Genomic DNA, 56,225 nt, shown 5'->3' on the forward strand with positions numbered 1-56,225 from the left:
AATGTTTGGAAAGCTCAAAGATTGGAGACGCGTCGCTACACGCTATGACAGATGCCCAAACGTATTCGTCTCCGCAATCGCACTCGCCGCAACCGTCTTATTCTGGTTATGAGTCCTGAGCCTAAGCTACCTAACGGCGGTCACGCGTCCGCTTTTGCAGCTTGTTTTATTGGTATAATCATAGCGTGATGGTGAGGCTTTGATCAGCGGTGCGATATCGCTATCGGGCGTAATCTCACCGCCCAAGCCTATAAACAATTCGGATATGTACCGTTCGCCATTATGACGTTTGCAATCGATAAAGACTTTATCTGATGCCCCCTGCCCGAAAGCCTTATCAAATGCACCATAGATCGCATCGTCGCTCAGGAACTTGCCGACATTTTTCTGAAATAACTCGGCTACAATTGAATCATTCACCTGATCGAGCATAAGAACAGTATCGCGATAATATTCCTGCGCATCGGCACCCTTGCTGGCATTTGTGTTGTACTTTTCATAACAAGTGCCGTGTTTGGTCCATTCATGGCGATGTAAAAACCCCGATTGAATGCCCGGCATTTTGGTTTGCAGCTCATTTCGTAAGTCTTTCGAGATATCGATGGATGAAAATGCCTTTCGCCGCGCGTTGCATTTCAACGGCCTGTCAAGATGACAGTAACAGGGATAAAGTGCCTTATCATCAAGATCATTGGGCCATAGACCATGGATGGAAAACTGTGTGGCATACACATCGCTTGGACGAAGCCGCTTACACTCCCTTGCCCGCTTACCATCTTCGCTGAGGCAAAATGTCGGCAACCAGCTTAAAGCAAGAAGATTTTCAATCTCGCCAACACTCTCAGCTGGTTGGAGAATTTGTGTTTGAGGTTGCGGCTGTGGTTTAGGCTTTGGCACTTCAATTTTTGCAGCCATTCCGGCGTCATCAAGAGCAATGACACCGCACTCTGCCGCCACCCAGCGGTTCGTGGTCACTGGTGCATTGGGTATGATCACCTGATAATGCGTCGGAGTTTGACTGTTAAGTGCGATCAACTGATAAATTTCGCCAATCCGAACCATCACCTCGCCCGGATTATCCGAACGCAGCTTTTTGTTGGCCGCACATTCTGCCACAGCTTCAAACAAGCCCTTTGTTTTAACGCTCGCAGGCGCATGTAAGCTTGAAGCAAGCAACATCATAGAAGTTACAACGAACATAAGGAACTTAACTGGGAACGGGCGCATCTCATCTCCAAAATGGCATCAACACACGCAAGGCTCACGCTTTTGTGCAAATCTGTCAATTCATTCCGTGCGTAAAGATTGCTATATCAACATCAACGTTGAAAAACTTGATAAAAACAGGATTACATGATGAGTTTGAAATCAAACAGCCCTCACCGTCTTATGCGCGGAATTCTCGCTTCAGCTATTCTTGCTGGTGTAGCTTTATCCAGTCAAACTGCATTTGCCGAAACTAAATCTGCGTATTTTGCAGGTGGTTGTTTCTGGTGCATCGAAAAAGACTTCGAACATGTTAAGGGCGTCAAGGAAGTTGAATCCGGTTATCAAGGTGGCACAATTGAAAACCCGACTTATAGAAACCATCCTGATTACATTGAAGCCGTGCGCATTGATTATGATCCATCTGTTGTAGATTATGCTTCACTGTTAAAAACATTTTTCCGCACTGTTGATCCAACGGACCCAGGTGGCCAATTCTGCGATCGCGGTCATGCGTACACAACAGCAATTTTTACCAGCGATGAAGCCGAATTAGAAGCAGCTAATGCCGCAAAGCTTGAAGCGCAAGATGCTTTGAGCCAGCCAATTGCGACTGTTATTCGTGATTACTCAAAATTTTGGTTATCCGAGGGATATCACCAGAATTACTATAAGAAAAACCCTGTTCGCTATAAATATTATCGTTTTCGCTGTGGTCGCAACCAAACTGTAAAAAAACTCTGGGGTGATCAAGCATACCTTGGCGTTGACCACTAGAAAGTTATGCAAATCAAAGGCCTAGAGCTAATGTTTAAACTTGTGAAAAAAATACTCTTAAAACGGATCGCAACAGTGTTGCGTTTTGTTTTGGATGTTGAAAAATGGGAGTTTTCCAGAACAAACTACATGGCAGAGCCTGTTTTAATTCCGATCAAAACTTCTCATGCTGAACGCAGAACCCATCACTGAAGGTTTTGCAAAATATAATGATCCCGGGACAATCTCCAAGTCTCAGATAAGGGGTCCCAAATATCGGTGCCTTGCACCGCCATTTCAAAGAATGCGTATAGCCGCTACTACACACATTCTTCGCAAGGCACCGATCTCTTTATTAGGGCACTACAATTTGTGCCTGAGTGATATATTATCTTAAACGAATAGCATTTCATAAAATTCAAATATGATAAGCTTAATCTGTGATCTATATTTGGAGAATAACTATGCATGTTCGCGGAAAATGCCATTGCGGCAATATTGCATTTACAGCCGAAATTAATCCTGACAGAGTCAGAATTTGCCACTGCACTGACTGCCAGAAGTTATCAGGCTCACCGTTTCGAGTTGTTGTTCCTGTTTCTGAAAATAAATTCAATTTATTATCCGGCAATCTCAAACATTATATCAAAGTAGCTGAAAGCGGAGATAAACGCCAACAAAGCTTTTGCCCAGACTGCGGAACACCGATTTATGCGACATCTGTTGGTGATAGTAATGAACCAAAGAAGTTAGGTATTCGCCTGGGAGCTATAGAAAACGGCTTTGAGATGGTTCCCAAAAGGCAATTCTGGGCAGCATCGGCGGTCAAATGGCTCGGACAAATTTCAAATGTTCGCTCATTTGACCGACAATGATACACCTTGCGTGATTATCATTTCTCAGCCGTAGCCTTAAAGCCTGCATTCATTTCAGCTAAAATCGGCGGAACGCCAACTTTAAACCAATCAAGCATGAGCGGCACCAGCATGCCGGAAAAATATTCCGTGTGCGTAAGTTTAGTGCCGCCATCAACCTCTTCTAATTCAAACTGCTTATCGTTGGTGAAGATAAGTTCAGCGCCCATTTTCGCACGCCATCGGTATGAGGTTCCTTTATCCAATTCGACGATAGTCGGATCATAGGCAGGGCCATTTTCGCCTGCCTCTTCACCACGCATGGTGAGCGATAACTTACGTCCTAACACCACATTGCCACTGGCCTCATTGATCGCAGAATTATTCTCCGCCCAACTGTTGATATCCGTCACAGCTGCCCAAACCTTATCTTTAGGCGCTGCGATTACTACTTCACTGGTGATTTCATGTATATTTGGACTTTGTGTAAAGAGATAAAAAATCCCGACAAGCAGAACAAAGCCAATAAACTGGAAAAAGCGTTTCATCAATTGCTCCCTACGCCTGCAACTCTGCAAGAATTTGCTCGATGATATTGAAGCCAGAGCCCCAACCGCTGCTCATACGCTCAATCATACCAGCAAATGCAGCAAGCTCGTCATCTGTCGCATTCATGGGTCTTTGGGTCAGCGTCACCTTGGTTGTGCCACCCTGATCATCTTCAAAGAGGAACTCCAGAAAAAATAAACGCGGCCAGTTTGGCATCATCATGCTGGGTTGCGGGTTCCAATTAGCATCTGTTGAGGCAAGTTCAAGGGTGATTGTCTCCCCCTCCTCAACCTCGATAAATGTCATAAGCGAATAGTCAGACATTTGGGTTCCATCTTTGCCCTTCATGCGCATTTCATTGCGCCATACGCCACCAGGACGAACATCTAACTCGTGAATAATCGTTTCCACACCTGGGCCATACCACTTGGCGAGCAGCTCAGGATCAGTCCATGCTTTCCAAACCAGATTGCGTGGTGCTTTGAACTCTCGTTCCATTACAAATGTCGGTAACTCATTCATCTTTTATTTCCATTATCTTTACTTGTTTTTTGCGTTTGCATTGTCTCTAAAAGGCCATCGAGTTGATCAAAACTGGCACCCCAAAAGTTCCTGAAGTGCTCCAGCCATTCCACAGCCATTGCCATATTCTGAGCCTTCAATCTTGCTGGTCGCCGCTGCTGATCAATATCGCGCTCAACAAGCCCTGCCCGCTCTAACACCTTCAAATGTTTAGATATTGCAGGTTGGCTCATCGTAAATGGTTGAGAGATTTCTTGCACCGTGGCCTCGCCATCCACCAAACGAGACAGAATTTTTCTCCGCGTTGGATCAGCAAGTGCCGAAAAAATAGCATCCAGATTCGCCTCTCCTTGAGAAGGTGTTGCATAATGGTTTGTGTAGTTAAATGATTCCATAACCATATGGTTATATAAAGAAAGGCACTTGTCAAGTCCGCTTAAATATCTGTATTCAGCCCAGGAGGAAAACACATGACCTACGAGGAAGCTTTGGAAAATTACAAAACTCTCGCCGAGAGCGAATTTGGCGAAAAGGTCAAGGGCAAGGCCAATCCATACACGTCTATAAATGGCAATATGTTCAGCTTTTTGGATAAGGAAGGCACGCTTTGCCTGCGCCTATCAAAAGCCGACCTTGCGAACTTTATGGCCGAACACGATGTTCCTCCTGTTAAGCAATATGGTGCCGTGATGAAGGACTATGTCTCCATCCCTCACCCCGTATTAGATGATCAAAAACGCCTCAAGGAAGTCTTTGGTAAATGTCTGGATAATGCGAAATCTCTGCCAGCAAAGCCAACAAAGAAGAAGAACTAAAGCCCCTCAAGCAGCATTAAAGTGCATTCAGACGCGCCTTCGCGGATTTTCCGAACGGGTGCATATTCGTCGCAATTGATAAAGTTTCGGGCACTTTCCATGCTCGGAAACTCTATCAATACAATGCGCGTTGGCGACCAAAGTTCTGTCTGTATAACATCCATCTCACCACCGCGCGTTCGATACTGGCCACCAAATTTTTCAGCAATGGGGCGCGCCACTGATTTATATTTCTCATAAGCCTCATGATCATTGATCTTCGTATCGATTAGTAAAAATGCAGACATTGAACACTCCACGTAGTGTATGAATTTATGCCATAAGATCATTTGCCGTGAACAATTTCAACAGAATATATTGACAAGACACATCATGTATGTTGACTAAAGCAACATATAAAATGATTTTAGCAATAAAGGTAAAACATGCTTGCGAACGAGATTGATAATCAGGTGTTGAATGTAAGGCACTTTAACCGTTTTCACACCAAATTGGTCGGTGCACTTAACGAAGGATTACTCGCTTCGGATTTTTCGCTTGTGCAGGTACGGCTCATGTATGAGCTGAACCACAATGACAATCTTGCTGCCAGTGATCTTATGGATATATTAAAGCTTGATCGCGGCTACCTCAGCCGTTTGATAGCCTCATTGGAAGAGCAAAACCTTATTTCGAAGACGCCTGATGCGAACAATGGCAAACGCATGGTGCTTTCGCTCACGGACAAAGGAAAACACGTTGAAGATCAACTTGAACAGCTTTCTTCCCAGCAGGTAGCTGATCTTATTCGCCCGTTACCAAATACCGAACGGCGGCAATTGGTGCGCTCTATGCAGCATATTGAAAAGCTGCTCAGCACTGAACCTGCCGAACCATCTTACATATTGCGCGACCCGGAACCGGGCGATTTTGGCTGGATTATTCATCGTCATGGGGTTCTCTACACAGAAGAGCAAAATTGGGATATCTCGTTTGAGGGCGTAGTGGCTGAAATCATTGCTGAATATCTTAAAAATTATAATCCCAAACGTGAACGAGCATGGGTGGTTGAACATGCGGGCAGCGTTGCTGGTTCAGTGTTTGTTACCGAAGGTGATCAAAGTGTGGCAAAGCTTAGATTGCTTTATGTTGAACCAAGTGCACGCGGGTTGGGCATAGGCGCACGGCTGGTGTCAGAATGCATTAAATTCGCACGCCAAAAGGGATATAAACGTCTGACATTATGGACTCATTCCGTGCAAGAATCTGCTGGCAAAATTTACCGAGCGCAGGGCTTTGAAATGACAAATGAAACTGAGATGGATGTCTTTGGCCAAACGCTGAAGCGGCAAAATTGGCAGATTGAGCTTTAGTTCAGTTCGCCCGAAATACATTTCGGTGCAAACAATTTCAGCTTGATCGGGGCTTGTGGAATTGAAACAACTGATCTAAAAGCGCCTTCCTGCTCGTTTTCACATCAAAGGTTATTTCATGACCAATAAATCTACCCCTGTTCTGGGTATAGATTTTGGCACGTCCAATTCTGCCGTTGGATATGTCAAATCTGGCTCGCCGTACCTCATCAATATCGAGGGAGATGAGACCACGCTTCCAACTGCAATTTTCTTTGATGTTCGCGCGCAAGAATGGTGCATTGGCCGAGCGGCTAATCAATCGCTTATCAGAGGTGATGAAGGGCGATATATGCGTGCGCTCAAGAGCATTCTAGGAACGTCTTTGCTGCATGAACGTCGCTGGCTTGGCGGCAAACTCGTGACCTATGCGGACATCATCTCCAACTTTTTGCAACAAATCAAAACACGGGCTGAAACTCAAGCAGAACAGCGCTTCGACCATGCGCTATCTGGCCGTCCTGTTTTCTTTCATTCTGCAAGCGAGACAAAAAATGCCAAAGCACTGAAAGACCTTACCCAGTGCTATATCAACGCCGGATTTAAAAGCGTCGAGTTTATGTACGAGCCAGAGGCGGCTGCAATTGCTAATGGCGGCATCGACAAGAATGAACTCGCGCTGATTGTTGATATCGGGGGTGGTACGTCCGATTACTGCCTGTTTAAAAGCGCTGACATCGGCATCGATGTTTTGGCGTGTAATGGTGTGCGTGTTGGTGGCACAAACTTTGACCGAAGCCTGTCCATCGACCATGTTATGCCTCTGCTAGGCCACAGGGAAATGATCCGGCGCGAATGGGGCAATGATACATTGCGCGCACCAAATCACATTTTTCAAGACCTTGCCACATGGTCAAAAATTCCATCTCTTTATGCAGAAAAACCGCGTGAACTTGCAGCAGACCTTCATAAATTAGCGCTGAATAAAGAGCCGTTTACCAGGCTTATCACCGTGCTTGAAGAAGAGATCGGCCACGACATTGCATTTGCGGTGGAAGATGGCAAAATCGAAACCAACAACAATGGCCAAAGCGATATTGACCTTGCTTTCATCGAGGCGCAATTATCTGCACAACTAACTTCAGAAAAACTTGGCAAAAGCCTTGAAGAACATGCAAAAAACATCAGTGACGCGGCGCTTGAAACACTCCAACTTTCTGATTATACCGCCGATCAGGTGGACAAGGTTATTTTCGTTGGTGGTTCCAGCCATATGAAAATCATTGAGCAGAACATCGCGCCGCATTTCAAGGGGGCAGACCTGTTGTACTCCAACGCATTCACCGCCATTATCGATGGTTTAGCGATCGCATCGGGGCGCTAGACAAGCACTATCCGCGCTTCGCAAGTTTCGGGTGGCGGGCTGTGAAATTCACATGTTAGTTCGGCTCTCAAGACACTTTATTTTGGAGCTGGATCATGGAATTTATAATACGCGGATTGCCCGTTGAGAATTACAATCACATGTTTGGGATGACAGATGCCGAGCTGGCGACACATGGCGCAAAGCGATATGTCTGCAATGCCAAAGCGAGTTTTCCTGATCGAATTGAAATGCGTGATGCGGAGATTGGCGAAACTTTGCTGCTTATCAACCACACAAGCATGGATAAAAACACGCCTTACAAAGCCTCACATGCAATTTTTGTGCGTGAAGGCGCAACCAAAACCTATGAGAGCCGAAATAAAATTCCGCCCATGTTGTTTGATCGCATATTATCGCTTCGGGCATTTGACCAAGCGGGAATGATGCTCGATGCTAAAATCGCGACAGGAACTGAAATCAAAACATTTATTGCACAGGCCTGGAAAAATGAGAACATCGCTCATATTGATGCCCACACAGCAACGCGAGGCTGCTTTATGGGGCGAATTGAACGCTGATGATCGGCCGCTTTTGCATCAAAAATGTCAGGTATTCTGAGGCTCTAAAATCTCTATTCTATTGCCAAACGGGTCATCTATATAAAAACGGGAGTAGCCCGGAAGATCACTATCACTTTTTGTCGCGCAGCCCCCAGCCTCGCATGATTTTTGAAAGGCATTAATATCCTTTACCAAAAGCGCAGGATGGGCCTTTCTCGCTGGTCGAAAATCCTTTTCCGTTCCAAGATGAAGTTTGAGCGAACCTTTTTCAAACCACACACCACCACGACCTGCCAATGGAGCGGGTTTAGCTACCTCATTTAGCCCCAAAACATCACGATAAAATCCGCGTGCCTTGTCTTCCTCGCCCTCAGGCATTGCAAGTTGAACATGATCAAGTGCGTAAATTTCAGCCAATTAGAACCTCCAGGATTGGGATAATCAAACCCTACTTAACGCAATAATGCTATAATTGAAAACGGGCAAGCCAGTTGCAACACTTACCCGCCAAGCAACAATTCAGGCTGGGAAAGAATGCCATTTTTAATGTGGTTTTTCATCTGCTCGCCATCAAAATATTGCTCTTCTTTGATTTTGCCACCCTGCCAATGTTGCCAACAAAGCCCGTCAATTTGGTGTTTATTGCCATCTTCGGTGACAAAGGATGATTGATTGCGAAATACGCATATCTGCTTGGCTGGCAACATTTTTACATCAGTAATTTTGCCCTCTATGGAAACAGCTGCGCGAATATATGGCTCCTGTTTTTTTCGGCCTTCCTCGGCAGAGCTGGCGAACACTTCACCGTTGGCATACATCACACCAGATATGTCGAAAAACTGATCAAAAGCCTCCAACGGTTTACCTTCATTTAACAGCGTTACTTGCTGCTTCACACTCTTTTCAAAATCCACCGACTTTGCTCCTTTTCAATTAGTTTAGGTCAGAACATATCAGGAACAAAATATAAAGCCAGAGAAAATAGAACTAACCATCAACTAAATCCTGCAAAATTTTGGCAACCAATGTTTCAACCGCTGATTTATCTGAGTTCTCAGTTGTTTTAACGCCAACAACGCGGGCGGTGAAATCAAAACCAGCCAGAAAGGAGCCAATGAGGGCCGCACGTTCGAATTTATTTTCGCCTTGAAGCCTTGCGGCAAGAGGTTTGGTGAATTGCTCATCGAGTGTTTTTTTCAAAACATGGACAGCATCTTTGCTGGATGCTGCTCTTATGAGCGCCAATGTCGGGTCATATTCACCCTCAAGGTTTTTGTGCACAAAATGGCCTGCTACCCGTGCGCCAAAATCCTCCATCGGGCCTTCAATCAAAGGCGCTAAAGTCAATGTCGGGGGAATGGCTTGTGTAAACAACCCTTCCTTGGAGCCAAAATATCTACTGATCAGTGCAACATTAACCCCTGCCCGTTGCGCAATCTCGCGCGTGCCGGCGCTGTCATATCCCTTGTTCATAAAAACCATGCGCGCGGCCTCCAGAATCGCTTCTTTGGTGGCTTGCGCATCGCGCTTTCGGGTGGGTATGGCGTTATCTGAGCTATTTTTGGGCATGAATATTTTTTGTAATCACTTGTTGACTTACAGAATACACTACTTATATAAACACTTGATTACTTAATTGCAACCAACCGCGAGCCCCTAAACTTCGAATGTAGGATGGCGCTCCTCTTGAGGATACGAACATGACAAACCCGATTTATGACACATCCAAGCCAGCCCTTGTGACAGGCGCAACGGGCTATATCGCAGGTTGGCTGGTCAAAGGCCTGCTTGAGCAAGGCATCACAGTGCACGCGGCGGTGCGCGATCCATCAAATAAGGAAAAGCTTGCGCATCTAACTGCACTTGTGAAAGATAATCCTGAGCAGCTTAAATTCTTTAAAGCGGACCTGCTTAATGATGGCGCTTATGATGAGGCTATGGCCGGATGCGGTGTCGTATTCCACACAGCCTCGCCTTTTACCTCCTCATTTAAAGATGCTCAGAAAGAACTGGTTGATCCCGCCGTCAACGGTACACGCAATGTGCTGGAAACTGCGAACCGGACAGATAGCGTATCCCGCGTTGTTGTTACATCCTCATGCGCGGCCATTTATGGCGATGCGATTGATTGCCAATCCATGCCAAACGGTACATTGACCGAGGAAATTTGGAACACGACCTCGCGTCTTGATCATCAAGCTTATTCCTATTCCAAAACACAAGCTGAAAAAGCGGCATGGGATATTGCCAAGGCGCAGGACCGCTGGAAACTTGTGGTGATCAATCCTGCATTCGTTATGGGGCCTGGCGTTACGCTGCAACCCAATTCTGAATCTGTTGCGGTTATGAAACAACTTGGCGATGGCACTATGAAAATGGGTGTGCCACATTTTGAAATTGGCATTGTCGATGTGCGTGATGTGGCAGAGGCTCATATGCGTGCCGGATATATTGCAGATGCGGAAGGCCGCCATATAACTTCGGCCAAAACCATGACATTGCTTGAGATGGGGCAAACACTTGAGAAAAAGTTTGGCTCCAACTGGCCCTTCCCAAAATCAACGGCACCAAAATGGCTGTTATGGCTTGTGGGTCCAATTGCCAATAAGATGTTCACCCGCGAAATGATATCCAAAAATGTGGGCCATGCGTGGAAAGCGGACAATACCAAATCCAAAGAAAAACTCGGTATAACTTACCGCAGCACCGAAACTGCTGTGATTGAAATGTTTGATCAAATGATTGATGCAGGCGTTTTTAAAAAGTAGGTTCGTTCTTGAAGAACTTTAATAAAGATTGGCAATAATACACAATAAGTAGTATTGCCAATTTCGTTAGCCAGACGTATCTTTTCTTCAAATCAAAAACCTTCGAAAGTACCGTATGTCTAAACCAAACTCTCGTTTTGAACCGATAGTCTTCGGCTTTTTACTGACATTTATGATGACTGCTTTTGTCTCAGCGATTTCTATTTTCAGAACCACAGGCTTTGTCGATAATTTTATCTCGCTTTGGCTCAATGCGTGGATGTTATCTTGGGCGGTGGCATTTCCGATTGTTTTATTTGTTGCCCCGCTTACGCGCAAAATGGTTGCGCGTATTTTTAAAAACTAGTTGCGGGTTTGATATGCACTACGCCACGAGTGCTTTTAGGGATGAGCGCAATGTCTGGGCTAGTTCTGGATCGGCAAATGCACCCTTTTTGCTGTCAAACTTTTCGCTAAATGGGCCAACGGAAAAACTTGCTTTCAGATCTGATCCGAAAAATGGCGCAGAATCATTGGCAACGCGCAACACGTTTGCACCACCGCCGGGCCCAATAGAACCTGACATATGCATAACTTTTTTATCTTGAAAGACTTTCATCTGAATACGGGAGGCCCAATCGAAAATATTTTTATAAGCGACGGTGTAATTGCCGTTATATTCTGCGAATGAGATGATCACCGCATCAGCAACGCCAATTTTGTTGAAGAATTTATGAGCTAAATCCGGAACTCCGCCTTCTGTCTCACGCTCAGGAGAAAAGATCGGCATTTCATAGTCGTTCAGGTCAATAATTTCCACGTCAGCATCCTCGGCAAGATCGGTTTTCAATACCTCAGTTGCGTGAGTAACGAGTTGTTTATTAATTGAATTTTTGTGGTTCGTAGCTGCAAATGCGAGAATTTTCATGTCATCTACCCTTGATTTAGATTAGAACTTTCCCCATATATTTCATATTACATTTATTTATCATAGATGCCAAAAAGCGCTAAACATGCGCATTTTTGCAGCATATAAATTGAGGCGATTGAAGCGAGGCTCTTTTGGATAACTGGAATGAAATTCGTACGGCCGCACAGGTTGCCAAATTAGGCACCATTAGTGCGGCATCAGAAGTGTTGGGCGTACACAGAGCTACCGTCACCCGCCATATTGATGCGTTGGAAAGCTCCTTGGGTGGTAAGCTTTTTCAGCGGCATACACGCGGGTTCACCCCCACAGAGCTGGGGCAAGAATTGCTCAGAATTGCAGAAGCAACAGATGAACAATTCTCACAGCTTCGACGCATATCCGACAAACATTCAACGGAACTTACAGGCGATCTGATCGTTACGTCAATTGAAGCGCTTGCACCTTATATCCTACCGCTTCTTGCAGAATTCCGAGAGCAACATCCGCAGGTAAAAACGAAATTTCTGCAAACTGGTGATGTGATGAAACTTGAATATGGTGAAGCACATATTGCGTTTCGTGCCGGTTCAGAACCGCAAAACCCGGACAATGTAGTGCAGCCATTTATCGACCTTGACGTCGCGCTTTACGCCGCCAAAAGCTATGTTGCAAAATATGGCAAACCTACTTCAATCGATGATTTCCCGAATCATCATTTTGTTGGCCCAATGGATGCAAATCCGCGGGCACCGTTTTACAAATGGCTAACGCAACATGTTGGGCCTGATAACATTGCTTTTGCCAGTAATCATGTCCCCATTAGCATTCAGGCAGTGCGCGGTGGCAACGGCATCGGTTTTCTTACGGTCCGTGAAGTTACACCTCATGATGATCTGGTCGAAATCATGCCATCCAGACCTGAATGGGCAACAAAATCGTGGCTTGTTACACATGTAGACCTTCATCGTTCACCCAAGATACAAGCGTTCATGAATATCTTAAAAGCCAATCGTGCGAACCTGTAAACGGCTGTATGACACTCTATCCGGCCAACTCAATGAAAGCTTTATTGATCTGAAACCGCTATTAAAAATTATGGGTATATTGCTGGCATTTTTCGCCGTCCTGTTCATTCTTGGGCAGTTTTTTGGTATTTTGACAGTGGAGAATGTGACATTGGGGCTACAAGGCGCCAGCGAGATTGATGCGCTAACATTGTCTGCCATGATCATTGTCCTGTTATGCGTCGATATATTCATTACCGTTCCAACGCTTACAATTACGCTTTTGGCTGGCTTTTTTCTAGGATTCCCACAAGGTGCACTTATTGCGCTAATCGGCACAAGTTGCGCAACATTTTTAGGCTATGTGATGGGTGGAAGATGGGGTGAACCTGCGATTGGGAAAATTATCCGGAATGATGCAGATATCATTGACCTTACAGCAACATTCCACACCCATGGTCCACTAATGATAACGCTAGCGCGTGCTGCCCCTATGGTGCCAGAAATATGCGCATTGCTGGCTGGCGCGACCAATATGAAGTTTGGACGTTATGCGCTTTTCCATTTTATCGGTACTCTGCCCTATGTGGCGATTGCATCCTATGCTGGCTCAGTCTCAAGTGTGGATGATCCCATGCCGGCAATCTATGGCGCCATGTTTTTGTATGCCATCGGTTGGGGCAGCTGGTTTTTATTTCGCAAGTGGAACCGGATTAAGACCTAACTTTACGTTGATTTTTCACGCGTGAATGAAATCAGCAGACCGGCAATGACAATAATCGTGGTGCCTATCCAAAATGCAATTCCTGGAACATCGGCAAAGACAAAATAGCCCAAAATAGCTGCGCTAACAATTTCCAGATATATGAATGGTGATAAGACTGATGCTTGCGCATATTGAAATGCCAAAATTGTCATACCGTGGGCTGTGATGGAAACAATACCCATAAATAGAAGTAAAAGCAGCTGATCGGTGGTTGGCATTGACCAATTTAGGACAGCAAAAGGAATGAGAAAGACCATTCCCACAACACATTGGAAACAAAGTGTTTTTATCGGATCACTGGCTTGCGCTGTCATACGCGTTGTCACCATATACAAGCCATAAAACAGGCCAGCAAGCGCTGCAAAAATAACTCCATTTTCCATCTCAACACGCGGGTTTATAATGATTAAGGCACCTGAAAGCCCCAAGATCAAAGCGATGGTTTTCACCCAAGTCAGCTTCTCTTTAAGAACAATTACCGCGAAGACTGTTGCAACAATGGGCGCAATCATTGTGACCGCAACTGTGGTCGCCAAAGGCGTTGTTGAAATGGATATAAAGAAGCAAAGCATTGCCGAAATTATGAAGAATGTTCGCGTAAAGTGTGATTTGATATTACGCCTTGGAAAGATATTCCGGCCAAATTTGCGCATCGCAATGGGAACGATGAAGAGTGAAGCGGCAAAATATCGAGCCCAGGAAAGATAAAGCGGCGAAAGCTCTGCTGATAGGTATTTGGCAATCGTATCGACCACCGGAATAAGCAACATTGCCAATGACAGAAGGAAAATACCACGTGGAGCATTTTGTTTGGGTAAGGAGTGATTGCCGGACATCGTAAAACCTCTAACTAATTCGCAAACTTTGTAAAGCAAAAACAGGCTGACGCCTCTTTAGAGGTTTTTACGTTAATCGTAGGAATTAATTGATTTTCCTAAACCGCAAAACCATGTAAAACCTTAACCAAATCGAGGAGAGTTGAAGATGAAAGACACCATGATTGCGGGTTTAACACATGAAACGCGCGTGACTGTGACCAAAGGCCTGACTGTGCCGGAAGTATCGGAGCACTTTAAAAGCTTCCACACGATGCCGGAAGTTTTTGCAACAGCCTATATGGTTGGTTTTATGGAGCTTTGCTGCATCGAGTTAATGGCAGCTCATCTTGATAATGGCGAAGACAGCGTTGGCATTGATATCAATGTTGATCATAGCGCACCAACGCCAACAGGTATGGAAGTCACGGCGCACGCGGAACTCATAGATGTAAGCAAACGCGTTCTAACATTTGAGGTTACAGCATCAGATAATGCCGGTACAATCGGCAAAGGCCTCCACAAACGGGCGGTTATCAACGCTGAAAAATTCAATCAAATGGTGGCTGATAAGTCGCGCAAATACGCCTGATATATATAGATAATTGGGCCTGACTTCGCAGGCACGTCAAGCATGTTTAGCAGGCGAGTGCGGCATTACGACCTTATCTTATAGGCTTAATAACTTGTAAAGAAAATCTTGATCGAATCCTGCCGCAAACAGGAGAACGATAATGTCAAACAACACAATAAGAGAGAATATACAAAAGGCAATAGGCGCACACGGCGCTTGGAAAATGAAGCTTAGAACTGCCATCACTCACGGCAGTTCTGAAATAACGCCCGACAAGGTCAGATGTGATGATCAATGCGAATTTGGTAAATGGCTTTACAGCCCATCTATCGATCCGCAGACACGTAATGGCAAGCCATATCAAGTCGTTCGTCGTTTGCATGCAGAATTTCATGTTTGTGCGGCAGATGTGCTGGAACACGCTGTCAATCAACGCGCGCAACAAGCGGGCGAGCTGATTGAGGGTGAATTTGCCGACCGCTCGAAAATACTTACTAAGGCTCTCACTAAATGGAAAGGTGAGCTGACCGGCTAATCCTTCAGCACGGTCGGAACACCTTGTAGACAGTCCCTTGGTTCAAGCTGAATGGGATATAGCCACCATAAACTGACTAATGTCACTAAAAAGAAATTTGATGGCGCGCAGATTAATGCTGCGCACAATCATTCTATCTTCCAGTATATTTTGGAGGTTGGCGCGCAATCCAGGCGTCCAGGCCTGCAAGAACATCAGAAGTTGCGGCCATACGGGCAAATTGCTCACGCTCAATTAAAAGACCTTCCTCAATTGTCGTATTGATCCCTCTCGTCACGGCGGCAATAATCCTGGACGCGGCCAAAGGTGAATGCTTGATAATGCGCTCCGCCAAATCAAATGCCGCCGGTAATAATTGATCGTGCGGTACAACTTTATTGACCAATCCGAGCTCATAGGCTCGCTGCGGCGAAAATGTATCTCCTGTCAAAAGAAGTTCTAGTGCTCGCTTGCGGCCAGCAAGTCTTGGCAATCGTTGTGTTCCACCAAAAGTTGGAGGAATTCCAATATTAATCTCCGGTTTTGCAAACACCGCGTTTTCGCTCGCAATGGCAAGATGAACAGCTTCTGTAATCTCACAACCACCACCGAAAGCAATACCGTTCACGGCGGCGATAATGGGTTTGGGGAATGCCTCAAGCCGCGCAGTCATGGACTGCCCACGTTTGCAAAAGTCTTTGACGGAAATATCCACACCAGCCTTAATGCTCTGGGTAAATTCGTGAATATCCCCGCCCGCTGAGAAGGCTCGCTCACCCGCACCAGTGATAATAACAGCACGGACGTCTGCATCCTCTTCGATCAAATCCAGCAAATTCATAAGCAAGTCATTTGTTTCGTAAGACAGCGCGTTCAACTTTTTCGGACGGTTTAGTTTCAAAAGCGCAATAGATTTATGGCTCTCGTAAATTACAGGTTCAGACATGAAGTTCTCCATTAAATGACGAAATCATATCAAGAGTTTAAATTGACATACACTCACTAATGAGTATACATAATTATGCCTGCCAAAAAACCCACTGCAAAAGATCGTATTCTGGACGCTGCAAATCGATTATTTTATGCTGAGGGCATTCGCGCTGTCAGCGTCGATGCCATATCCGCCAAAGCCGGAATCACCAAGAAAACACTCTATTATCATTTTAAAAGCAAAGATGACCTTATCGAAGCTTATCTGGCATCACGCGATCAACCTAATCTTGCGCTTTACAAAAAATGGTTTGATGAAACTGAAGGTCAGCTCTCCGATAAAGTTGAAGCGATATTCATAAACTTGGCACGCTCTGCCCGCCATCCAAAATGGAAAGGCTGTGGATTTTTACGAACCGCGGCGGAATTAGCCAACATGCCGGGCCATCCTGCGATGAAAGTTGGCGCGGCACATAAGAAGAAGTTTGAGCAATGGTTACGGGATATATTCGCTCAACAGGACATTGATAATCCAGAACAATTGGCGCGGCAGATTGTGCTGCTGATGGATGGGGCTTTTTCAACTGTATTGGTTCACCGTGACCCAACATATATAGAATCCGCTGGCCACGCTGCAAGGATGATGATCAACCTTGAGTGAATTTCGATCCTGTATCGAACAAGTTAACTTGATAGTTTCCGGTGCAACAAAATTGCTAGGCGTTATCTCGCCCCCACACAATTTTCGACCATGCCTTCTCGTGAAAGAAATAGCACAAAAAACCGACAATAGCGCTGACAATAGCGATACCACCGCCAGCGGTGAACGAGCCGGTAAACAGGTAACCAATAAATGTCATGGCAATTAGTCCGGCAAGTTGCCAGGTGATCGATTTAACGATGAGTCGTTTGTTCGTGTCCATTTGAGCTTCCGGTAACGATTTACTTTCACGCCGTAATGCTAGTTCAAATTTTATGATCTGGACATTTTGTTTTTACGCTGCAATAAATCTCTTTTGGTGATTAAAATCAACAATGGTGATTTATATGGATAAACGAGATCGTTCCAAACTGTTCAAGCAACGTCTACTTGAAGCGATGGAGCAAGAAAAGACCTCTCGCAGTGAACTGGCCAGAACAACAGGCGTTGACCGTTCTACTATTGGTCAGCTTCTCAATATGGATATACCACGATTACCCAATGGCCAGCTCGTTGCTGATCTGGCATCCGCGCTTGGTGTGAGTGCCGACTGGCTTTTGGGATTAACGAACAGGCCAGAGCGACCGGGCGACATTATCGCAGCGGCAATGGCGCTACGTCCGGCAGAGCGCAGCTCTACCGATGAGCAACTTCTAAGTTGGCACGAAGAGGCAGCGGGATATAAGGTGCGCCACGTGCCAGCAACTTTGCCAGATATTTTAAAAACTGAACGTGTTTTGAACTGGGAATATTCATCATTTCTCGATCAGCCAGTTATTCCGGCAATCACAGCTCTACGCGACCAATTGAATTGGTTGCAATCAGGCGTTTCCGATTACGAGATTTCGTTGCCCATTCATGAATTACAGGCCTGTGCGGAAGGAACAGCATATTATGAGGGACTTGAACAGAAAATTCGATATGAGCAGTTGGAATTTATCGCAGATACATGCAGCCAGATGTTTCCCAGATTACGGCTTTTTTTGTTTGATGCGCATAAAGTATTCAGCGCACCTGTTACGATTTTTGGCCCGGGCCTTGCCGTCATTTATGTTGGCCAATGCTATCTGGCTTTTCGTGAAACAGAACGCGTTCGCTCTCTCAGCGACCATTTTGATTGGCTTGTCCGCGAAGCCAAAGTCGATGCGCGACATGTCCCAGACTATATTCACTCGCTGCTAAAACGATAAGTTAGGATAGTCATGGTTCGGTCCAATTGCGTAAAGGCCCTACCTTTATTCCAAACATTCCGAATTTTTTATGGACTGTCTCGCAAGTGAGACAGTTTCTCACCCGATGCTACTCTCCACTACGGCGCTCTACGAATTGAGCAGGCATAATCAAATGACAATTGTTCTAAATTGAGATATGAAGTTACAATGAGACACGAAGATCTTGTTCTTTCCACTGTTGAATCCCGTAAGGCGGCAGCACACAGCTCAGTCGCAGCTTCATGGTCGCGCTCTGTCCAGCGTTATGGCTTGGACCCCTCTGGCAAACGCTGTAGCGATATTGTTGACGAGCAGGAACTTTCATACCGGCGCGAGGCGATGGAGCAATTTTTGCAAATTGCATCGCCAAAGCTGGATCGACTGTTCGGTCTGGTCAGCGCATCGGGTTGCGCGGTCTTTCTGACTGATAATGAAGGCGTCATTCTTGATCAGCGCTGCAAAGAAGGCGATCTTAACTCATTTCAGTCATGGGGATTGATGGCTGGCGCTGACTGGAGTGAACAAAGCGAAGGTACAAACGGCATTGGAACTTGCATTGCCGAAGATAGAAGCCTCATCATTCATCGTGATCAGCATTTTTTCTCCAAAAATACGGCTATGAGCTGCATTGATACGCCAGTTTACGGTTCGGATGGTCGGATCATGGGTGCGCTGAATATCTCTTCTGCTCGGGCTGATCAGACCGCTGAAATCAATAAAATGATCGCAGCAATGGTATCTCAGTCAGCCAAGCAGATTGAGAGTGATAATTTTCGCGCTACTTTTTCGGGCGCACGTATCACATTGCTCAATACTGGTGATACAGAAAAGAACGCACTGATTGCCATTGATACTGATGATGTCGCCATTGGCGCAACACGAGATGCGCGCCAACTATTTGGTTGGGAGAAATTTGGCGAATTCGCACCCATGGCCGCAAGAGATATTTTTGGCGGCAGTGATGATAAGCTCGAAGCATTTGACCGCGCCCAGCGAGCGGCCATGGTTCGCGCCCTCACCCGCTCAAGTGGCAATGTATCGCAAGCTGCACGTGCGCTGAATATTGGCCGTGCCACAATGTATCGCCGCATGAAGCGTTTTGGTCTGATTTAACACAAAACCAACGCAACATCACCAAATGCAGAAAACTGTCTCAGCAAAGAGACAGTTTGAAATTTGCTCCCCATTGGTCATCCTGACATTCAATATCGCCCATGACATCCTCCTTAGTAGCTGCTGACTTACACAGCTTTAATTACAGGGAGGAAAGACATGAATGTGATGCTAAAACCGGAGAGTCTTCAAACATCTCCATTTAAAACAAAATATGACAATTTCATTGGAGGACAGTTTGTAGCACCCAAAAATGGTCGTTACTTTGATAACACAACACCCGTCACAGGCGCAGTGATTAACCAGATCGCACGCTCTGATGAAAGCGATATCAATGCCGCACTCGATGCAGCGCATGCTGCCAAAGATGCCTGGGCGCGTACATCGGTCACCGAGCGGGCAAATATGCTGCTCAAAATCGCCGACATTATGGAAGCCAATCTTGAGTTTCTGGCAACATGCGAAACCTGGGATAACGGGAAAGCAATTCGCGAAACAATGGCGGCAGATTTGCCTTTGGCTGTTGATCATTTCCGCTATTTTGCATCGTGTGTGCGTGCGCAAGAAGGCACAATGGGCGAATTGGATGATGACACAGTTGCCTATCATTTTCACGAACCGCTTGGCGTTGTCGGGCAAATCATTCCGTGGAATTTCCCATTATTGATGGCCGCGTGGAAGCTTGCGCCTGCACTTGCTGCCGGAAATTGTGTGGTCATTAAACCAGCCGAGCAAACGCCTGCCACAATTATGGTTTGGGCGGAACTGATTGCTGATGTTTTGCCTGCTGGCGTGCTCAATATTGTCAATGGATTTGGTTTGGAAGCTGGCAAACCACTTGCACAATCAAACAGAATTGCAAAAATCGCGTTCACGGGCGAGACAACAACCGGCCGCATGATCATGCAATATGCGACGGAGAACCTGATCCCCGTGACGTTGGAGCTTGGCGGCAAATCGCCAAATGTCTTCCATAAAGATGTTATGCGCGAGGATGATGCATTCCTTGATAAGGCGATTGAAGGTTTTGTGATGTTTGCGCTTAATCAGGGTGAAGTTTGCACCTGCCCTAGCCGCGCGTTGATCCACGAAGACATTTATGACGAGTTTATCGCACGATGCATTGAACGCACTGAAGCGATTAAAACTGGCGATCCGCGTGCTGAAGGCATCATGATGGGTGCACAGGCATCATCTGAGCAACAAGAAAAGATCTTGAGTTATTTTGACATCGGCGCTCAGGAAGGCGCAGAGGTTCTAACCGGCGGCGGTGCCGCAGATTACGGCGGAGACCTGTCCGGTGGTTATTACATCAAGCCAACAATCTTAAAAGGGCACAATAAAATGCGCGTTTTCCAGGAAGAGATTTTTGGACCTGTCGTTTCCGTCACAACCTTCAAAGATGAAGATGAGGCGCTTGAGATTGCCAATGACACGCTTTATGGGCTTGGTGCTGGCGTGTGGAGCCGTGACCAAAATACCTGCTATCGTTTTGGTCGTGCTATTCAGGCGGGGCGTGTGTGGACCAATTGCTACCACGCTTACCCAGCACATGCTGCGTTTGGTGGCTATAAGCAATCTGGCATTGGTCGTGAAACACACAAAATGATGCTCAACCACTACCAGCAAACGAAAAACATGCTTGTAAGCTACAATCCTAACAAGCTTGGCTTCTTTTAAGAACTGACAATAAAGCGGCCCGCCTTGACCATCTTGCGCGGGCCGGATTTTTTCAGGGTAATGATGACGTCAGACAAGTTACAAGGACAAGCTTATGTCAAAAACTGAGATACACTGTGCAACAGATGCTGATTTGCCAGGGGGTGCTGCGCCAAATACGCGTGTGACTGCTACTGATGCAGCCAAAGAATTAACACGCGAAATCATGGCTGATCATGGTGATGTTCTGTTTCATCAATCTGGCGGGTGCTGCGATGGTTCATCGCCCATGTGCTACCCCAAAGGTGAGTTCAAGATAGGTGTTAATGATGTCAAGTTGGGCGAGATTGAAGGTGCTGACGTTTGGATATCCGGCTCACAGTTTGAAGCGTGGAAGCATACCCAGCTTATCATCGATGTGGTTCCCGGTAGAGGCGGCATGTTTAGTTTAGACAATGGTCGAGAGAGGCGTTTTCTGACCCGTTCACGCATGTTTTCTGATGACGAGCTTGCCGCATTGGAGATCTAGCTCGTTGTTCATCCGCACGAATTATTCTGTTTGAGTATTTAGGGGTAATCTCGTTCGGGCGTATGACCACCTTTGTCGAAAACTTAATCGGCGCTATGCGAGATTCTCTACCATGCGAAAACGTTCGCAGACCAACTTCATGTCCAAGTCAAAACCGCCATTGCGTTCAAAATAGAGCCTGTGATCATGTCTCCACCCTTCCAAACTATCGTTTTCGCCCTCTGCTAACGCAAAACTTTCGTTCACTTCACTGTAACGCTGTAACGTGACTTCAACCGTTTCAATGACCAAAGCGGGTGTGCCGTCCCAGTTTAAACAAATATCCCGTCTTCCAACAACGGGCATCTCTTCTGAGCCGTTTTCAAAATCCGTCAGCGCCGCACATGTAGCCGTTTTTAAGCCTGAACGAACAAGTTTTATTAAATCGTCGCACAATTGCTGACTATCACCAAATTTGAATGTTTCCGCATGCGGGTATTTTTTCTTTAGCTCGTCTAGTGTCACTGTATTTCCCTTGATACTAATATGTAATGTAGACATACGATAAGACAAATCATGAAACGTTGTGATGAATCTCGTTCTTTACTTTAGCTTTGGTTCAATGTGGTGACAATCACCCACATACAAACGCCCCCACGAACATATCGCAGGGGCGGTTTTATGTCATCGGAAAAGTAGAACTGACGTCTGTCCAGACCTAAGATAGATCCTTGCCATCAAAGTCTGCTGCGCTGTGGCGTTCAGGAACTTGTTTGTTCTCATCGTCACCCCAAGAGCGGTTGACCATGATGCCGCGTTTTACGGCTGGGCGAGCATCGATCTCCTTTGCCCAACGAACAACATTTTTATAGGATTTAACATCCAAGAATTCGGCAGCATCATATAGACGGCCAAGTACCAGCCCACCATACCATGTCCAAATCGCAATATCGGCAATGGAATATTCATCCCCTGCAATGAACTTGTTATCTGCCAATTGCTTGTCAAGAACATCAAGTTGGCGCTTTGCTTCCATTGTAAAACGGTCAATCGGATATTCGAATTTCTCTGGAGCATAGGCATAAAAATGGCCAAACCCGCCACCAAGATAAGGCGCAGAACCCATTTGCCAGAATAACCAATTAAGAACCTCGGCTCGACCTGCCCCGTCTTTTGGAATGAACTGCCCAAACTTATCCGCCAAATGTAGTAAAATGGAACCAGATTCAAACACATTGACCGGTGCATCACCTGAATTGTCAATCAATGCCGGAATTTTGGAATTGGGATTTACACCAACAAAACCTGATCCGAATTGTTCGCCCTTGCCGATGTTAATCGGGAACGCATCATATTCTGCACCTGTTTCGCCAAGAGCCAAAAGCTCTTCAAACATGATGGTCACTTTCTGGCCATTTGGTGTGGCAAGTGAATGAAGTTGGAATGGATGCTTGCCCTTCGGTAACTCTACGTCTTCACGTGCGCCTGCAGTTGGCGCATTGATTGAAGCCCATTCTCCGCCATTTTCTGCATCGTAAGTCCACACTTTTGGTGGTACATATGTATTTTCTTCGCTCATTCTTTTGCCTTTCCAATTTGGATTTTTCTCAATTTTGATATGAACTACCATGTGTTTTGCATCCAAAATTGGTTCTGTTTGTTAGATTAAAATTCGTTTGAAATTCTGTTCTGCCTACAGATGGGGGCAGTCAATTTGCATTTCAATTCACGAAACCGTGATTGTGGCAAAAAAGTGGCAAACGCTTAGTGCTGGCGCTTGTCTAAAGGCTGATCACACCTGCCGCCATAGCGATTGCTAATGCCTGCTCACGCGTTGCGGCACCTAACCGTTTTCTTGCACTGTTAAAATGTTTATTAACAGTGACGTCTGCCAAACCAAGCTTTTCTGCAATCTGTGCAGTCATCATGCCTTGCGAGAGATAAGCCAATACATCGCGCTCGCGCCCCGACAGCGCATGTGCACCAAGTTTCACAAGTCCTGGCGATTGCGAGGAAATATTTTCACCTAGAAAAATGGACATAAGAGACTGAACTTGCCCAACATGAACCTGATTTATGCTATCTAAAATATCTTTGTGGTCTTCAAAGCAAATTGTTGAGAACTTGGTCGATAGGCAATCATCCGTGGTGAAGGATTTTGCGTGTAATTCGCCATAACCGGCACCTTTCAAGCCTAAATTTAATTGCCTCTCAAGCGCATTTTGATTTTCGTTCGGAACAAGCATATCGCCACAGACGATATTTATCGCTGCTGACCGATCTATTCCATTCATGATAATCGTATCGGCTGTATAGTACTGGCGGTCTAAATATTCTTCCATCCAACTATCTTTCATGGATGTTCGCATCCAAAGGATAGATTGATCTGCCTTTGTTGCTTTTCCTGCTACCAGATGACTGGCGCCAATCTGTTGCAAAATTCCATGAATAGAGGTCCAGCCCTCTTCTTCACTTCTAGAATTTTGCATCGTGGTGAATGCATCAATTATAAAGTTGTTGCTATACACCCAAACCAACTCCAGAGAGATCTTTTACTCAAACTCATAGGTTGTATAGAACATAAAAATATAACCGGGTAAACAGGCCTTGGGTTGAAATCAGGAATCGATGTATAAAAATCTTACAAAATGCAATCTATCAATATTTATACCTACCATTCTGCAATCATGATTTTAGAATGCAGCTTATTGACCGTTATTTGCAAACCTCCCAAGCAGGCACTCGCAAACTTTCGACTTGGTTCTCAAGTCAACGAGCAACTGGTAGCCTCTCTGATCATAAATAGGAGAGCCCTATCCAGTTGCTCGTTTTTTACCAATTTATAGTAGGTTTGCAGAGCGATCAAAGTAATCAATATCGCCCATTGTGCGACTTACAATCATTGCACCTTCTAGACACGCCAAAATGTGGGTTGCCTGACTTAGGGTACTTTGTTTATGATCTGATTCAACTTGATCATACGTTGATTCAATCGCATCCGATAACCATTTGATATTTCTTGCAAAAAAGTCTCGTGTACCGTCAACCACCTCGACTGGCAAGCCACCGGTTTCGGCCCCCAGAATGGCACACAGACATACTCTATTTTTATCCGTTAGTGCAGCTCGAAAAGCAGTAACATAATGACTAACAACATCTGCACGCCCCGCGTCTGAAAACTGTTCTGGTGCACCCAGTGCATCCAAAAAATTTTTCGTATATCGATCAACCACCGCAGACACCATATCGCTCTTATTGGGAAAATGGTAATGAACGCTTGATGATTTAATGTTTGTTGCTTTGGCAACCTCACGTGCGCTGACAGCATTATATCCACGCTCACGGATCAGTGCTTCTGTCACATCCAAAATTTCATCACGCTTATTCATTTACCCATGTTCCTTAAGAAGTTTAACCAACTGATCCATGCCTATCACAAGATAGGTATTGACAAAATAAGTCACCTATCACTAGATAGATAATACTTGTTTCACCGCATGAAGCAAGTCGCATAAGTCAATCAAAAGAAGCAGTGGATCAAACATGGAAAATGGACTGGTTATTATTGCAGGTGCAGGCCAAGGACTAGGTCAAAGTCTGATGGAGCGGTTTTCCCACGCAGGATACACTGTCGCCGGCCTTAACCGATCGAACAGAGACAACCGCCCGAACATTAAGCAAGTCGATCTGACTGATCTGAGTGCGACCAAGCGCATTGTCTCGGACTTGGTACAACAATTTGGCACACCCAAAATAGTCATCCATAATACGGCTCAACTCACTATAAAACCATTTCTTGATATGGCCGATGGTGAGTTTGAATATATATGGCGCAACATGGTTCTAACTGCTCATAATCTTGCAGCAGCAACCCTGCCTCATATGATCGATAGTGGTGGTTCATTTCTCGTCTCAGGCGCAACGGCTTCCTTGCGCGGTGGTAACAGGTTTTCAGCCTTTGCATCAGCCAAGTTCGCCTTGCGTGGCCTAACCCAATCTCTGGCGCGTGAGTTTCACCCTCAGAACATTCATGTAGCGCATGTGATTTTAGACGGCATTATCGATACGCCTGAAAGCAGAAAACTACATTCATTAGACCCTGCCAGAATGATGAAAACATCGGAGCTTGCCGACGCATATTTTGATCTTTCCCATCAGCCAAAATCCGTTTGGACGCATGAGCTTGACCTCAGACCAGCGTCTGAAAGTTTTTGACTTGGATCTAACATGAAAACCGATATTCTCATCATTGGCGGCGGACTATCTGGCCTTGCCCTTGCTTATCGTCTGCACCAAGCGGGTCGCGATTTTCAGCTCATCGAAGCACGAAATCGGTTCGGCGGCCGGATCTTATCTGAGGCAAGTAAGAAAGGGTCGCGCTTTGACCTTGGGCCCGCTTGGTTTTGGCCTGGTCAACCACGTATACTAGATCTTCTCAGTAAATTAGATATTGGATATTTCACGCAATACTCTAAGGGCAATCTGGTATTTCAGGATCAATCAGGCAACATTCGACGCGATATCAATATGGCAACAATGGAAGGAGCCTATCGCGTCAGGAATGGACAGCAGAGCATAATTGATGCTCTGGTCGAGCGCTTGCCACAAACATGTTTACAATTGAACCAGCAAGCCCATTCCATTACCGCTATAGATGAAGGTGCCAAAGTAAATCTGAGTGATGGTGAAATGGAGGTCAACAAAGCTGTGCTTTGCCTGCCTCCGCGCTTGGCAGCGGCGAATATCCAGTTCACACCAGCGCTGGACAACAACCTATCACATAAATTGACTGGCACGCCTACATGGATGGCGGCACATGCGAAATTTATTGCAATATATGATGCCCCCTTCTGGCGAGAGATGGGGCTCTCTGGCGATGGCATAAGTCATATTGGCCCAATGGTCGAACTGCATGACGCCTCGCCCGATGCACCCGCACGCGACGGCGCAATATTCGGTTTCCTAGGTGTACCGGCGGAGGCTCGCAAAGGTCAAAAAGACGAAATCATCCAAGCCTGCACACGCCAGCTAATCACACTTTTCGGCGAAAAAGCTGCCAACCCCATCGATACATTCTATGAGGATTGGTCAGAAGAAACCTTGACTGCAACCGATGCCGACGCGAACAGCCCTCAAAGCCACCCTCACTATCATTCAATCCCAATTCACGACGATATCTGGAGAAACCGCCTCATAATATCGGGTACTGAAACGGCACCTCAGTTTGGCGGCTTTTTGGAGGGTGCGCTGGAAGCCGGGGAGAATGCTATTCACCAGCTCTAAATTTCTTGCCATGATCGCTAGACATCAGCCTTGCCAATATTCGCCCCACGCCTGCCTCAAAATCTGTTGGGCGGAGCGTAAGAACAATAATGACATGAACAGCGCGACGATAAGGTCGGGCCAGCCGGATTGGACGAAATAAACGACAACACTTGCTGCCAGAACGGCAACATTACCGATGGCGTCGTTGCGGGAGCAGAGCCATACCGAGCGCACATTTGCATCGCCATCTTTATAGCGCATGAGAAGCAATACGCTGGCCATGTTTGCCGCTAATGCCATAAAGCCAACGCCGCCCATGATCTGCGCATTTGGAACGCCCACGAGCAACATTTGGTAGGTTGTTGACCCAAGAACCCATAGCCCCATAAGTGCCAGACTGGCCCCTTTAAACAGTGCTGCGGTTGAACGAACTTTTAAGCTCATCCCAATGACATAAAGGCTTAACCCATAGGTTAGTGCGTCACCAAGAAAGTCGAGCGCATCAGCCTGTAAGCTTTTTGAACCCGCCAACTCCCCCGCCGCCATTTCGACAACGAACATGGCGGCATTGATTGCAATAACCACCCATAACACCATTTTGTAACGGCTATCGATACCGTCAAAATTTGGATTTCCAGAGCAACCACATGCTGAGCCTTTGCGCTCACTTACTGTGATATCTGCACGATTGCATTCCATATCGCATGCCTTCTTAAAAGAACTTGTCCTACTCTATGAAACACATATAATCCCTCTAGTAACTAGAGGTTCAAGAGGAAAATGAAATGTTTTCAATCGGAGACTTATCTAAGCGCTGCCAAGTCAAAATTCCAACCATTCGATACTACGAAGATATGGGACTAATTGCAAAACCAGAGCGATCAAAAGGCAACCAGCGGCGCTATACACAAAAAGGGCTAGAGCGTCTTTCATTCATCCGCCATGCACGCGAACTTGGTCTTTCAATTAATGACATTCGCGAGTTAACAGCACTGGAAGAAGACCCTGACCGCCCCTGTATTGAAGCGCATGAAATTGCCAGACATCATCTATCTGAAGTGAAATCACGAATTCAAAAATTACGGAAGCTTGAGAATGAGCTAAAACGCATCACGCAAATTTCAGCTAAAACCTGCATAGGCAAATGCCAAGTTATTCATAGCCTTGCAGACCATGCACTATGTCGGGGGGAACATTGAGATAATTTGATCGGCGCAATAGCAAATACTTGCTTAATCAACGTGACTAACTGCAGAAGTAGTATATCCGCCACTTTATTTGATTTGACCGACGCTGATTGTCGGCCAAATCGCTGCTCTGTAATATTATGGCTGGTGTTCAAAAACCACCTTTACATATATCCTATACTAACTTACCTCTGGCTGCATTCTAAAACCCACTGCCATACGGTTCCAGACATTGATCGTGCTAACAGCTAGAGATAGATTTACGCATTCCTCTTTGGTAAAATTTTTGAGAAGGTTTTCATAATCTTCATCGGGCGCGCCAGTCTCACTCAGCAGGGTCAAAGCCTCAGCCCATGCCAATAAGGCACGTTCACGATCGGTAAAAATTTCAGCTTCGCGCCAAACGCACACAAGCGCGATCCATTGCTCGCTCAAGCCATCTTCTCGCGCTTCTTTTGTATGCATGTCTACACAATACACACAGCCATTTATCTGCGATACACGAAGTTTTAGAAGGTGGATAAGCTTTGGGTCAAGGCCAGATTTTCCGGAGACATATTGCTCCATTCCATAAATTGCTTTCAGCCCATCGGGGGCAACTTCCGCAAAGTTAAGACGTGTTTTCATATCGTTTCCTTTCCTTTTAAAAGTATGGTTTTGGTGTAAGAATTAGCTTTAGCTGAGGTGCCTCAAGTGCATGTCCATAAGCTTACATCCGCGGGCGAGGATGGCACCATCGTCGTCATTTGCAAGCACCTGTGCATTAATTTGCTCGATTGTGACCGAACGTAGCTCGTTTCGATAGGCCTGTTCAGCTCGCAGCATTGCCGCGTTAATCTGGCATGGTGATCTGTAATATTTGTCGAGCAAAGGGTTTGGCCCGTTCCGGCGGATTTCTTTACAGCGAAAAGCTGGCTCTGGTCCCTCAACAGCAAGAACAACGTCCAAAAGACTAATTTTGGATGCGGGCTTAGCCAGCAAGTACCCACCCTTTGGTCCCGGTACGGTTTTCACAATACCAGCACGCGATAAAGATTGCAGATGCTTGAGCAGATAACTCGTCGACACCCCATGAAATTCGGCCAAGGCAGCTGCGGACAATAATCCACCTTCGGGCAACCCCGCCAAGACTGACACCGAATGTATCGCCTGCTCCACACCATCACCCAGCTTCATATTTGCATCCTCTCATAATCATGGATACATTTTATCTATGATTCTATTTTTGTCAATTGCGCTCGAGTGAGATCGCCAAAGCCGAACATTTGTTCCTTTCTTATTTTGGTGTGCACTAGGGTTAGGCTCAATAATTCAGAACTGCGACAAATCGGTTTGTTGTCAGTCGCCTATTCACCCGCTAATGATTATCTTGTCTATATTTGGCAAGGTGTTCATGAATATAAGCCGTACCGTCAGTAATGCTCTATCCATCCTGTGTGTCATCGCACTGGTTTGGATTGGCTTTGCGCATCGGCCAGTCATTACATCACCCACATCGCCCATTATCGACCTTTCAGAATATGCCCTTCCCGATGGAACAATTCCGGTAATTTGTTTCGGTGGACAAGGCGATGGAAAAACTACAACATCGCAAGGCTGCGAATATTGCACACTTGCCAGTTCGGTCATTCTTCCTGAACGACCCCATTTGTTTGCAAGAACAGCCATCGGCATCCGTTTTATAGGTCCGGCGCATAAAAACCCGGCTATATCAAAATCAATCAGACTAGCTGGCGCTCCGCCAACTGGCCCACCTGCTCTCTCCATATAACTGGTCTGTCTTCTGCACCCTTAAGATCACCACTCTTGCTGGCTGCCAAAGACCTCAAAATTACACATCAACCTAATTGTAAGACGTAAAGATCGAAGACATCGATCTATGTCTATGGAGAATAAAATGAGAAACCTCTTTTCAAAACTAAGCGCAACTGTGCTCATCGCAACCTTTTCAACTTCAATTTACAGCCCGCTTGCCAATGCCCACGCTGTTTTGGATATAAAAGAAGCATCCGTTAATACCTATCAAAGAATAGCAGTTCGTATCGGGCATGGTTGCGATGGCCAAGCCACGCAAAAAGTCAGCGTCACCATTCCAGAGGGTATTATCTCAGTCAAACCAATGCCTAAAGCAGGCTGGCAGCTTGAAACCGTAGAAGGTGACTATTCTGGCAAATACTCCAATCACGGAAAAACCATTACATCGGGCGTCAAAAAGCTTATCTGGTCTGAAGGCGAGTTACAAAATGGACATTTTGATGAATTCGTATTTCAAGCTCGTTTAACGGATAGTCTTCCTGCCGGAGAAAAAGTATTCATCCCTATCGAACAGAACTGTGCTGACGGCAATTTATCATGGAGCGAAATCCCCGCAAAAGGACAAGACCCGCATGACCTGAAAAGACCAGCTCCTGGCCTTATGATTCATGCTGCAGCGGCAAGTCATGGTGATCATCACGATACCAAGATGATGGATACCGTTAAAATTGGCGATCTTGAAATCATGTCTGCGATGATACGCGCAACACCACCGAAGGCACCTGTGTCTGCCGGTTACATGGTTATCCGAAACAAGGGATCCGAGATGGATCGTTTAATTGGTGCTGCTGCATCCTTTGCAGGGAAAGTCGAAATTCATGAAATGAAGATGGATGGCGACGTGATGAAAATGCGTGAAGTTGCTGGTGGCCTGGAAATTCCGGCTGGAGGCGAAGTCACGCTAAAGGCTGGCGGATTGCATGTCATGTTTATGAAACTCGGTGAGCAGATGAAAGACGGCGAGACACGCACAATCACACTTGAGTTTGAAAAAGCCGGTAAGGTTGAATTTGAGCTTCCGGTCAAGACTGTCGAAGGTCACGCGCACAAGCACGGGCACGGACATAAAAAATGAGTGCTTCCAGCTCAGTGAGAAAAGGAGCTTGGGCAGCGATAGTTGCCCTTCTCCTCATCGTAGCTGTTTCCCTTACCTATCAGTTTGTTCTTAAGGGAACTAACAATGGATTTATGTCTAATACAAAAATAGGGAAACCATTTGATCTAATAGATCATAATGGCAATGCTATTACAGAGGCCGTACTTTCAGGTAAGCCATCCGCTGTATTTTTTGGATTTACACATTGTCCAGAAGTTTGTCCAACCACCCTTTATGAATTATCAGGCTGGCTGGACGCGCTGGGAGAAGACGGCAAGGACATCAATTCATTTTTTATAACAGTTGACCCTGAGCGGGATAGTCCGGAGGTAATGAAATCTTATGTTGAGAATTTCACCGACCGAATTATCGGCATCACAGGTAATCCTGACGAAATCTTCAAGCTTGCTAAATCATGGCATGTCTATTGGAAGAAAGTACCCTTGGATGACGGTGATTACACTTTGGATCACACTGCCTCTATATTTCTTGTTGATGCGAAAGGTAACTTCAAGAGCACTATCGCATTTCGGGAAAATGGTGAAACAGCTATGCAGAAATTGCGTAATCTGGTTAAAAACTAGCAAACGCAAACAGCTGGAATTGCCGCGTTCAAATTAAAGTCTGAATGCGGCAAACCTTAATACCTGTCCGACAAGGAAAGTTCGTTTATTGGGCAAGATCAGAAGCGCCTCAATAACAGCTGCACACAACATTCTCAGTCACGATTACGAAATGCAGATCAATCACTGCGACTGCAAAATATCGCATAATCTGTCGATCGTACGCCGAACTTCTGGCAGATGCCGGTCATCCTGATGCGTCACAATCCAGCGATCATGTGCCAACTCGGATATTGTCGAACCTGCCCTCAATAATGTCTTGTGGTCATCCCCAATGAATGTTGGCAGTAAAGCTATGCCTTTGCCCGCCAATGCCAGATCAAGGCAATTGCGCGGTGAGTTAATCTCGCAAACAGCATCATTGCCAATAGTCTTTGCCAACCATCTTGCTGATGGCGTTTCACCAATCACCTTGATCCAGCGTTCCGGCGCAGTCTTGGTAGCATAGGGCGCAAATTCTACGCGTGCTAATTTCCGCCCTGCAAGCCCCTCTTCCGTCGGCCGCCGACTGCGAATTCCAATCACCATTTCTCGGTGAGATATATCCAGAGCACTTTCCGCCGATACAAACCGCAAGCGGATATCGGCGGGCGAAGCTGTAATCGCATCCAGCTTCCCGAGCAGTGCCAGAGTTGTCCACGTTCCTGCCGAGACCTTTACCAGTGGACGTTCCTGTACACTTGGTCTCGTGGTCAGCCGTATCATCCGCGCTTCAACATCACTTAAATCGTCAAGCAATGTTCGCCCTTCGGACGTCAATTCGTAACCCCGATCATGGCGTACGAACAGCTCGCGCCCAAGTGATCTCTCGAGTGCGAGCATTCGCCGGCCCAATGTTGCCGGGCTGCGCTGGGTAACCTTTGCAGCAGGGGACAACCCCCCTTCCCGCGCAACAGCAAGAAAGAGATGTAAATCATCCCACATTGCGCGCGACCAACCGACTTTCTGACCTACACCAATCTTTTCACTCATGAAAAGACCTCTTCAATTTGTTTTATTTAAGCACCCTTAAATATCCTGTAAATTTCATCAAGGTCAAGCACGTCATTAGTCTTGCAATCACTATACACGTTAGAAGGAGATCGATATGGAGCGCCCAAATATAGGTCCACCACCATGTCCTTTCCCCAATGAAAGGAAAAGCCAAAAACTACGGGAAGAAGATGCTTTCATGCAGGAGCATGGCGGTTGGGGTCCATATTGGTTTTCCAACTTTCTTGAGGCAATATTTGATCGTCGCCGTTTTCTGAGGCGTAAATAAACATGCCCAATAATGTGACATCAGGAGATTATCTGATCGGCTTACCAAAGTTCTTTATTGTTCAACGCCTCGACACATTGCGATGTTCCGATCAACGGTTGATACCCGCTGTCAGACAGGGGTTGCCCAAGCCAACCTTCTGGCTGACTTAGTTTCAACGGAGCTTTAGCAAAATCTTCTGTAATGGGCCTAAAGCCCGTCTTGGAATAATAGTTCGGGTCACCATAAGTCAGAGCAATATCAACGCCCAGTTCGCGTAATTGCTCCAATCCATAAGTTATCAATCTTTGACCGACACCTCGTTTTTGCTGATCAGTTTTGACTGCAACAGGTGAAAGAATAAAGACCGTGCGCTCATCATCCTTATAGATCAGGCGAGAAAAGAAGATGGCACCGACAAGCGTTTGATTATCAATGGCGGAAAAAGCAAATAAATCCTCATCAGGCGTTGTTTGCATCATATCTGCGACCAACCCGCCGACAAGCTTGCCTTCATTTTCACCTTCAGAAGCTGTAAATGTTGATGTAAACAGGTTTGCGATTTCCGATTGCCTGCCTGCGTGACCTGAAATGAACTCCATCACTTCCCTTCCGTTTTAACGAGAGCTTCTGATCAATTTATCAGCCTACTCCAGGATGCGGAACCGACTTTTCGTCGCGGTACACGTTTTTAGGATAGAAATTTCCCGGCTTTTACGATAACCACAAGTCATGTTGAGAATCCTGAGAAACTATGATGTGAAAACACTTATAGTTGCACCTTTGCTGGTGCCGCTACTTGCATATGTTTTCTTCTCAATTGGTACGATGCCTACTTTCTCGAAGCAAGGTTTTGAGATTGTTATTTGCTCAGGAACAGGCCCTCTAACGACTTCGCCAGAGGACAACAAGGACGAACCAACCCATTCGCAATGTGAGTGGTCATCCCAAATTGTTGAAGCCAGTGCCGAGCAACATTTTTCCTCTGAATCTGTCTATTTCGGTTCTTTTTACAATCATAAATATGATGCCCGGTACGATTGGCTTACCGAGAACCGTCATTATTCAAAGAAAGCGCGCGCACCACCTCTCCCACTTTGATTTCGAAATAACATCAAAGTATCAATAATTTGGGAGTTGTGGCTTATGTCTACAATGAACGCTGACGGTATTATCAGGCCGGATGAAACTGATAACCAAACGAATAAACTGTATTTCGCGGCATGGCGCTGGCATTTTTATGCCGGGCTTTATGTCATTCCATTTTTCATGATCCTTGCCATAACAGGTATGTGTATGACTTGGATCGCTTTTATCGATGGTCGGGATGGTGAACGCATACCTGTTGCCATACAAGAAACCATTTTACCCGTATCAGAACAGGCAAAAACTGCCGTTTCCGCAATACCCGGTGGAAGCCTTGTTAAATATATGGCACCGCTGGAAAAAGATTTAGCGGCAATTTTTCAGGTGAGCCATGATGGGAACGCATTTATGGTTGCCGTTGACCCTTATCAGGGAACTGTCGCAGGCCAGCATCCCCGCCGTAGCGGCTGGTATGATTTTGTTGATAATATTCACAGTGACTTGATGCTGGGTGTGACCGGCGATCGCATGCTGGAAATTGCTGCATCCCTTGGCATGGTTCTGATTGCAACCGGGCTTTATATGTGGTGGCCAAGAGGCCGGGGCCTGCGCGCAACCCTCCTGCCCTCGTTTGCCAAAGGCGGTCGCGCTACATGGAAATCCCTCCATGGGGTTGTCGGGATCTGGCTGTCTTTCTTTCTGGTGTTCTTTTTGGTCTCCGGCCTTGCCTGGACAGGTATCTGGGGTGGAAAGTTCGTGCAGGCATGGAGCACATTCCCCGCCGAGAAATGGGATAATGTTCCACTATCGGATGAAACTCATGCCAGCATGAACCATGGCCGGAAAGAAGTTGCCTGGGCACTTGAACAGACCCCAATGCCCAATTCCGGCAGTATTGTTGGAGAAGCCATTTTGCCCGAAGGCTCGCCAGTTAATCTGGATACAATGGACGCGCTTGCGAGAAAAATCGGGTTTGAAGAACGCTACCAGATGAACCTGCCCAAAAATGAAGCCGGTGTTTACACTTTCAGCAGAGACTCAATGAGTACTGATAGTAGCGATCCCATGTCAGATCGTACCGTTCATGTTGACCAATATACGGGCAAAGTTCTTGCTGATGTTCGTTATGAGGACTACTCATGGGCAGGCAAGGCCATGGCTGTTGGTATTGCTCTTCATATGGGGACATTGGGACTTTGGAGTGTTTTGGCAAATACGCTTGTGTGCCTATCTGTGCTTTTCTTATGTGTTAGCAGCGTCGTGTTGTGGTGGAAGCGTCGTCCTGCCGGCTCAGTACGGCTCGCAGCACCAAAGCTGCCCAAAGACATGCCTTTATGGCAGGGTGCTGCGCTTGTTGGTTTAGGTGTTTCATTAGCATTTCCGTTGGCCGGACTTACAATCTTAACCGGCATGGTTTTGGATCAACTGATCATTTCAAAAGTGCCATTGTTGAAACGGGCCTTTTCTTAGCCAAAATTGCTTGCCAGGCAAATTGAACGGCAAACAATCATTTCTACCAACCAAAGAACCCCGCGAGATTGTTCCCGTGGGGTTCTTTAGGCTGATTTAAGGACTGTATGAACAGATCAGCATCCATATTTTTCTTGGGCAATACGAGAAGCAAAATACTGCAACTACTTATTGATAGTATTGGAGTTTCCACTCAATAATACGTGTCGATTAGTACTGCGGAAGAAATCAAGTTTAACTCAGAATCTGGCCCGTTTAGCCTTTATTAAGGTTACTAATTCATATTTTTAAAGAAAATTACTAGATCAAGTTGGCTATACAGATTGAAGATCCCGTAAATATTTCACCCCAAATTCCATTTTAATCACAATTTTTGACAGGCCCCCCATGTCCTTAAATAAATTGCTTGCTCGTTTTTCGATTCAAACCAAAGTTATTATCTTTATCCTTCCTTTGATTGTGGCCATGATTGGTTTGGCTGCTGTCAACCTCTACACTGGTTCCATGCTGGGTGATCGATTAGTGGGCACCAATGCAAGCATAGAAACCTTGAGTGGTTTTAAAAAGACTTACGCAAAAATGACCGAGTTTCTGCAAGAACAGAATGAGGAAAAACGCGAAGCAGTGGTACAAAGCTTGAACGAGCAACTGTTGCGTTTAGACAAAATGCAGGCCTTGGCAGAAAACGAGCAGGAATTAAATGCTCTGTCCAAATCTCGCACTCTTGCCGAAGAATTGCATAATGACGTTGACAGTTTGTGGGCAGTACACGGTGAAGAATTAGAGGTTCGCACATCATTTCAAGAAGTCATTATTGAGATAGAAAACATTCGCAAACGACTTAATATTGCGATTGATACCATCGCTAGTGAACTTGCTGCATCTGAAGAAGCTGCAAAAGACCTACTGGTCTCGGCAGATGTTCTTGCTGTTAGCGCAAAATCAATTGGTAAAATAACGAACGCTATTTCCGGCAACGGTACTCCTGAAGACGTATTTGCAATAGCCAATGGACTTAAAGACTCTATTGGTGCTCTGAAAACCGATCTTTCCAACGCAATTCCCAAGAATAAACCGGCACTCAAAAACGATATTACTTACAACATTGATGGCATTTTAAAAACTCTCGATAAAGGCGTCATCGGGAAAGCGACTAAGATCAAATTACAAAAATATGCAAAAGCGTTACGCTCAGCACGAATCAAGCTGAATGGACTGGCATCCCAAGTTTCACGACAAGCGACGACTAATTTTCTGGAGCTCGAAGAGCCGATTCTTGTGGGTAAACAGACCAACGTCGATGCTCGGAATTTTTTATCAGACAATGCCGCATTGCAGCTATCGATTGTTGAATTTCTTGGCCAGCCAGACCAAGCACTGGGTGAGAGATTGGCGGGCAGCCTTAGCAGCGTCCAACAGAGTATAGAACTCATAGAATTTTCTGATGGCAGTGAAATACTGATGCAAGCCATTGGCGATAAACTGATAGACCACCTCAGTTCTTTACCGGCATTAACGACCAATTTAATAGCCAAGGAAGAAACGGCAAGTGAACTGTTTGTCAACGCATCTAACCGCATCAATAACGCATGGTCCGGCATCATAAACTTTGCCAGCAGTCAACAAGATAATACTGTCGTCGTCAAAGACCGCGCAAACGGGATTACCTTGTCGGCAGCGACCGTTGGTACAATCTTTGGTCTGCTTGCTGCATTTATGCTCATACATGCCCTCAAAGGTCCGATCCGCAGACTTGTGCGTGCCATGCGCGATGTTGCAAATGGTGACTTGGATGTAGATGTCACGGATAATACCCGCGCTGATGAAATTGGCGAAATGGCTCGTGCACTTGACGTCTTTAAGGTGAACGCCGTCGATAAAATCCGAGTTGAGAACGAAAGTGAACATGCTCGTGGGTTGGCAAATCAGGAGCGTGAGAAATCTGAGACGGAAAAGGCCGAAGCGGATTCGCAAGTGCGCTTTGCTGTGCAATCTCTAGGTCAGGCCTTGCGCAATCTATCGCAAGGTGACCTCGTTTCTACAATCAAGACGCCGTTCAACGGAGAACTGGATACTTTGCGTCTGGATTTCAATGAATCGGTGGCGAAAATGGGCGATGCACTTGGTCAGATCAGGAGCAATACTACCGCAATTCAGGAAAACGGTGACCAAATGAAATCATCTGCCGATGATTTGGCTCAACGTACTGAGCATCAAGCAGCTTCACTAGAGGAGACAGCAGCAGCTATTGATCAAGTATCGGCAGCCGTACGTGCATCGTCAGACCGCGCCGCAGAAGTTGAAAAGCTTACCAATGAAACGACACAGGCCGCTCGCGAATCCGGCGAAGTGGTTGGCCGAGCCGTTAATTCTATGAGCCGCATCGAGGAAGCATCAGGCAAAATCAACCAGATCATCAGTGTGATTGATGAAATAGCATTCCAAACTAACCTTCTAGCGCTCAATGCCGGAGTGGAAGCAGCTCGCGCGGGCGAAGCTGGCCGTGGTTTTGCAGTGGTGGCGCAGGAAGTGCGTGAGCTTGCCGGACGCTCAGCCAATGCTGCCAAAGAAATCAAGGAATTGATTGATCATTCGGGCAAAGAGGTTCATCAGGGTGTTACCCATGTCGGCGAAACCGGAGATGCAATCACTCGCATTATTTCGAACGTCGAGAAAATTTCAGAAAATATTAGCTCTATGGCACGAGCCAGCAACGAGCAGGCAACTGGGCTCGGCGAAGTCAATTCGGCCATTAATCAAATGGACCAGGTAACCCAGAAAAATGCAACCATGGTGGAGGAAACCAATTCATCTAGTCACACTCTGGCACAGGAAGCAGAAAGTCTCACCAAACTTGTTGCAGCCTTCCGTCTGGATGATGAACACGTACATTCGTCAAAACAGAACGCTGCAGCTTAAGGTATTCCGATTATAAACAGGATCCCCGAATAACTCGGGGTCCTCGACCAAGTTGGGGTAGTTTACGGATTAGTGCGAAATGTCACCCTAAGGGCTGGTATGCGGACATAGTGTTATTGCCGCAACTGCAAAAACATGTTCGAGAGCGGACATGCAAATGAAATCAATTATGTTCTAAGTTTGGCCCACAGGAGACATTACAAGGTATCTTGGAAGTCATAACCAATCTAGCTTGAGTTTAATTCATTGCATCTAAAATTGCTTTTGCTGCTAGTTGATCACCTTCCTGAACACCATCTTTGGTGAGCTGGATGATAACCGGAGACTGACTTCCTAATCTGGTTATGAGTTCACCCAAGGGCGTTCCTTCAAGTTCCCCAAGTTCTACTTCGCCGTTGTTTGAGATTATCGGCGTTCCGGCACTCAATGTTCTGCCATTATCCTGATTAATCCCAAACTGAATTTGTTCGTCTTGGTTTAATGCTGGTAATTGTAAATCAAGCTCTGCATCCATGTTTTGCTGCAGTTTAAAATCGCTTTCATCTATTCCTAATTCTTCCATGGATGGAAGCTCGGGAATGCTATGGTCTAGCTCTATACGAGGTGCCATACTTGGCATGCTAAGTTCAGATTCCGAATTTGAACCATCTGGTATTATCTCGTTTATGCCAACGGGTGTATCCGCAATGCCTTTTAAGTCTGGCAATAGATCGTTGGATAGTTGGATATCATTCCCGTCTAAAAGTATCCCAGTATCATTTTCAGGCGCCAAAGCTTCGTCACGCACGTCCTGCAGGGTGTTTTGATCTATCGATATGGCATCGCCAAAGCGATTAGCTTCTGACGTGTTAGGAAGAATGGATTCATCGTTAAATTTTGGGTCAGTGATACCGTTGAGATCAGGCAATGTCACATTCGGCAATTGCAAGTTTTCAATTCCAATACGTTCTTTCTCAAAGTTAGGTAAGGTAATTTCATTCTGCTCAGTATTAGCAATCTGGTTGTCTATAGTGTTTTCTGGCACTACGCCAACCTCAGGTATGGTGGTCTGTTGACCAGACAAAATTCGTGGGGGCCTGCCTGATGGGATTACCGCCTTACAACCCTTTCCCGGCTCGCAGATTGTCATGCAATCATTTGCGTATGAATCGTTGGGATCAACAGGTTGATCTGGATAATGTTCGTGCCCACATTCATCTTTAACAATTCGAAAATTATTTACAGGTGGAGGAAGTTCAATTTTAAAATCTGGCGGTGAGGGTTCACTATTCAAATAGCTTTCATCAATGGGCGGCATGATCGTCGCTTGGTCCAGACATTTAAATTGTTCCCAATCATCCCAGATTTTAAGGCATCTTCCCATATCTTCTTCAGAAACTATTCCGATCAGGGGGATTAAACGATTATCTTGCGGTTCGAGATGAGGTAAAGGCTCGTCATCAGCCGCATCAGCAAAAGGATCTTCTTCGCGTTTGAGAACAATGGCTTGAGAACGCCAGATGAATTCATCTTCTTTTAAGCGCAGAACCGGCGCATTGATCGGGCCATCAAGCGATGAGAAATTTACTTCTGTTGGTGGCTCAAGAGGTTCGCTTTCGTAAAAGACTTCAACCCAAAACGGCACATCATACTCGACCTTGCGCGGTTCAAACGTTGTTCCTGCCGCACCCAGTTTCACGATGCGAATATTTGGCAACGGGTCTTTGGGGGTATAAATAAGAGTAATTTTCTGAAGCGGGTCATTGAGCAATTCGTGGTGGGAAAACACGCTTTGAAACTCGCTGTTTAACATATCAAGTTGCAGCGTTCCCGTTACCTTAAGCTCTTCTGCTTCAACTCGTGTTAAAGAACGTTTCAGCTCGTTGCGAAGTCTAATGAGAGAGATCGCATATTCATTGCGAACCTCACGATTTCTATCATCGCGAACGGCATCACCAAACCATTTTGAGACTTCTTTGATACCTGTCTCAAAACGAATGAGATCTGAATTATCGACGTGAATAATATGCGGTGTGATTTCGAGCGTGATTGAAATTTCATCTTCTGGTCCATCAGCTGCCAGATTCTGATTTTCTGATCCCAATGTGCCGAATAAATCGATATTTTCCTGCTGCTCAAGTCGGCGTTGTTTTTTGGTTGCAACCGCCTCGCCAGAATTTGGCTGCGGGTCGCGATATGTCAGTGTAATGCGTGTTGTTTCTGTCTTCTCACCTTCAACAGCTATGCTTTGTCCCAGCATTGATACGAGGACCAGCAGAGCTGACACGACGATAATTGCAAGGTTCATAGGCTTCATATTTATGTTGATCATTATTCCACCCTCAACTGAACGCTTGCATCCAAATATCTGGCTGAAACCTCGTCGTTACCTATCGTGATTTCTAACGGTGTGTTCGGAGACCAGAATTTTTTCTGCTGATCGCTTTCATCCTCCTTTTGAAGGCGCTCAAGAGGATTGCCGGCAATTTGTGTTCGCTCTTCTTCTGACAGCCCCTTCAGATCATTCTCGAGATTTTCCACTTTGTTTTTTGCATCAGAAATCAATTCATCATCTTTATCAAGAATATCTTGCATCTCCTCGGATAGGATCAGATTTCCATCTTTATCTCGTGGAACCTCAATATCCCTAAGTTGTTTTTTAACATCATCAATCGCTGTACGAATTTCGATGCATTTTGGGGTAACACAAGGTTGATCATCTGATGGAAATGATGCCAGTTTAAGAAGCTTTTCAAGCCGATCCTGCTCGCTTAGCAAGCCTTCTGCATCACCCCATTTATCCAATGGATATTTGGAAAAATTACGATGTCGTTGACGTTCATTTTCAAGACCGGCTAAACGTTGTTTTTTTTGATCAAGCTCTTCGCCAAGCTTATCTGCAAGGGCTTGATCGCCATTGGTCAAACGATATGCTTCATTCTCGCGTTCTCGCTCTTTTCGTATATATGTTTGCGCGAGCTTGCGACGTTCCTTGTAGGCTTCCGGATTGTTCTTCTTTTCATTTTTGATAATGAGAGGATCAAACAATCCCTTTGCGCCCGGAAGCGTATTTTCGATCAGTTTAGCAAGCTCTTTGATGCCAACATCAAGGTCAGCCTTTCCGGTTTTCTCCTTGGCATATTTAAGCATAACGGCTTTGAGCTTTTCAGCGTCTTTGCGATTGGCAACCATGTCTTTTGTCAATTTGCTAAGCTCATTAAAGCTTTCCGGAAGCTTACCACCTTGAAGCTGAACAAACAAAAGCGCGCGCTCAGCGTATTTACCAAGCGCTTTTGCGGCATCTGGTGCACCCTCAAAACCTTCATTGAACTCGTTCATATGGTGGGTGATCATCATGATCTGATCATCAATGGCGTTTGAAATCTCTGACTTTGAATATTTATTTGCAAGCCAGGAATTGCCATCCACCAGGTCTCGAATGCTTTTGCCTGTGAGTTGCACTTGGCTAACAACGGCATCAAGCCCTGCATAAGATGTATAGGTTTCAATTCCGCCCCCAAGTGTGTGGCCCCATTGGCGTTCCTGATAGGCTGCCAATTCACTTCGCTTTCCAATGAGCATAGCTTCTTTTGAACCGGTGGTTGCTAGCTCATTAAGCTTCCTGTTTATTTCAGTTAGGCGCAATCGCGCTTCAGGCTTATTTGAATCAAACGTATCCGGTTTGCCGTCCTTACCAGTTCTGGACAAATAGGCTTCAATATCATCTTTTTGTTTAAGTAGTGCCGCAAGTTCAGGATCGGTTTGGGCACGTTCACGACGTATAATATCCAGCTCCCGTCCTGCCTCATCAAATTCAAATTTTTTCTCACCAAGTTCTTTTGTCCGCTGGCCATAAAGCGCGTCCCTTGCAGCTGTGGAAAGATCGCTGTCTTGAAGAGGAGGTAGCCCGTCCGCCTTTCGTTTTGCCGCAATCTGGTCGCGCATTATCTTAATCTCGCCATCAGTCTTTTTTTGGAGTTGGCGTGCGGCTTCAAACTTTTTCTTTAGGCGCTCTTTGGCTAAGGGGTCTAATCCCTCAAGCTTGTTTTGCTCATAAAGTCTTTTCTGGTCTTCACCCATGTGGCGCATTGCTGCGCTAAGTGAGTTGATTTCGACAGCCTCTGCATGGCTAAAACCTTCATAGTCTCCAGTTGCTGGTAATTTGTCTAAAGACGTGCCTGACGCACGCGTATCATTGATGGTGTTAAAGACATTGATATATTCATTCACATCTAATGTGCGGGCAGAAGTTGCTGCTGGTGCATCGCCAAATGCGCCCAGATTTCTATATTGTTCTTTAAGGCGACTTCGCAAAAACTCACTTGCTGTTGAGCGGTCGATGTCGCTTGTTGGATTTTTCGAACCCGGTGCAATAAGCGGTGTATTTGCTTTTTCAATTTCTGCGTCCTGCCAGCGTTTTATTTGTGCAGCGATCTCGGGATTAATATTGCCATTAGGACTTTTTGCCTTTGCATCATCCAATCGCTTTTTAGCTTCTCTTTCAATGTCGGCCAGTGCAGCCTCTCTAGCAGGTTCAACAGCTTTCTTGATCAGTTTTTCACGTCGAACGGCATATTCTTCGACAACCGGCTTTAGGTTTGGATCATCGGCAAGCTTTGCTGAGATATCACTAAAAGAAAGTTCGCCACGTTCGGTTGCTTGTAATAACTTTGTTGCAAGCGCATCATTGCGCGCTTTATCAGCAGGGTTCTTAAAACGACTGCTGCCATAAAACTCGTCGTTGGTTTTAGCGTTCAGGTCAGTTTTGTTGGCAATATTTACAACGTCTTTAATACCATCATTACCGAGCGCTTTCGCGAAACGTTCGTCAATCGCCACACGCTGTTCCTCGTTCACTCTGACACGTCTATCTTCAACCGCCTTTAATGCTTTCAAAACATCATTTCGAGCTATGATCTGATCTGGCCCGAAAGAATCCTTGATTTGTTTCTCAATAAACCGATAGCTATCGGGACTACTGGATAGTGCTTTTTGGAAAGCGTTTTGAACCAGACTTTGTGCAATTTGCTCGGGCGAGATATCTCGCCCTTCAGATGTCGCAATAATGGTTTCTTCAATCAGCCCTTCTGCGCCTTCACCCATTAGACCGGTTAGTAATTTTCTCGTACTACTTTGCGCCTGACGGGACGCAAAAACCTCACCCCATTTATTCCCTGCTTGCCCCACAAGGCCGGAAGATAATTGTTGAACGGCTTTGTCACGCACAAGACGTTTGAAATCTATCTTTTTGCCAGACGCCAGCTCGTAACTGGCATCGAGCACAGTATCCACCGCAACGTCTGCAATCAGGCCCGTCACCGTGCCGGTTGCTTGTGTTGCCGCTAGTGCCGATGCACCTTGAGACACTGCTATTTTAATTGCTGCTTCGCCGCTGACTGTATCAAGCGCGTCCAAAATGAAATTGGACTGCGTATCAGCATTGCGCGAGCCATACAGTTTCCCGAGCTTCTTGTTTTTTGTTGATATAACAAATTTATCGCCAGCTTTTCCGGTTTCAATGAAGCCGGCATTTTTCAATAAATTATAATGTTCTTTTGAGAGTGACGAAATGGGTAGTTTTTTACGGGCGACTTCGCTCGCTGCTAGCATGGCTTCCTGCGCCGTTGCGTTGAGAGCCCTAAATTCATTGTGATTCTTGCGTAGAACATCCATCGACTTATCGCCTGCTAAACCGTAAAGTTGTGCTGCCGTGCCAAGGCCTGTTCTTATCTTGGCTTGCCATTGGTCAAGGGCGCTCACTCCAGTAGTGACATATTCTTCAGCAATTTTCTTTTGCATCCATTTATCAACAGATGCTCGCTCATCAACCAATGCCTTGGATGCAGCGGCAAAGTAGCTTGACGGTTTTAGCTTCTGTGTCGGGCTCAAATGGTCTAGCGCTTTTAGCTCGGGGTCCGATGCTATATTTTGCCTGACTTCTCGATAGGCAAAATTGTTTGGATGACTTTCAGATGTGGACTTAAACCAGGAGAGCGGATCATATTCATTATCGCCCGGTGTCGCGGCTTTAAAACGGTCCTGCATACCTTTCTTGATTTCTCGTTCGATTACCACACGTTCTATTCCATGCAGTGTGGGAAAATTGCCATTTTCAGCTTTATCAAGGGCCGTTCGGTAGGCCTCTTGCCGTTCTAATTTCTCGACGACGTTCGCAGCGGCGGCATATTCTTGGCTACGCTGACTAATCTGCGAACCTCGGGATGCGGGTTTGTCTTCAAAGTCGAACCATTGTTTTTCTCGCAAAGGGGCAACAGCTTTTTGCGACAATTGTCGAACGGTAAATAGGTCATCGCCTTCAACGCCGTCCGCGTCGTTTGCAGCATTTAGTTTCGCACGTCGTCTAGCCTGAGCAGCAAGAAAAGCAGCTTTCGCTTGTTTTTCAGCTTGTTCTCTATTGCCAAGCTTAATTTCACGAGCAAGTTCGCTTTGTATTTTTGTTCTCTCAGATTTATATTCTTCTTCAGCGGTGAACCGCGCATTGTCCGGCGCACCATTTTTATTTTTGTTTACGTATTGTTGTGACAGCCCATAACGAAGTCGCTTCTCACTCGCGGCAGCTGCAATACGTGCTTCGGTTAGTTTTTTGATGTAATTTTTGCCGTCGGGTGTTTGCGCTGAAAATGTCTTTGCCGGCTCAAATGAAGAAGGCGGATTGCTCTCTAAACGTTGAACCGTTGCTATATTGGTTTTTAAATTTACCTCTGACCGAACAACTAGTTTCTCAGCCTCAGCAGGCGAAATATTTTGCTGAGCTGACGCGGCGGATAGCGAAATAAACACACATGCTGTCGTGATTAGTAATTTGTTTTTAAAAGGCATATCAATTTATCTCGATTAGCTGACCGTCAAAATACTCTAGACGTGCAATTGGCTTATCTACATCTGCCCCATAAAGTTCAAAGATTGGGCCGAAATCAGCGGTTGCGGGTGTGATGGTTACGGTTTCAAAGTCTTGGGCAAATGGGCCAATCACATCAACGCCATTTGGAGACGCTGTGACGAGTATCAATTGCTCACCTTGGCTTGCGCCGCCCTGCCAAGCGCGGAAAACAAATAGCGTTTCCACCTCGTCGTCACTGCCGACTGTCATAGTATCTTGCAAGGTCAAAGACTGCATTTGCGAAAAGCGGCTAAGGCGGATCGTGCCGATTTCGACATATGGTGCTGTCTCTTTGATGTCGCCGTCTGCCGTTTCTTTTGAGACGCGATCTGACCAAACCAAGCCCGGTAGGTCCTGTGCGTTCGCCACAAATTGGGGAATGAATAAAGCTGTGACGATAGCGATATAATAAACGTATTTCATTTTCTTAATCATGGAATTGTCACGTTAATTGTTTGGGTTTGACCCGCGATAATTTCAAACGGGTCTGAATAGTGTGTGGTTCCACCCAAATACATTTCAAATCGGTATTTGCCAGACGGCGCTACACCGCTATGTTTCCGATTAATGTTACCACCCAACTTTTTAAGACTTTTCCCATTTTCATCAACTGGATGTAAAGTCATGACAAAGAATTTATTATTGGCATTGGGTGTCTTGATTTCGTAATTAAATCTTCCCGCATTCAAAACAAAATCACGATCGAGTATTTCACCTGTTTTAATGGTGACGGGGAATTCGCCTGAGACTTCTCCTAATGGCGCAAAATACCTTGTGCGTAAAATATACTCACCAGGTTTAACTGCCTTCCTTTCATTAAAAGCTAAAGAGCTTGATACAACTTGCTTGTTGGTTTTAACGTCGATCAAACTATAAGCAGAGCTTGCGGGGCGAATAGGCTTTTCTCCAGCGGATAATACAAATTGCGGCTGAATGTAACCAACACGCATATCAAATATGTAATCGGTTTGTTGTCCGGCAATGATATCAATTTCAGTTTCTGCCTCGACACCTTGGTGTTCGGCGGTAACTTTATATTTGCCAGCAGGAAGCCAAGTGCTATCATTACTGAAAGCATTCACATCAAAACTTTCACCGACTTTTCCGTCTACTATTGGGAAAAATTCATACAGTATTGGGCTCGCAGAAATATTTTTATCATCAGTCGCAAAAGCATTGAGAACCGCGTTGCCGCCATTAAGATTTATCGCTCCGATTTGTTGTCCATCCTCTCCAATTTCAACCTCGCCTCTGGCTGTGAGGTTGGATGACAGATATCGAACTGCAATCACGTATTTTCCGGGTGTAAAATCAGCATCATTTGCATAGACAACGCCTAATCCGGCATAATGCGGTTTACCATCTTTGAATACATTCCAATTCGCATCGAGCGGTTTTTGGCGCTTACAAGTATCGCAAAGCTTTGTATATAAAAATGTGCCAGCTTTAGGCTTAGTTGCTTCCGCAGTTTCTGTTGCAGGTGCTTGAGGTTCGTTGCTGCCGCCAACCGCTGCCACTGTTTGTGTCAACGCATCTTTCAGCTCATTCGCATTATTGGCGCGGAAAAACTTTCCTCCTGTTGCATCGGCGATGCATTGCAGGCTTTCAGATTCTTCGCGTGTCACATCAAAACCAACGACATGCACGTCAAACCCGGGATTTATAATGCCCAGATTACGCGCTGTTGCGCATGGGTCTGCTTCACAAGTTTCCAACCCATCACTAACCAGCACAACAGATGACTTGCCGGAAAAAGAATTAACGCTTAGTGCTGCGATAGTTAGTGCACCTGAAATGGGTGTTTTGCCGCGCGGCGAGATGTTTTGAACATGTTCGATCATTTGCCCCCTGTCGACGGGCCCGGGGAGAGCCAGCACTTCAATATCACCACATTCGTTTTTCTTCCGGTGGCCATAGGCCATCAGGCCCATTTCCATAGTTGGGTCCAGATTGGCGATTAAATCCGTCATTACATCTTTGGCGATAGATATCTTGGCAGTACCGTCGATTTGACCCCACATAGAGTTTGAGCCATCGAGCACAAACATAACTTTATTTTTCTCATCCGGATCTTCTGCTTGCTGCGATGACGCCATACCGAGAGAAGACACGAGCGCCAAGCCCGAGATTGCAGCAGTCGTTAAAAATCTGTTCATTTTTATTTTCCTATCCTGCAAGCGGTTCAATCCATTTGCCATAAACCCAGCCTTTTTTCCCAATCGTATCTACAGGACGATCCTTATCTATTGGGCTGCAGTTGTGGTCATCAACACCGTAAACAATACCGTACCACCCATCTTTTTCTTCAAAAAGCCAGACCTTGTCGTTGTTCTTGAGTTGGTCAAAAGACTCATGTGACACTGCAGGACCTCTGCGCACTGAAAGGAATCCATCGCCATTTTCTTTGAGGCCAGCAACCTGACCATAAGCACATGTGTCCAATCCATCATCGGCACGCTCCATCACGTCAATGTCCAATACTTGTGCGTTGCTTATTGCGATGCTCCCTACCAGGAGAGCCGACCCGAGAATAGTTTTAGTTAGCTTTTTCATGTTCATTTCTCCTTATGGGAATTCGATATTGAGTTCGCGAACTTCGCCCGCGACGATTTCAAATGGTCCGGTAACCGGGAAATTATCACCAACGCGAACCCTGAATCTATATGTGCCTTCGGGCGCTACACCGGGGTATTTGGCATTACTTCTGAAGTCGAATTCACTCGTACTTTTTCCGTCTTCACTGACTTTCTGAAGCCAAACACCACCGATTGGCAATCCTGATTTGGAACTGATATTGTATTCAAAGCGACCAACATTCAGGACATATGGTCCGTTGATGGTTTCACCCGCTTTAATTTCGACCGGAAATTTGATATCTGCTCTTCCAATAAAATTCGGTGAATTGTAGCTGACAAGCAGATTATATTTGCCCGGCTTTGCGGGCATTGGCTCATTATGCACGCCAGTGGCTATCGCCTTTTCTGTTCCAGTTTCTGCATCAAATAACTGATAAAACACTCCACGGTTGATTTTTCCACCTTCGAATAGCACCACATCAGGTCGGATATATCCAAGACGAAGGTCAAATTCATTAATAGTTTCCTGCCCGGCGATGATTTCAATTTCAGCGGATTCCTCAATCTGATTAATTTGAGCTGTGATTTTATACTTCCCAGCAGGCAACCACGTTTCTTGATCGTTCCCGCTCGCCTCTGTGAGTTGATCCTGAACTTTCCCGTTGATGATTGGGAAAAATCTGAAGAAAGCGCCTTGTGGAATGGTCTTGTCATCAGTGGCGTAAGCAAAAATTCTGGCATTGCCGGCATTGAGGTTTAACTCGCCGATTTGCTCGCCATCTTCACCAAATTCAACTTCGCCTGAGGCAGTAACGACAGAAGTACCGAGGCGCGCTCCAACTTGATATGTGCCTTGGCTGAATAGTGGCTCTTGGGAATAGGCCGAGCCGACGCCCTGATAATGCGGTTTTCCGTCTTTGTGGACGTTCCAGTTGACCCTTAATGGATCAAGCCTTTCACATGTTTCACAAAGCTTTGCGTATAAGTAGTTCTCGCCAAGAGCTTCGGTTGGGGTGTCGCTGCCGTCTGAACCCTGCCCGTCTGCATCGGCTGAGCTTGAGACGCTATTATTACCTTGTACGGCAGCAGCCAGTGTTTGCGCCAAAGCATCTTTCAACTCATTTGCATTATTTGCGCGGAAAAACTTTCCACCTGTCTCATCAGCGATGCATTGCAGGCTTCTAGATTCTTCGCTCGTCACATCAAAACCAACGACATGAACATCAAAACCAGGATTTACGATCTCCAGCGAGCGAGCTTGCGCACATGGATCGGCGTTACAGGTTTCCAATCCATCGCTCACCAACACGACGGATGATTTTCCGGTAAAGTATTCGAGGCTAAACGCACCTAGAAACAATGCTTGTGTTAGCGGTGTTTTACCGCGCGGGGTAATATTTTGAACATGCTTAATCATCTGTTGCCGATCGATAGGACCGGGCAAAGCCAAGACTTCAATATCTTTACAATCGTTTTTCCGACGGTGACCGTAGGCCATCAACCCCATGTTAATATTAGGGTCCAGATTTGCGATTAAATCCGTCATAACGTCTTTGGCAATGGATATTTTTGCTGTTCCGTTGATCTGGCCCCACATGGAGTTCGAGCCGTCCAGTACGAACATCACTTCGCTATTTTCAGCCGTCTGACTTGCCTGCTGAGATATTGCCAAACCTAGTGACGACATGAATGCCATGCCCGAGATAATCGAAGTCTTTAAAATATTATCCATTTATATTCGCCGCTTTTAAAATACTGTGGTTGCAGTTTATGCAACTTTGTCACGTTAATTTGATTAAGTGACGGGAAAGTAACAAGAAAAAATGCATTGAGAAATACTTTAGGCCGCTATAAATTGGAAATCGGAACTCCTTTCCGGAAGTTTCCAATTATTAGATATAAATATCAACTAGTTAAATTAGTCTGCTTCTCGATGTCTTCACATAAAAGTTACGGTTCCTTTGGAGAATATTTTACAGCCATCATGCGGGAACGAGGATTTAGGTCTGATGAACAACTGGCTCGCCGTGCCATGCAAGTTCAAGAACAGCTTTTCCCACGCGTAAATGTCCAACGCCGAACGATCAACAACTGGCGCAATAACAAGTCTACACCTCGCAGTATCGATGACCAGCAATTCAAACTTGTGGCGCTGGCACTAAAACTTTCAGACGACGATCTGAAACAGATCTTTAAGTTCATTGAAACTGATGTTGGCTTATCGGTTGAAACTGAAACCAAAACGAATTTGACCATAAATTCCAAATCACTCAAATGGATTCTCGTAGGATTGGCGGGAGTTCTCATTGTTGTGACTGCAATAGCCTTTCTGACAAATAACGGCAGCAAGATTACCTATCTCGATCAAATACCGCCCACGCAGTTGCGCGTATCGGAAACAGGTTTTGTGATCCCTAACTCAGAAACAAAAGTTATCAGTGAAAGAATCTTGGAAACTCTCTCAGGATGGGAGCTATATGTCGCCAGAAATGAACTTTTTGCCCGCAAGGGACGACCATTTGTTAAGGTCAGCTCCATGTGTTTGCAAAAACATTTCGATAGCTGGGCAAAAACCGAGGCAAACCCAAATGGATGGTATTCAAAAAAATCTGGCGATGTCCGCCTTAGCGATCTTGAATATCGAAATGCCGAAATAATCCGCAATTACGAGTGCAAAGCTAGAGGCGGTCAGTATAACTGTAGCGGTCAATTAAATGAGTGTTATTGATTTCCGCTTGTGGCACACGGCAGACCATATTGAATTGGATTTCAAGGGCTGTTTAATGGTCAAGAGCAGACGTTTGTCAGTCGTAGCTAATGTCCAAGAAGGGCTCAGAGCCGACCTTGGCTGTTTCTCAAACGCAGGTTTGTGGAATAGAGTAAAATGGCTCTCTGGGGCAAGAAATGTGTGTCTCTACTCATATCTTATTGAAAATACCACAAACGGTTCTTCAATTTAGTTCGACAAAATCCTTATGGTGTCATTTCGCACTAATTCGTAAACTACCCCAAGTTTTACGGTTCTATCTCAATAGCATGGCATAAATTTTCTAGGTTCCAAAAAACTTCGTCCTGATCCGCAAAGATAAGGAACACGTATGCCAACTCAAGGCCCCAATCATAACCTGTTTCAGTTTTTAATTGCATTATCGCGAAATCTTGAATTTTACACAAACTAATTGACCGTCCTCTTAAAGAATTCCGGACGCTTAAAATTTACTATAACATGTTAGTTTTCCATCATTCATGACGAGTATAACGAATACATACGAATAACTTAATAATGCACCTCCATGAGTTTTCTCCATTAAAGAACTTCACGCTGTTCTAAGGGACTGCATGAACACATCTGTATCCACGTTGCCGCCCGTGCAGACCGCCGCAACAGTTTTGCCACATAGATCAATCTTTCCACTTAAAGCGGCGGCAAGTGCAACGGCCCCTCCGGGCTCAACGGTGATTTTCAATTCTTCATGTGCAACAGCCACCGCATTCATTGCCTCTTGGTCACTGACAACCAGCACACCGGACAACAGTTTTTGCAAGATCGGGAATGTAAGCTGGCCAGGTTTTTCAACCAGCATGGCATCACAAATTGATCTTGCATCCGGGTCATTTGAAACTAATTTTCCCGCTTCAAGTGATCGACGAGTGTCATCAAAATTTTCAGGCTCTACACCATAGACCTTGGTCGAGGGAGATTGAGCCTCTAGCGCAAGTACGCATCCTGATGTCAGCCCGCCCCCCTGAACAACATACCAAAAACGTATCTATTTGTGCGTTCATTTCAGCCGCTTGTTCAGCCACCTCAAGCCCAAGCGTTCCTTGTCCCGAAATCACATATGGATCATCAAAAGGTGGAACTAGAATTAGGCCACGCTCTTTGCTGATTTTTTCCCCAACGGCAACACGATCTTCTGTGTATCTATCATAGAACACTACCTCGCCACCATATGCTTTGGTCTTGGCAACTTTAGTTGCGGGAGCATCTTTGGGCATCACAATAACCGCTGTTGTTCCTAACGCACGCGCCGCATATGCAACCCCTTGCGCATGATTACCAGATGAATATGCAACAAGGCCCCGTGCCTTCTCATCATCTGTAAATCGGCTGATGCGGTTTAAAGCACCGCGCAGTTTAAATGATCCCGTAGTCTGAAGACACTCGGCCTTGACCAGCAAACGGCCGTTCAATCGATCATTAATCAGAGGAGATTCCAGAAGTGGTGTACGGACTGCATAAGGCCGGATAGCCTCCTGAGCCTCTTTTATATCGGAAATGTTCGGCACGGTCATTGTCTCCTTAATCGGGTTTCGATAAATTGATACAATACTGAATTTTCTAGAACAATTAAAACAATGTACATAGGACAATTTAATGCCATCCAAGTTTCGTCAAATTGTTTTAGAGATCACAAACGATATCTCTAACGGCAAGCTTAAAGCTGGAGAGAAACTCTTGCCCCTTCGGACCCTCGCCTATCAGAAAGGCATATCGCTTGGCACTGCGAGCCGAGTTTATGACGAACTGACAGCAATTGGCTTGACCCGCGGTGAAATTGGACGTGGCACATTTGTACGACATCCGGTTGAACACGACTACACAGATTTCGCTATTCAGGAATTGCCTAACGAAGTCATCGATTTCAGCCGAAACTATATGATACTACCCACACAAGTTGACCTTTTTGCTCAGGCTGTTTCAACAGTTTTAAAAAAGCAAACAGATTACCTATTCTACCGTGAAAATCACGGCACAAATTCTGACCGCTATTTTGCATCACAGTTCCTTTCGCGATCTTTCTCAGTTAGTCCAGAGGACACCGTTATATGTAGCGGTGGGCAACATGGGATATTCATGTCCCTGATGGCAAGTTGTCGACCCGGTGATGCTGTTGCTATTGAAGAGTTAAGCTATCCGGGACTTCAGCTGGCAGCAAAGCAGCTGCGGCTCGAATTGATCCCGGTTAGGCTCGATGAAGATGGCCTTGATGCGGAGCACTTGGAAGAAATCTGCGAAACTCACCGGGTCGCTGCGCTGTACACGATGCCCAATTTCCAAAACCCAAGCTCGACGATACAATCCGATGTAAGACGACACCAAATAGCGCGCATTGCACGGAAATTCGACATCACAGTGATCGAAGATGACGCCTATGGGTTTTTGTCCGACCCCGCAGGCCTGCCACTTTATGCGCTAGCACCTGAGCGCACCTTCCATATCCGAACATTCTCCAAAAGCTGGGCACCGGGCTTACGTATCTGTTATCTCGCTTGTCCCGAACACAAGGGCAGCGCTATGGCGCAACTTGTGAGAACTACAAACTGGATGGCAACACCTTTGATGATTGATACGGCTGCTGAAATCATCCAATCAGGCATGTTTGATGATATTGTCCGCCAAAAGCGCATCGAGGTAGCTTGGCGACACGAAAAATTGGCGGAAATGCCTCTGCAAATCAGAACTGTTTCTGGTAGCCTTCACGCGTGTATTTCAGCTATTAGCAAAATACCAGACGATCAGATCGTCGCATCTTTGATGGCAAAAGGCGTAAAGGTTTCATCCATGCAACAGTTCGCAATATCCAGCATGGCCAAAACGAAAAAGCCAGAAATCAGGTTATGCTTGGGCGCACCAACTCAGCGTATGCAATTCAGTCAGGGGCTTGATGCCGTCGAAAGCGTACTTTCCCATCTGCAAGAATGATTACATTTGGGCGGATGCAGTCAACATTATCCCTCATCAATGTAAACCCCACGAGATTGCTCCCGTGGGGTTCTTTTATACCCTTACCTTCCAGAATAAGGACATATATGCTTTCAGCGACTACTCAGCAGCGTCTACGAACTGGTTCATCGTGTTGTCTTTGCCAGAAGCCTTCAGCGCAGCTTCTCCAGCAAAATATTCCTTGTGATCATCACCAAGGTCTGAACCAGCCATATTTTGGTGCTTAACACAAGCAATACCTTGACGGATTTCCTTGCGTTGAACGCCAGCAACGTAGCCAAGCATGCCTTGATCACCGAAGTATTCTTTTGCCAGATTATCAGTCGATAATGCAGCTGTGTGATATGTCGGCAATGTGATGAGGTGGTGGAAGATACCTGCTTCACGAGACGAATCTTCCTGGAATGTGCGGATACGATTATCAGCTTCAATACCAAGTTCAGTTTCATCATACTGTGCGCTCATGAGTTTTGCGCGGTCATATAAAGTTACATCTTTACCCTCATCCAACCATGCATCAAATACCTGCTGACGGAAGTTCAGCGTCCAATTGAATGATGGTGAATTGTTATAAACCAGTTTCGCATTCGGAATTGTCTCGCGAATACGGTTCACCATACCGCCGATCTGACCGATATGCGGCTTCTCTGTTTCGATCCAAAGAAGATCAGCGCCGTTTTGCAAGGACGTGATTGAGTCAAGAACACAACGATCTTCACCAGTGCCAGATTTAAACTGGAACAAGTTTGACGGCAGACGCTTAGGACGCATCATTTTGCCATCACGGTTCAAGATAACATCGCCATTTTGCATGTTGTCAGCCGTGATCTCTTCGCAGTCAAGGAATGAGTTATACTGATCACCCAAATCACCCGGCTCTTTAGAAACCGCGATTTGTTTTGTCAGACCAGCACCCAAGCTGTCCGTACGCGTAACGATAATACCATTATCGATACCCATTTCTAAGAATGCATAACGACAAGCGCGAACTTTTGCCAAGAAATCTTCGTGTGGAACTGTAACTTTACCGTCTTGGTGGCCACACTGTTTTTCATCAGACACCTGGTTTTCGATCTGCAATGCACATGCACCCGCTTCGATCATTTTCTTTGCAAGCAGATATGTTGCTTCGGCATTACCAAAGCCTGCATCTATATCTGCAATAACCGGAACAACATGTGTTTCGTGATTATCGATTGCCTTCAGCGCTTCCTGCTCTTTGCCAGCATCACCAGCTTCGCGTGCAGCATCGAGATCACGAAACAAGCCGCCAAGCTCACGCGCATCTGCCTGACGCAAGAATGTGTAAAGCTCTTCGATCAATGCAGGAACGGAAGTTTTTTCATGCATTGATTGATCCGGCAGGGGACCGAATTCTGAACGAAGCGCTGCAACCATCCAACCGGAAAGATATAAGTAACGACCTTTAGTTGTTTCAAAATGCTTCTTGATAGAAATCATCTTCTGCTGACCGATGAAACCGTGCCAGCAACCAAGGCTTTGCGTGTAGTTTGCGGGGTCGGCATCATACGCATCCATATCGCGGCGCATGATATCTGCAGTGTACTGAGCGATGTCCAAACCGGTTTTGAAACGGTTTTGCAAACGCATGCGAGCCACTGATTCCGCCTCAATTGCTGCCCAAGGGTTGCCATTTTCGCCAATCAAGGATTTAGCCGCTGAGATCTGTTGTGAATAGTTTGTCATAATCATGACTCCATCATAGTTTTACAATTTTTACTACTTGCTCTATTATTCGGTTCGCCTGAGATATTTCTGCGAAAACCGAAGAATTAATCAAGTTCGTAACCCTTAATGCCGTGCTGCAGTGCAAAATGCATCACAAATTTGAATATTGACGTGTAAATTCGAGTCAATTTGTGAGATTTGTAAAAGGCGAAATGTAAAACTGTAAATTTTGTAAATTTAGATTTCAAAGTGGATGTAATATTGCGCCACTTTAACCTCCACCCATTGCGGCAATAAAAAATTAATAAAAGATATCTTAGGGTGATATCCAAATGTATGTTCAAAAAGCGGGGCAAAATAATCAATTCAGCCATAGATAAGTTTTGTTGTCATTCATTCAGGAAAAGAGAAGATAATGAAGTATCGCATTTTCTTAACCGCTGCTTTACTAGCGGGACTAACAAGTTTTTCATCGATGTTTGCTCATGCCCAGAACCCTATAGATGAAGAATATGCAACGCCCATACGCACCTACATCACAAACAATGTAAAACCGTGGCTTTCAGACCCCATCATTATCAATTCAATTAATAGACAAAACAGGCAGACTTCCCAGTTAAGCGAAGCAGAGATTATTGCTCAGGATGAAAAATGGCACGCAGAAGTCCAAAGCGAAAACCGTCCGTTTATCGATAAAATTTTGAACAACGATCTCTCAAAATTCTTAACTCAAAAGCAAAATGAATCCGATGAATTCCTACTAGAAATTTTCGTCATGGACGCCAAAGGTCTCAATGTAGGGCAAAGCGCGGTTACGAGCGATTATTGGCAAGGCGATGAAGCTAAATGGTTAAATACATTTCCGAAAGGCCCAAATACGATATTTATCGAAGATATCAAAATTGATGAATCAACACTTACTTTTCAATCGCAAGCGAGCCTGTCAATTGCAGACCCAAAAACAGGCAAAACCATCGGTGCAATTACGCTGGGAATTAACTTCGAGAAGCTTTGAATAGTTGCGCGCGATTGCTTGTTATCAATACCCTGCCAATCCCCATAGAATGTGGAAGCCGATACCGCTCACGGCAGCCCCAGTATAGCGAAGTGTAGCAATACCGTCGGCAATTCTATTTGCGAAGTAACCTATTAGAACACCAAGAATATGTAAGCCAGCTGTGCCAAGCATAAAGCCAGCGATATATTGCCATGATGAGGCAAGCTCAGGAATTTCGTGGCCG

At 45.6% G+C, this 56,225-nt stretch carries 59 protein-coding genes and 2 pseudogenes (1 of these 61 running past the window's edge); 31 read left to right on the forward strand and 30 right to left on the reverse strand.

The genetic code is table 11. From position 1 onward, the window contains the following. Positions 1-112, forward strand: a pseudogene (locus tag AB2J24_RS06255) (IS5/IS1182 family transposase); the annotation flags it as partial. A gap of 14 nt (positions 113-126) precedes the next feature. On the opposite strand, the gene AB2J24_RS06260 reads toward AB2J24_RS06255, so the two are convergent. Further along, positions 127-1,227, reverse strand: a complete 1,101-nt coding sequence (locus AB2J24_RS06260; RefSeq protein WP_367384846.1) for a ribonuclease T2 family protein — start codon at positions 1,225-1,227, stop codon at positions 127-129. Between the two features lie 129 nt (positions 1,228-1,356). Here AB2J24_RS06260 and msrA point away from each other — a divergent pair, with 129 nt between their 5' ends. Beyond that, positions 1,357-1,983 (forward strand): peptide-methionine (S)-S-oxide reductase MsrA, encoded by a 627-nt coding sequence (msrA, locus tag AB2J24_RS06265; protein ID WP_367384847.1) that lies wholly within the window; start codon positions 1,357-1,359, stop codon positions 1,981-1,983. A 443-nt stretch (positions 1,984-2,426) separates the two neighbouring features. Continuing rightward, complete coding sequence (locus AB2J24_RS06270; protein ID WP_367384848.1) at positions 2,427-2,837, forward strand: GFA family protein; 411 nt, start codon at positions 2,427-2,429, stop codon at positions 2,835-2,837. Positions 2,838-2,854: 17 nt separating this feature from the next. Here AB2J24_RS06270 and AB2J24_RS06275 read toward each other — a convergent pair whose 3' ends face one another. From AB2J24_RS06275 to AB2J24_RS06285, 3 genes are read right to left on the reverse strand one after another with little or no spacing between them, the layout of a single operon-like run. Further along, positions 2,855-3,364 carry an SRPBCC family protein gene (locus tag AB2J24_RS06275; protein WP_367384849.1) on the reverse strand — a complete coding sequence of 170 codons (510 nt, stop codon included), beginning with the start codon at positions 3,362-3,364 and terminating at the stop codon, positions 2,855-2,857. Positions 3,365-3,374: 10 nt separating this feature from the next. Continuing rightward, positions 3,375-3,887: an SRPBCC family protein gene (locus AB2J24_RS06280; protein ID WP_367384850.1), complete on the reverse strand. Its 513-nt coding sequence runs from the start codon at positions 3,885-3,887 to the stop codon at positions 3,375-3,377. Beyond that, positions 3,884-4,282: an ArsR/SmtB family transcription factor gene (locus tag AB2J24_RS06285; protein ID WP_367384851.1), complete on the reverse strand. Its 399-nt coding sequence runs from the start codon at positions 4,280-4,282 to the stop codon at positions 3,884-3,886. Before AB2J24_RS06285 ends, AB2J24_RS06280 begins: the two co-directional genes overlap by 4 nt. 75 nt (positions 4,283-4,357) lie before the next feature. Here AB2J24_RS06285 and AB2J24_RS06290 point away from each other — a divergent pair, with 75 nt between their 5' ends. Then, complete coding sequence (locus AB2J24_RS06290; RefSeq protein WP_367384852.1) at positions 4,358-4,702, forward strand: hypothetical protein; 345 nt, start codon at positions 4,358-4,360, stop codon at positions 4,700-4,702. On the opposite strand, the gene AB2J24_RS06295 is transcribed toward AB2J24_RS06290, so the two are convergent. After that, positions 4,699-4,989 (reverse strand): DUF1330 domain-containing protein, encoded by a 291-nt coding sequence (locus tag AB2J24_RS06295; RefSeq protein WP_162651435.1) that lies wholly within the window; start codon positions 4,987-4,989, stop codon positions 4,699-4,701. The two genes, AB2J24_RS06290 and AB2J24_RS06295, sit on opposite strands and share 4 nt — an antisense overlap. 138 nt (positions 4,990-5,127) lie before the next feature. Between AB2J24_RS06295 and AB2J24_RS06300 the strand changes: the two genes are divergently transcribed. The 3 genes from AB2J24_RS06300 (at position 5,128) to AB2J24_RS06310 (ending at position 7,977) form a co-directional block, all read left to right on the forward strand. Continuing rightward, a complete protein-coding gene (locus AB2J24_RS06300; RefSeq protein WP_162651436.1) occupies positions 5,128-6,054 on the forward strand; it encodes a bifunctional helix-turn-helix transcriptional regulator/GNAT family N-acetyltransferase in 927 nt (308 codons plus the stop codon). A gap of 118 nt (positions 6,055-6,172) precedes the next feature. Next, on the forward strand, positions 6,173-7,417 hold the full coding sequence (locus AB2J24_RS06305; protein ID WP_367384853.1) for an Hsp70 family protein: 1,245 nt from the start codon (positions 6,173-6,175) through the stop codon (positions 7,415-7,417). Positions 7,418-7,512: 95 nt separating this feature from the next. Next, on the forward strand, positions 7,513-7,977 hold the full coding sequence (locus tag AB2J24_RS06310; RefSeq protein WP_367384854.1) for a DUF1203 domain-containing protein: 465 nt from the start codon (positions 7,513-7,515) through the stop codon (positions 7,975-7,977). A 27-nt stretch (positions 7,978-8,004) separates the two neighbouring features. Here the strand turns inward: AB2J24_RS06310 and AB2J24_RS06315 are convergent, their stop codons facing one another. The 3 genes from AB2J24_RS06315 to AB2J24_RS06325 form a co-directional block, all read right to left on the reverse strand. Further along, positions 8,005-8,376, reverse strand: a complete 372-nt coding sequence (locus tag AB2J24_RS06315) for a VOC family protein (protein WP_197742769.1) — start codon at positions 8,374-8,376, stop codon at positions 8,005-8,007. Positions 8,377-8,459: 83 nt separating this feature from the next. Continuing rightward, positions 8,460-8,873, reverse strand: coding sequence for a hypothetical protein (locus AB2J24_RS06320; protein ID WP_162651439.1), 414 nt, complete (start codon positions 8,871-8,873; stop codon positions 8,460-8,462). A gap of 73 nt (positions 8,874-8,946) precedes the next feature. Further along, positions 8,947-9,528, reverse strand: a complete 582-nt coding sequence (locus AB2J24_RS06325) for a TetR/AcrR family transcriptional regulator (protein ID WP_162651440.1) — start codon at positions 9,526-9,528, stop codon at positions 8,947-8,949. A gap of 131 nt (positions 9,529-9,659) precedes the next feature. Here AB2J24_RS06325 and AB2J24_RS06330 point away from each other — a divergent pair, with 131 nt between their 5' ends. Continuing rightward, positions 9,660-10,727, forward strand: a complete 1,068-nt coding sequence (locus AB2J24_RS06330) for an NAD-dependent epimerase/dehydratase family protein (RefSeq protein WP_367384855.1) — start codon at positions 9,660-9,662, stop codon at positions 10,725-10,727. 115 nt (positions 10,728-10,842) lie between these two features. Beyond that, positions 10,843-11,073 carry a DUF2798 domain-containing protein gene (locus AB2J24_RS06335; protein WP_162651442.1) on the forward strand — a complete coding sequence of 77 codons (231 nt, stop codon included), beginning with the start codon at positions 10,843-10,845 and terminating at the stop codon, positions 11,071-11,073. Positions 11,074-11,091: 18 nt separating this feature from the next. Here the strand turns inward: AB2J24_RS06335 and AB2J24_RS06340 are convergent, their stop codons facing one another. Beyond that, positions 11,092-11,634: an NADPH-dependent FMN reductase gene (locus tag AB2J24_RS06340; RefSeq protein ID WP_367384856.1), complete on the reverse strand. Its 543-nt coding sequence runs from the start codon at positions 11,632-11,634 to the stop codon at positions 11,092-11,094. Positions 11,635-11,768: 134 nt separating this feature from the next. Here AB2J24_RS06340 and AB2J24_RS06345 point away from each other — a divergent pair, with 134 nt between their 5' ends. Continuing rightward, complete coding sequence (locus AB2J24_RS06345; RefSeq protein WP_367384857.1) at positions 11,769-12,641, forward strand: LysR family transcriptional regulator; 873 nt, start codon at positions 11,769-11,771, stop codon at positions 12,639-12,641. Next, on the forward strand, positions 12,628-13,344 hold the full coding sequence (locus tag AB2J24_RS06350) for a TVP38/TMEM64 family protein (RefSeq protein WP_367384858.1): 717 nt from the start codon (positions 12,628-12,630) through the stop codon (positions 13,342-13,344). The genes AB2J24_RS06345 and AB2J24_RS06350 overlap by 14 nt, the downstream gene beginning before the upstream one ends. 2 nt (positions 13,345-13,346) lie before the next feature. On the opposite strand, the gene AB2J24_RS06355 is transcribed toward AB2J24_RS06350, so the two are convergent. Next, positions 13,347-14,222: a DMT family transporter gene (locus AB2J24_RS06355; RefSeq protein ID WP_367384859.1), complete on the reverse strand. Its 876-nt coding sequence runs from the start codon at positions 14,220-14,222 to the stop codon at positions 13,347-13,349. A 148-nt stretch (positions 14,223-14,370) separates the two neighbouring features. Here AB2J24_RS06355 and AB2J24_RS06360 point away from each other — a divergent pair, with 148 nt between their 5' ends. Next, positions 14,371-14,793, forward strand: a complete 423-nt coding sequence (locus AB2J24_RS06360; protein WP_367384860.1) for a thioesterase family protein — start codon at positions 14,371-14,373, stop codon at positions 14,791-14,793. Positions 14,794-14,935: 142 nt separating this feature from the next. Further along, the gene (locus AB2J24_RS06365) at positions 14,936-15,310 is read left to right on the forward strand and encodes a CZB domain-containing protein (RefSeq protein WP_367384861.1); all 375 of its coding nucleotides are present in this window, start codon (positions 14,936-14,938) and stop codon (positions 15,308-15,310) included. A 133-nt stretch (positions 15,311-15,443) separates the two neighbouring features. On the opposite strand, the gene AB2J24_RS06370 is transcribed toward AB2J24_RS06365, so the two are convergent. After that, entirely contained in the window at positions 15,444-16,235 is a 792-nt protein-coding gene (locus tag AB2J24_RS06370) for a crotonase/enoyl-CoA hydratase family protein (protein ID WP_162651448.1), read from the reverse strand. A gap of 75 nt (positions 16,236-16,310) precedes the next feature. Here AB2J24_RS06370 and AB2J24_RS06375 point away from each other — a divergent pair, with 75 nt between their 5' ends. After that, a complete protein-coding gene (locus tag AB2J24_RS06375) occupies positions 16,311-16,880 on the forward strand; it encodes a TetR/AcrR family transcriptional regulator (protein WP_162651449.1) in 570 nt (189 codons plus the stop codon). Positions 16,881-16,935: 55 nt separating this feature from the next. Here AB2J24_RS06375 and AB2J24_RS06380 read toward each other — a convergent pair whose 3' ends face one another. Then, positions 16,936-17,142, reverse strand: a complete 207-nt coding sequence (locus tag AB2J24_RS06380) for a DUF2061 domain-containing protein (RefSeq protein ID WP_367384862.1) — start codon at positions 17,140-17,142, stop codon at positions 16,936-16,938. 124 nt (positions 17,143-17,266) lie between these two features. On the opposite strand from AB2J24_RS06380, the gene AB2J24_RS06385 reads away from it, so the two are divergent. The 4 genes from AB2J24_RS06385 (at position 17,267) to AB2J24_RS06400 (ending at position 21,431) form a co-directional block, all read left to right on the forward strand. Further along, positions 17,267-18,109: a helix-turn-helix domain-containing protein gene (locus tag AB2J24_RS06385; RefSeq protein WP_367384863.1), complete on the forward strand. Its 843-nt coding sequence runs from the start codon at positions 17,267-17,269 to the stop codon at positions 18,107-18,109. Positions 18,110-18,298: 189 nt separating this feature from the next. Next, positions 18,299-19,243, forward strand: a complete 945-nt coding sequence (locus AB2J24_RS06390; protein WP_367384864.1) for a GAF domain-containing protein — start codon at positions 18,299-18,301, stop codon at positions 19,241-19,243. Positions 19,244-19,411: 168 nt separating this feature from the next. After that, positions 19,412-20,923, forward strand: coding sequence for an aldehyde dehydrogenase (adh, locus tag AB2J24_RS06395; RefSeq protein ID WP_367385166.1), 1,512 nt, complete (start codon positions 19,412-19,414; stop codon positions 20,921-20,923). A 94-nt stretch (positions 20,924-21,017) separates the two neighbouring features. Further along, positions 21,018-21,431, forward strand: coding sequence for a DUF779 domain-containing protein (locus AB2J24_RS06400; protein ID WP_367384865.1), 414 nt, complete (start codon positions 21,018-21,020; stop codon positions 21,429-21,431). 93 nt (positions 21,432-21,524) lie between these two features. On the opposite strand, the gene AB2J24_RS06405 is transcribed toward AB2J24_RS06400, so the two are convergent. The 4 genes from AB2J24_RS06405 to AB2J24_RS06420 form a co-directional block, all read right to left on the reverse strand. Beyond that, entirely contained in the window at positions 21,525-21,935 is a 411-nt protein-coding gene (locus AB2J24_RS06405) for an ASCH domain-containing protein (RefSeq protein WP_367384866.1), read from the reverse strand. A 193-nt stretch (positions 21,936-22,128) separates the two neighbouring features. Beyond that, a complete protein-coding gene (gene yghU / locus AB2J24_RS06410) occupies positions 22,129-22,989 on the reverse strand; it encodes a glutathione-dependent disulfide-bond oxidoreductase (RefSeq protein WP_367384867.1) in 861 nt (286 codons plus the stop codon). 202 nt (positions 22,990-23,191) lie between these two features. Further along, positions 23,192-23,938 carry a helix-turn-helix transcriptional regulator gene (locus AB2J24_RS06415; RefSeq protein ID WP_162651457.1) on the reverse strand — a complete coding sequence of 249 codons (747 nt, stop codon included), beginning with the start codon at positions 23,936-23,938 and terminating at the stop codon, positions 23,192-23,194. Positions 23,939-24,250: 312 nt separating this feature from the next. Then, positions 24,251-24,799 carry a TetR/AcrR family transcriptional regulator gene (locus AB2J24_RS06420; protein WP_162651458.1) on the reverse strand — a complete coding sequence of 183 codons (549 nt, stop codon included), beginning with the start codon at positions 24,797-24,799 and terminating at the stop codon, positions 24,251-24,253. 154 nt (positions 24,800-24,953) lie between these two features. Here AB2J24_RS06420 and AB2J24_RS06425 point away from each other — a divergent pair, with 154 nt between their 5' ends. Both AB2J24_RS06425 and AB2J24_RS06430 read left to right on the forward strand, forming a co-directional pair. Then, a complete protein-coding gene (locus tag AB2J24_RS06425) occupies positions 24,954-25,625 on the forward strand; it encodes an SDR family NAD(P)-dependent oxidoreductase (protein ID WP_367384868.1) in 672 nt (223 codons plus the stop codon). A 12-nt stretch (positions 25,626-25,637) separates the two neighbouring features. Further along, a complete protein-coding gene (locus AB2J24_RS06430; protein WP_367384869.1) occupies positions 25,638-26,693 on the forward strand; it encodes a flavin monoamine oxidase family protein in 1,056 nt (351 codons plus the stop codon). Positions 26,694-26,717: 24 nt separating this feature from the next. On the opposite strand, the gene AB2J24_RS06435 is transcribed toward AB2J24_RS06430, so the two are convergent. Continuing rightward, positions 26,718-27,374: a cation transporter gene (locus AB2J24_RS06435; protein WP_367384870.1), complete on the reverse strand. Its 657-nt coding sequence runs from the start codon at positions 27,372-27,374 to the stop codon at positions 26,718-26,720. An 86-nt stretch (positions 27,375-27,460) separates the two neighbouring features. Between AB2J24_RS06435 and AB2J24_RS06440 the strand changes: the two genes are divergently transcribed. Beyond that, positions 27,461-27,874: a MerR family transcriptional regulator gene (locus AB2J24_RS06440; RefSeq protein ID WP_367384871.1), complete on the forward strand. Its 414-nt coding sequence runs from the start codon at positions 27,461-27,463 to the stop codon at positions 27,872-27,874. Between the two features lie 168 nt (positions 27,875-28,042). On the opposite strand, the gene AB2J24_RS06445 is transcribed toward AB2J24_RS06440, so the two are convergent. Together AB2J24_RS06445 and AB2J24_RS06450 are read right to left on the reverse strand one after the other, a co-directional pair. Beyond that, positions 28,043-28,489, reverse strand: coding sequence for a carboxymuconolactone decarboxylase family protein (locus AB2J24_RS06445; RefSeq protein WP_162651463.1), 447 nt, complete (start codon positions 28,487-28,489; stop codon positions 28,043-28,045). A 48-nt stretch (positions 28,490-28,537) separates the two neighbouring features. Next, positions 28,538-29,038: an RrF2 family transcriptional regulator gene (locus AB2J24_RS06450; RefSeq protein ID WP_367384872.1), complete on the reverse strand. Its 501-nt coding sequence runs from the start codon at positions 29,036-29,038 to the stop codon at positions 28,538-28,540. 217 nt (positions 29,039-29,255) lie between these two features. Here AB2J24_RS06450 and AB2J24_RS06455 point away from each other — a divergent pair, with 217 nt between their 5' ends. The 3 genes from AB2J24_RS06455 to AB2J24_RS06465 all read left to right on the forward strand — a co-directional run bounded on the left by AB2J24_RS06455 (position 29,256) and on the right by AB2J24_RS06465 (position 31,357). Continuing rightward, positions 29,256-29,633: a hypothetical protein gene (locus tag AB2J24_RS06455; protein WP_367384873.1), complete on the forward strand. Its 378-nt coding sequence runs from the start codon at positions 29,256-29,258 to the stop codon at positions 29,631-29,633. Between the two features lie 126 nt (positions 29,634-29,759). After that, positions 29,760-30,752: a DUF1775 domain-containing protein gene (locus AB2J24_RS06460; protein ID WP_367384874.1), complete on the forward strand. Its 993-nt coding sequence runs from the start codon at positions 29,760-29,762 to the stop codon at positions 30,750-30,752. Then, on the forward strand, positions 30,749-31,357 hold the full coding sequence (locus AB2J24_RS06465) for an SCO family protein (protein WP_367384875.1): 609 nt from the start codon (positions 30,749-30,751) through the stop codon (positions 31,355-31,357). The genes AB2J24_RS06460 and AB2J24_RS06465 overlap by 4 nt, the downstream gene beginning before the upstream one ends. Positions 31,358-31,519: 162 nt before the next feature. Here the strand turns inward: AB2J24_RS06465 and AB2J24_RS06470 are convergent, their stop codons facing one another. After that, entirely contained in the window at positions 31,520-32,368 is an 849-nt protein-coding gene (locus AB2J24_RS06470) for a LysR family transcriptional regulator (protein WP_367384876.1), read from the reverse strand. A 115-nt stretch (positions 32,369-32,483) separates the two neighbouring features. Here AB2J24_RS06470 and AB2J24_RS06475 point away from each other — a divergent pair, with 115 nt between their 5' ends. Beyond that, positions 32,484-32,657, forward strand: a complete 174-nt coding sequence (locus AB2J24_RS06475; protein ID WP_367384877.1) for a hypothetical protein — start codon at positions 32,484-32,486, stop codon at positions 32,655-32,657. A gap of 41 nt (positions 32,658-32,698) precedes the next feature. Here AB2J24_RS06475 and AB2J24_RS06480 read toward each other — a convergent pair whose 3' ends face one another. Beyond that, positions 32,699-33,238 carry a GNAT family N-acetyltransferase gene (locus AB2J24_RS06480; RefSeq protein ID WP_367384878.1) on the reverse strand — a complete coding sequence of 180 codons (540 nt, stop codon included), beginning with the start codon at positions 33,236-33,238 and terminating at the stop codon, positions 32,699-32,701. A 157-nt stretch (positions 33,239-33,395) separates the two neighbouring features. Between AB2J24_RS06480 and AB2J24_RS06485 the strand changes: the two genes are divergently transcribed. The 3 genes from AB2J24_RS06485 to AB2J24_RS06495 all read left to right on the forward strand — a co-directional run bounded on the left by AB2J24_RS06485 (position 33,396) and on the right by AB2J24_RS06495 (position 38,111). Further along, positions 33,396-33,737, forward strand: a complete 342-nt coding sequence (locus AB2J24_RS06485; protein WP_367384879.1) for a hypothetical protein — start codon at positions 33,396-33,398, stop codon at positions 33,735-33,737. 45 nt (positions 33,738-33,782) lie between these two features. Further along, a complete protein-coding gene (locus tag AB2J24_RS06490) occupies positions 33,783-35,192 on the forward strand; it encodes a PepSY-associated TM helix domain-containing protein (protein WP_367384880.1) in 1,410 nt (469 codons plus the stop codon). Between the two features lie 387 nt (positions 35,193-35,579). Beyond that, on the forward strand, positions 35,580-38,111 hold the full coding sequence (locus tag AB2J24_RS06495; protein WP_367384881.1) for a methyl-accepting chemotaxis protein: 2,532 nt from the start codon (positions 35,580-35,582) through the stop codon (positions 38,109-38,111). Between the two features lie 238 nt (positions 38,112-38,349). On the opposite strand, the gene AB2J24_RS06500 is transcribed toward AB2J24_RS06495, so the two are convergent. From AB2J24_RS06500 to AB2J24_RS06525, 6 genes are read right to left on the reverse strand one after another with little or no spacing between them, the layout of a single operon-like run. Next, positions 38,350-40,422 carry a hypothetical protein gene (locus AB2J24_RS06500; RefSeq protein WP_367384882.1) on the reverse strand — a complete coding sequence of 691 codons (2,073 nt, stop codon included), beginning with the start codon at positions 40,420-40,422 and terminating at the stop codon, positions 38,350-38,352. Further along, positions 40,422-44,930 (reverse strand): hypothetical protein, encoded by a 4,509-nt coding sequence (locus AB2J24_RS06505; protein ID WP_367384883.1) that lies wholly within the window; start codon positions 44,928-44,930, stop codon positions 40,422-40,424. The genes AB2J24_RS06500 and AB2J24_RS06505 overlap by 1 nt, the downstream gene beginning before the upstream one ends. Position 44,931: 1 nt before the next feature. Beyond that, a complete protein-coding gene (locus tag AB2J24_RS06510) occupies positions 44,932-45,414 on the reverse strand; it encodes a hypothetical protein (RefSeq protein WP_367384884.1) in 483 nt (160 codons plus the stop codon). Between the two features lie 8 nt (positions 45,415-45,422). Next, on the reverse strand, positions 45,423-47,147 hold the full coding sequence (locus AB2J24_RS06515) for a vWA domain-containing protein (protein WP_367384885.1): 1,725 nt from the start codon (positions 47,145-47,147) through the stop codon (positions 45,423-45,425). Positions 47,148-47,157: 10 nt separating this feature from the next. After that, entirely contained in the window at positions 47,158-47,544 is a 387-nt protein-coding gene (locus tag AB2J24_RS06520; RefSeq protein WP_367384886.1) for an SH3 domain-containing protein, read from the reverse strand. Positions 47,545-47,556: 12 nt separating this feature from the next. Then, positions 47,557-49,299: a vWA domain-containing protein gene (locus AB2J24_RS06525; RefSeq protein ID WP_367384887.1), complete on the reverse strand. Its 1,743-nt coding sequence runs from the start codon at positions 49,297-49,299 to the stop codon at positions 47,557-47,559. Between the two features lie 201 nt (positions 49,300-49,500). On the opposite strand from AB2J24_RS06525, the gene AB2J24_RS06530 reads away from it, so the two are divergent. Continuing rightward, complete coding sequence (locus AB2J24_RS06530) at positions 49,501-50,295, forward strand: YARHG domain-containing protein (protein ID WP_367384888.1); 795 nt, start codon at positions 49,501-49,503, stop codon at positions 50,293-50,295. A 589-nt stretch (positions 50,296-50,884) separates the two neighbouring features. On the opposite strand, the pseudogene AB2J24_RS06535 reads toward AB2J24_RS06530, so the two are convergent. Beyond that, a pseudogene (locus AB2J24_RS06535) lies at positions 50,885-51,857 on the reverse strand (threonine ammonia-lyase). An 88-nt stretch (positions 51,858-51,945) separates the two neighbouring features. On the opposite strand from AB2J24_RS06535, the gene AB2J24_RS06540 reads away from it, so the two are divergent. Beyond that, complete coding sequence (locus AB2J24_RS06540) at positions 51,946-53,274, forward strand: PLP-dependent aminotransferase family protein (RefSeq protein ID WP_367384889.1); 1,329 nt, start codon at positions 51,946-51,948, stop codon at positions 53,272-53,274. Between the two features lie 120 nt (positions 53,275-53,394). On the opposite strand, the gene AB2J24_RS06545 is transcribed toward AB2J24_RS06540, so the two are convergent. Continuing rightward, positions 53,395-55,002 (reverse strand): isocitrate lyase, encoded by a 1,608-nt coding sequence (locus tag AB2J24_RS06545; RefSeq protein WP_367384890.1) that lies wholly within the window; start codon positions 55,000-55,002, stop codon positions 53,395-53,397. Positions 55,003-55,399: 397 nt separating this feature from the next. Between AB2J24_RS06545 and AB2J24_RS06550 the strand changes: the two genes are divergently transcribed. Further along, on the forward strand, positions 55,400-55,999 hold the full coding sequence (locus AB2J24_RS06550; RefSeq protein ID WP_367384891.1) for a hypothetical protein: 600 nt from the start codon (positions 55,400-55,402) through the stop codon (positions 55,997-55,999). Positions 56,000-56,023: 24 nt separating this feature from the next. Here the strand turns inward: AB2J24_RS06550 and AB2J24_RS06555 are convergent, their stop codons facing one another. Next, a protein-coding gene (locus tag AB2J24_RS06555) for a HupE/UreJ family protein (protein ID WP_197742772.1) crosses the window boundary here: on the reverse strand, positions 56,024-56,225 show its 3' end. The gene runs 392 nt beyond the window's last position; the window shows 202 of its 594 coding nt (coding positions 393-594); the start codon falls outside the window, past its right edge; the stop codon is at positions 56,024-56,026.

The organism is Lentilitoribacter sp. EG35 (genome assembly GCF_040784015.1).
Classification (GTDB): domain Bacteria; phylum Pseudomonadota; class Alphaproteobacteria; order Rhizobiales; family Rhizobiaceae; genus Lentilitoribacter.

What these genes read in the sequence shown, in the direction of transcription:
- AB2J24_RS06305 (WP_367384853.1), top strand. Translation starts at nt 6,173, where the DNA reads ATGACCAATAAATCTACCCCTGTTCTGGGTATAGATTTTGGCACGTCC.
- AB2J24_RS06400 (WP_367384865.1), top strand. Translation starts at nt 21,018, where the DNA reads ATGTCAAAAACTGAGATACACTGTGCAACAGATGCTGATTTGCCAGGG.
- AB2J24_RS06420 (WP_162651458.1), bottom strand. Translation starts at nt 24,799, where the DNA reads ATGAATAAGCGTGATGAAATTTTGGATGTGACAGAAGCACTGATCCGT.
- AB2J24_RS06365 (WP_367384861.1), top strand. Translation starts at nt 14,936, where the DNA reads ATGTCAAACAACACAATAAGAGAGAATATACAAAAGGCAATAGGCGCA.
- AB2J24_RS06550 (WP_367384891.1), top strand. Translation starts at nt 55,400, where the DNA reads ATGAAGTATCGCATTTTCTTAACCGCTGCTTTACTAGCGGGACTAACA.
- AB2J24_RS06460 (WP_367384874.1), top strand. Translation starts at nt 29,760, where the DNA reads ATGAGAAACCTCTTTTCAAAACTAAGCGCAACTGTGCTCATCGCAACC.
- AB2J24_RS06300 (WP_162651436.1), top strand. Translation starts at nt 5,128, where the DNA reads ATGCTTGCGAACGAGATTGATAATCAGGTGTTGAATGTAAGGCACTTT.
- AB2J24_RS06330 (WP_367384855.1), top strand. Translation starts at nt 9,660, where the DNA reads ATGACAAACCCGATTTATGACACATCCAAGCCAGCCCTTGTGACAGGC.
- AB2J24_RS06310 (WP_367384854.1), top strand. Translation starts at nt 7,513, where the DNA reads ATGGAATTTATAATACGCGGATTGCCCGTTGAGAATTACAATCACATG.
- adh (WP_367385166.1), top strand. Translation starts at nt 19,412, where the DNA reads ATGCTAAAACCGGAGAGTCTTCAAACATCTCCATTTAAAACAAAATAT.
- AB2J24_RS06540 (WP_367384889.1), top strand. Translation starts at nt 51,946, where the DNA reads ATGCCATCCAAGTTTCGTCAAATTGTTTTAGAGATCACAAACGATATC.
- AB2J24_RS06470 (WP_367384876.1), bottom strand. Translation starts at nt 32,368, where the DNA reads ATGAGTGAAAAGATTGGTGTAGGTCAGAAAGTCGGTTGGTCGCGCGCA.
- AB2J24_RS06455 (WP_367384873.1), top strand. Translation starts at nt 29,256, where the DNA reads ATGAATATAAGCCGTACCGTCAGTAATGCTCTATCCATCCTGTGTGTC.
- AB2J24_RS06445 (WP_162651463.1), bottom strand. Translation starts at nt 28,489, where the DNA reads ATGAAAACACGTCTTAACTTTGCGGAAGTTGCCCCCGATGGGCTGAAA.
- AB2J24_RS06525 (WP_367384887.1), bottom strand. Translation starts at nt 49,299, where the DNA reads ATGGATAATATTTTAAAGACTTCGATTATCTCGGGCATGGCATTCATG.
- yghU (WP_367384867.1), bottom strand. Translation starts at nt 22,989, where the DNA reads ATGAGCGAAGAAAATACATATGTACCACCAAAAGTGTGGACTTACGAT.
- AB2J24_RS06475 (WP_367384877.1), top strand. Translation starts at nt 32,484, where the DNA reads ATGGAGCGCCCAAATATAGGTCCACCACCATGTCCTTTCCCCAATGAA.
- msrA (WP_367384847.1), top strand. Translation starts at nt 1,357, where the DNA reads ATGAGTTTGAAATCAAACAGCCCTCACCGTCTTATGCGCGGAATTCTC.
- AB2J24_RS06505 (WP_367384883.1), bottom strand. Translation starts at nt 44,930, where the DNA reads ATGCCTTTTAAAAACAAATTACTAATCACGACAGCATGTGTGTTTATT.
- AB2J24_RS06260 (WP_367384846.1), bottom strand. Translation starts at nt 1,227, where the DNA reads ATGCGCCCGTTCCCAGTTAAGTTCCTTATGTTCGTTGTAACTTCTATG.
- AB2J24_RS06490 (WP_367384880.1), top strand. Translation starts at nt 33,783, where the DNA reads ATGTCTACAATGAACGCTGACGGTATTATCAGGCCGGATGAAACTGAT.
- AB2J24_RS06530 (WP_367384888.1), top strand. Translation starts at nt 49,501, where the DNA reads ATGTCTTCACATAAAAGTTACGGTTCCTTTGGAGAATATTTTACAGCC.
- AB2J24_RS06425 (WP_367384868.1), top strand. Translation starts at nt 24,954, where the DNA reads ATGGAAAATGGACTGGTTATTATTGCAGGTGCAGGCCAAGGACTAGGT.
- AB2J24_RS06480 (WP_367384878.1), bottom strand. Translation starts at nt 33,238, where the DNA reads ATGGAGTTCATTTCAGGTCACGCAGGCAGGCAATCGGAAATCGCAAAC.
- AB2J24_RS06465 (WP_367384875.1), top strand. Translation starts at nt 30,749, where the DNA reads ATGAGTGCTTCCAGCTCAGTGAGAAAAGGAGCTTGGGCAGCGATAGTT.
- AB2J24_RS06280 (WP_367384850.1), bottom strand. Translation starts at nt 3,887, where the DNA reads ATGAATGAGTTACCGACATTTGTAATGGAACGAGAGTTCAAAGCACCA.
- AB2J24_RS06545 (WP_367384890.1), bottom strand. Translation starts at nt 55,002, where the DNA reads ATGACAAACTATTCACAACAGATCTCAGCGGCTAAATCCTTGATTGGC.
- AB2J24_RS06370 (WP_162651448.1), bottom strand. Translation starts at nt 16,235, where the DNA reads ATGTCTGAACCTGTAATTTACGAGAGCCATAAATCTATTGCGCTTTTG.
- AB2J24_RS06390 (WP_367384864.1), top strand. Translation starts at nt 18,299, where the DNA reads ATGAGACACGAAGATCTTGTTCTTTCCACTGTTGAATCCCGTAAGGCG.
- AB2J24_RS06290 (WP_367384852.1), top strand. Translation starts at nt 4,358, where the DNA reads ATGACCTACGAGGAAGCTTTGGAAAATTACAAAACTCTCGCCGAGAGC.
- AB2J24_RS06385 (WP_367384863.1), top strand. Translation starts at nt 17,267, where the DNA reads ATGGATAAACGAGATCGTTCCAAACTGTTCAAGCAACGTCTACTTGAA.
- AB2J24_RS06450 (WP_367384872.1), bottom strand. Translation starts at nt 29,038, where the DNA reads ATGAAGCTGGGTGATGGTGTGGAGCAGGCGATACATTCGGTGTCAGTC.
- AB2J24_RS06500 (WP_367384882.1), bottom strand. Translation starts at nt 40,422, where the DNA reads ATGATCAACATAAATATGAAGCCTATGAACCTTGCAATTATCGTCGTG.
- AB2J24_RS06325 (WP_162651440.1), bottom strand. Translation starts at nt 9,528, where the DNA reads ATGCCCAAAAATAGCTCAGATAACGCCATACCCACCCGAAAGCGCGAT.
- AB2J24_RS06270 (WP_367384848.1), top strand. Translation starts at nt 2,427, where the DNA reads ATGCATGTTCGCGGAAAATGCCATTGCGGCAATATTGCATTTACAGCC.
- AB2J24_RS06275 (WP_367384849.1), bottom strand. Translation starts at nt 3,364, where the DNA reads ATGAAACGCTTTTTCCAGTTTATTGGCTTTGTTCTGCTTGTCGGGATT.
- AB2J24_RS06430 (WP_367384869.1), top strand. Translation starts at nt 25,638, where the DNA reads ATGAAAACCGATATTCTCATCATTGGCGGCGGACTATCTGGCCTTGCC.
- AB2J24_RS06355 (WP_367384859.1), bottom strand. Translation starts at nt 14,222, where the DNA reads ATGTCCGGCAATCACTCCTTACCCAAACAAAATGCTCCACGTGGTATT.
- AB2J24_RS06335 (WP_162651442.1), top strand. Translation starts at nt 10,843, where the DNA reads ATGTCTAAACCAAACTCTCGTTTTGAACCGATAGTCTTCGGCTTTTTA.
- AB2J24_RS06495 (WP_367384881.1), top strand. Translation starts at nt 35,580, where the DNA reads ATGTCCTTAAATAAATTGCTTGCTCGTTTTTCGATTCAAACCAAAGTT.
- AB2J24_RS06360 (WP_367384860.1), top strand. Translation starts at nt 14,371, where the DNA reads ATGAAAGACACCATGATTGCGGGTTTAACACATGAAACGCGCGTGACT.
- AB2J24_RS06520 (WP_367384886.1), bottom strand. Translation starts at nt 47,544, where the DNA reads ATGAAAAAGCTAACTAAAACTATTCTCGGGTCGGCTCTCCTGGTAGGG.
- AB2J24_RS06435 (WP_367384870.1), bottom strand. Translation starts at nt 27,374, where the DNA reads ATGGAATGCAATCGTGCAGATATCACAGTAAGTGAGCGCAAAGGCTCA.
- AB2J24_RS06285 (WP_367384851.1), bottom strand. Translation starts at nt 4,282, where the DNA reads ATGGAATCATTTAACTACACAAACCATTATGCAACACCTTCTCAAGGA.
- AB2J24_RS06440 (WP_367384871.1), top strand. Translation starts at nt 27,461, where the DNA reads ATGTTTTCAATCGGAGACTTATCTAAGCGCTGCCAAGTCAAAATTCCA.
- AB2J24_RS06510 (WP_367384884.1), bottom strand. Translation starts at nt 45,414, where the DNA reads ATGAAATACGTTTATTATATCGCTATCGTCACAGCTTTATTCATTCCC.
- AB2J24_RS06295 (WP_162651435.1), bottom strand. Translation starts at nt 4,989, where the DNA reads ATGTCTGCATTTTTACTAATCGATACGAAGATCAATGATCATGAGGCT.
- AB2J24_RS06340 (WP_367384856.1), bottom strand. Translation starts at nt 11,634, where the DNA reads ATGAAAATTCTCGCATTTGCAGCTACGAACCACAAAAATTCAATTAAT.
- AB2J24_RS06380 (WP_367384862.1), bottom strand. Translation starts at nt 17,142, where the DNA reads ATGGACACGAACAAACGACTCATCGTTAAATCGATCACCTGGCAACTT.
- AB2J24_RS06515 (WP_367384885.1), bottom strand. Translation starts at nt 47,147, where the DNA reads ATGAACAGATTTTTAACGACTGCTGCAATCTCGGGCTTGGCGCTCGTG.
- AB2J24_RS06375 (WP_162651449.1), top strand. Translation starts at nt 16,311, where the DNA reads ATGCCTGCCAAAAAACCCACTGCAAAAGATCGTATTCTGGACGCTGCA.